This is a genomic window from Streptomyces sp. S063 (assembly GCF_002832675.1).
Classification (GTDB): Bacteria; Actinomycetota; Actinomycetes; order Streptomycetales; family Streptomycetaceae; genus Streptomyces; species Streptomyces sindenensis.
On record NZ_CP021707.1, the window covers coordinates 2050981 to 2105848 of the forward strand.

At 71.2% G+C, this 54868-nt stretch carries 56 protein-coding genes and 3 pseudogenes (2 of these 59 running past the window's edge); 21 read left to right on the top strand and 38 right to left on the bottom strand.

The genetic code is table 11. From position 1 onward, the window contains the following. Positions 1-937, bottom strand: partial view of a dioxygenase family protein gene (locus tag CCZ36_RS09325; RefSeq protein ID WP_069736587.1) — the 5' portion only. Its footprint begins 38 nt before the window's first position; only the first 937 of its 975 coding nucleotides appear in the window; the start codon lies at positions 935-937; its stop codon lies beyond the left edge, outside the window. A gap of 210 nt (positions 938-1147) precedes the next feature. Between CCZ36_RS09325 and CCZ36_RS09330 the strand changes: the two genes are divergently transcribed. Continuing rightward, positions 1148-1546 carry a VOC family protein gene (locus CCZ36_RS09330; protein ID WP_128817441.1) on the top strand — a complete coding sequence of 133 codons (399 nt, stop codon included), beginning with the start codon at positions 1148-1150 and terminating at the stop codon, positions 1544-1546. Here the strand turns inward: CCZ36_RS09330 and CCZ36_RS09335 are convergent. Continuing rightward, positions 1518-1951: pseudogene (locus CCZ36_RS09335) on the bottom strand (alpha/beta fold hydrolase); the annotation flags it as partial. The gene CCZ36_RS09330 and the pseudogene CCZ36_RS09335 sit on opposite strands and share 29 nt — an antisense overlap. A 229-nt stretch (positions 1952-2180) precedes the next feature. Further along, positions 2181-2906: a dienelactone hydrolase family protein gene (locus CCZ36_RS09340; protein ID WP_128817442.1), complete on the bottom strand. Its 726-nt coding sequence runs from the start codon at positions 2904-2906 to the stop codon at positions 2181-2183. A gap of 377 nt (positions 2907-3283) precedes the next feature. On the opposite strand from CCZ36_RS09340, the gene CCZ36_RS09345 reads away from it, so the two are divergent. Then, positions 3284-3796: a hypothetical protein gene (locus CCZ36_RS09345; RefSeq protein ID WP_128817443.1), complete on the top strand. Its 513-nt coding sequence runs from the start codon at positions 3284-3286 to the stop codon at positions 3794-3796. Positions 3797-3869: 73 nt separating this feature from the next. Here CCZ36_RS09345 and CCZ36_RS09350 read toward each other — a convergent pair whose 3' ends face one another. The 7 genes from CCZ36_RS09350 to CCZ36_RS09380 form a co-directional block, all read right to left on the bottom strand. Further along, on the bottom strand, positions 3870-4451 hold the full coding sequence (locus tag CCZ36_RS09350; protein ID WP_237302616.1) for a hypothetical protein: 582 nt from the start codon (positions 4449-4451) through the stop codon (positions 3870-3872). Between the two features lie 42 nt (positions 4452-4493). Further along, positions 4494-4766, bottom strand: coding sequence for a hypothetical protein (locus CCZ36_RS09355; RefSeq protein WP_069736579.1), 273 nt, complete (start codon positions 4764-4766; stop codon positions 4494-4496). A gap of 135 nt (positions 4767-4901) precedes the next feature. Further along, positions 4902-5870 (bottom strand): hypothetical protein, encoded by a 969-nt coding sequence (locus CCZ36_RS09360; RefSeq protein ID WP_128817444.1) that lies wholly within the window; start codon positions 5868-5870, stop codon positions 4902-4904. Positions 5871-6058: 188 nt separating this feature from the next. Beyond that, positions 6059-6262: a hypothetical protein gene (locus CCZ36_RS09365; protein WP_128817445.1), complete on the bottom strand. Its 204-nt coding sequence runs from the start codon at positions 6260-6262 to the stop codon at positions 6059-6061. A 493-nt stretch (positions 6263-6755) separates the two neighbouring features. Beyond that, a complete protein-coding gene (locus CCZ36_RS09370; RefSeq protein ID WP_128817446.1) occupies positions 6756-7031 on the bottom strand; it encodes a hypothetical protein in 276 nt (91 codons plus the stop codon). Positions 7032-7120: 89 nt separating this feature from the next. Next, complete coding sequence (locus CCZ36_RS09375) at positions 7121-7330, bottom strand: DUF397 domain-containing protein (protein WP_069742336.1); 210 nt, start codon at positions 7328-7330, stop codon at positions 7121-7123. After that, positions 7327-8154, bottom strand: a complete 828-nt coding sequence (locus CCZ36_RS09380; protein WP_069736575.1) for a helix-turn-helix domain-containing protein — start codon at positions 8152-8154, stop codon at positions 7327-7329. Before CCZ36_RS09380 ends, CCZ36_RS09375 begins: the two co-directional genes overlap by 4 nt. A 106-nt stretch (positions 8155-8260) precedes the next feature. Between CCZ36_RS09380 and CCZ36_RS09385 the strand changes: the two genes are divergently transcribed. The 5 genes and pseudogenes from CCZ36_RS09385 to CCZ36_RS09405 all read left to right on the top strand — a co-directional run bounded on the left by CCZ36_RS09385 (position 8261) and on the right by CCZ36_RS09405 (position 11177). Beyond that, positions 8261-8521 carry a hypothetical protein gene (locus CCZ36_RS09385; protein ID WP_128817447.1) on the top strand — a complete coding sequence of 87 codons (261 nt, stop codon included), beginning with the start codon at positions 8261-8263 and terminating at the stop codon, positions 8519-8521. Positions 8522-8562: 41 nt separating this feature from the next. Next, on the top strand, positions 8563-8946 hold the full coding sequence (locus CCZ36_RS09390; protein WP_069742334.1) for a hypothetical protein: 384 nt from the start codon (positions 8563-8565) through the stop codon (positions 8944-8946). Between the two features lie 29 nt (positions 8947-8975). Beyond that, a complete protein-coding gene (locus tag CCZ36_RS09395) occupies positions 8976-9377 on the top strand; it encodes a hypothetical protein (protein WP_069736650.1) in 402 nt (133 codons plus the stop codon). A gap of 10 nt (positions 9378-9387) precedes the next feature. Continuing rightward, positions 9388-9788, top strand: a pseudogene (locus tag CCZ36_RS35630) (hypothetical protein). 150 nt (positions 9789-9938) lie between these two features. Then, positions 9939-11177: an alpha/beta fold hydrolase gene (locus tag CCZ36_RS09405; protein WP_128817448.1), complete on the top strand. Its 1239-nt coding sequence runs from the start codon at positions 9939-9941 to the stop codon at positions 11175-11177. Positions 11178-11289: 112 nt separating this feature from the next. Here the strand turns inward: CCZ36_RS09405 and CCZ36_RS09410 are convergent, their stop codons facing one another. Beyond that, positions 11290-11643, bottom strand: a complete 354-nt coding sequence (locus tag CCZ36_RS09410; RefSeq protein WP_128817449.1) for a DoxX family protein — start codon at positions 11641-11643, stop codon at positions 11290-11292. A 131-nt stretch (positions 11644-11774) separates the two neighbouring features. Here CCZ36_RS09410 and CCZ36_RS09415 point away from each other — a divergent pair, with 131 nt between their 5' ends. Together CCZ36_RS09415 and CCZ36_RS35635 are read left to right on the top strand one after the other, a co-directional pair. Next, positions 11775-12656: a sigma-70 family RNA polymerase sigma factor gene (locus tag CCZ36_RS09415; RefSeq protein ID WP_128817450.1), complete on the top strand. Its 882-nt coding sequence runs from the start codon at positions 11775-11777 to the stop codon at positions 12654-12656. Positions 12657-12733: 77 nt separating this feature from the next. After that, positions 12734-12848, top strand: a pseudogene (locus CCZ36_RS35635) (alpha/beta hydrolase); the annotation flags it as partial. A 131-nt stretch (positions 12849-12979) separates the two neighbouring features. On the opposite strand, the gene CCZ36_RS09425 reads toward CCZ36_RS35635, so the two are convergent. The 3 genes from CCZ36_RS09425 to CCZ36_RS09435 all read right to left on the bottom strand — a co-directional run bounded on the left by CCZ36_RS09425 (position 12980) and on the right by CCZ36_RS09435 (position 15111). Further along, the gene (locus tag CCZ36_RS09425; RefSeq protein ID WP_069736569.1) at positions 12980-13207 is read right to left on the bottom strand and encodes a DUF6243 family protein; all 228 of its coding nucleotides are present in this window, start codon (positions 13205-13207) and stop codon (positions 12980-12982) included. 213 nt (positions 13208-13420) lie between these two features. Further along, entirely contained in the window at positions 13421-13624 is a 204-nt protein-coding gene (locus CCZ36_RS09430) for a hypothetical protein (RefSeq protein ID WP_069736568.1), read from the bottom strand. A gap of 104 nt (positions 13625-13728) precedes the next feature. Beyond that, complete coding sequence (locus tag CCZ36_RS09435; RefSeq protein ID WP_030708214.1) at positions 13729-15111, bottom strand: glycine--tRNA ligase; 1383 nt, start codon at positions 15109-15111, stop codon at positions 13729-13731. A 176-nt stretch (positions 15112-15287) separates the two neighbouring features. Here CCZ36_RS09435 and CCZ36_RS09440 point away from each other — a divergent pair, with 176 nt between their 5' ends. The 4 genes from CCZ36_RS09440 (at position 15288) to CCZ36_RS09455 (ending at position 18579) form a co-directional block, all read left to right on the top strand. Continuing rightward, positions 15288-16325 carry a metal ABC transporter substrate-binding protein gene (locus CCZ36_RS09440; RefSeq protein ID WP_069736567.1) on the top strand — a complete coding sequence of 346 codons (1038 nt, stop codon included), beginning with the start codon at positions 15288-15290 and terminating at the stop codon, positions 16323-16325. Between the two features lie 48 nt (positions 16326-16373). Then, positions 16374-17180 carry a metal ABC transporter ATP-binding protein gene (locus CCZ36_RS09445; protein ID WP_069736566.1) on the top strand — a complete coding sequence of 269 codons (807 nt, stop codon included), beginning with the start codon at positions 16374-16376 and terminating at the stop codon, positions 17178-17180. Then, on the top strand, positions 17180-18079 hold the full coding sequence (locus tag CCZ36_RS09450) for a metal ABC transporter permease (RefSeq protein ID WP_069736565.1): 900 nt from the start codon (positions 17180-17182) through the stop codon (positions 18077-18079). Before CCZ36_RS09445 ends, CCZ36_RS09450 begins: the two co-directional genes overlap by 1 nt. 65 nt (positions 18080-18144) lie before the next feature. Further along, entirely contained in the window at positions 18145-18579 is a 435-nt protein-coding gene (locus CCZ36_RS09455) for a Fur family transcriptional regulator (protein ID WP_030077956.1), read from the top strand. A gap of 76 nt (positions 18580-18655) precedes the next feature. Here the strand turns inward: CCZ36_RS09455 and CCZ36_RS09460 are convergent, their stop codons facing one another. The 4 genes from CCZ36_RS09460 to leuA form a co-directional block, all read right to left on the bottom strand. Further along, positions 18656-19471, bottom strand: coding sequence for an isoprenyl transferase (locus tag CCZ36_RS09460; protein ID WP_069736564.1), 816 nt, complete (start codon positions 19469-19471; stop codon positions 18656-18658). Between the two features lie 61 nt (positions 19472-19532). Next, positions 19533-20279, bottom strand: coding sequence for a DNA repair protein RecO (gene recO / locus CCZ36_RS09465; protein ID WP_069736563.1), 747 nt, complete (start codon positions 20277-20279; stop codon positions 19533-19535). Between the two features lie 109 nt (positions 20280-20388). Further along, positions 20389-21093, bottom strand: a complete 705-nt coding sequence (locus CCZ36_RS09470; protein ID WP_128817451.1) for a TerB family tellurite resistance protein — start codon at positions 21091-21093, stop codon at positions 20389-20391. Positions 21094-21258: 165 nt separating this feature from the next. Further along, complete coding sequence (gene leuA, locus CCZ36_RS09475; RefSeq protein WP_069736562.1) at positions 21259-23043, bottom strand: 2-isopropylmalate synthase; 1785 nt, start codon at positions 23041-23043, stop codon at positions 21259-21261. A gap of 290 nt (positions 23044-23333) precedes the next feature. Here leuA and CCZ36_RS09480 point away from each other — a divergent pair, with 290 nt between their 5' ends. Further along, positions 23334-24410 carry a M4 family metallopeptidase gene (locus CCZ36_RS09480; RefSeq protein ID WP_069736561.1) on the top strand — a complete coding sequence of 359 codons (1077 nt, stop codon included), beginning with the start codon at positions 23334-23336 and terminating at the stop codon, positions 24408-24410. Positions 24411-24480: 70 nt separating this feature from the next. Next, a complete protein-coding gene (locus CCZ36_RS09485; RefSeq protein ID WP_010070649.1) occupies positions 24481-24747 on the top strand; it encodes a protealysin inhibitor emfourin in 267 nt (88 codons plus the stop codon). A 25-nt stretch (positions 24748-24772) separates the two neighbouring features. Here the strand turns inward: CCZ36_RS09485 and era are convergent, their stop codons facing one another. The 7 genes from era to CCZ36_RS09520 form a co-directional block, all read right to left on the bottom strand. Then, positions 24773-25747, bottom strand: a complete 975-nt coding sequence (gene era, locus CCZ36_RS09490) for a GTPase Era (RefSeq protein ID WP_176734585.1) — start codon at positions 25745-25747, stop codon at positions 24773-24775. 84 nt (positions 25748-25831) lie between these two features. After that, on the bottom strand, positions 25832-26185 hold the full coding sequence (locus CCZ36_RS09495; RefSeq protein ID WP_069736560.1) for a cytidine deaminase: 354 nt from the start codon (positions 26183-26185) through the stop codon (positions 25832-25834). Positions 26186-26359: 174 nt separating this feature from the next. Next, entirely contained in the window at positions 26360-26713 is a 354-nt protein-coding gene (locus CCZ36_RS09500; RefSeq protein WP_006124328.1) for an MmcQ/YjbR family DNA-binding protein, read from the bottom strand. Next, on the bottom strand, positions 26710-28008 hold the full coding sequence (locus tag CCZ36_RS09505; RefSeq protein WP_069736559.1) for a hemolysin family protein: 1299 nt from the start codon (positions 28006-28008) through the stop codon (positions 26710-26712). Before CCZ36_RS09505 ends, CCZ36_RS09500 begins: the two co-directional genes overlap by 4 nt. Then, entirely contained in the window at positions 28005-28502 is a 498-nt protein-coding gene (gene ybeY / locus CCZ36_RS09510; protein ID WP_006124330.1) for an rRNA maturation RNase YbeY, read from the bottom strand. The genes CCZ36_RS09505 and ybeY overlap by 4 nt, the downstream gene beginning before the upstream one ends. Before the next feature lie 12 nt (positions 28503-28514). Continuing rightward, positions 28515-29579, bottom strand: a complete 1065-nt coding sequence (locus CCZ36_RS09515) for a PhoH family protein (protein ID WP_079134095.1) — start codon at positions 29577-29579, stop codon at positions 28515-28517. A 188-nt stretch (positions 29580-29767) separates the two neighbouring features. Then, positions 29768-30910: a carbohydrate kinase family protein gene (locus CCZ36_RS09520; RefSeq protein ID WP_128817452.1), complete on the bottom strand. Its 1143-nt coding sequence runs from the start codon at positions 30908-30910 to the stop codon at positions 29768-29770. Between the two features lie 471 nt (positions 30911-31381). Here CCZ36_RS09520 and CCZ36_RS09525 point away from each other — a divergent pair, with 471 nt between their 5' ends. Continuing rightward, positions 31382-32737, top strand: a complete 1356-nt coding sequence (locus tag CCZ36_RS09525; RefSeq protein WP_128817453.1) for an MFS transporter — start codon at positions 31382-31384, stop codon at positions 32735-32737. On the opposite strand, the gene CCZ36_RS09530 is transcribed toward CCZ36_RS09525, so the two are convergent. From CCZ36_RS09530 to hrcA, 7 genes are all read right to left on the bottom strand, one after another. Beyond that, the gene (locus CCZ36_RS09530) at positions 32701-33693 is read right to left on the bottom strand and encodes an adenosine deaminase (RefSeq protein WP_069736556.1); all 993 of its coding nucleotides are present in this window, start codon (positions 33691-33693) and stop codon (positions 32701-32703) included. The genes CCZ36_RS09525 and CCZ36_RS09530 overlap by 37 nt on opposite strands. 27 nt (positions 33694-33720) lie before the next feature. After that, positions 33721-34635 carry a ribonuclease Z gene (locus CCZ36_RS09535; protein ID WP_069736555.1) on the bottom strand — a complete coding sequence of 305 codons (915 nt, stop codon included), beginning with the start codon at positions 34633-34635 and terminating at the stop codon, positions 33721-33723. Positions 34636-34679: 44 nt separating this feature from the next. Next, the gene (locus CCZ36_RS09540) at positions 34680-35039 is read right to left on the bottom strand and encodes a histidine triad nucleotide-binding protein (RefSeq protein ID WP_069736554.1); all 360 of its coding nucleotides are present in this window, start codon (positions 35037-35039) and stop codon (positions 34680-34682) included. 106 nt (positions 35040-35145) lie between these two features. Continuing rightward, a complete protein-coding gene (locus tag CCZ36_RS09545) occupies positions 35146-35892 on the bottom strand; it encodes a 16S rRNA (uracil(1498)-N(3))-methyltransferase (RefSeq protein WP_069736553.1) in 747 nt (248 codons plus the stop codon). Continuing rightward, positions 35889-36962, bottom strand: coding sequence for a nitronate monooxygenase (locus tag CCZ36_RS09550; RefSeq protein WP_069742324.1), 1074 nt, complete (start codon positions 36960-36962; stop codon positions 35889-35891). Before CCZ36_RS09550 ends, CCZ36_RS09545 begins: the two co-directional genes overlap by 4 nt. Before the next feature lie 133 nt (positions 36963-37095). Then, the gene (gene dnaJ, locus CCZ36_RS09555; protein ID WP_006124339.1) at positions 37096-38238 is read right to left on the bottom strand and encodes a molecular chaperone DnaJ; all 1143 of its coding nucleotides are present in this window, start codon (positions 38236-38238) and stop codon (positions 37096-37098) included. Then, positions 38239-39255: a heat-inducible transcriptional repressor HrcA gene (gene hrcA / locus CCZ36_RS09560; RefSeq protein WP_006124340.1), complete on the bottom strand. Its 1017-nt coding sequence runs from the start codon at positions 39253-39255 to the stop codon at positions 38239-38241. A gap of 164 nt (positions 39256-39419) precedes the next feature. Here hrcA and CCZ36_RS09565 point away from each other — a divergent pair, with 164 nt between their 5' ends. From CCZ36_RS09565 to CCZ36_RS09575, 3 genes are all read left to right on the top strand, one after another. Further along, positions 39420-40151 carry an MBL fold metallo-hydrolase gene (locus tag CCZ36_RS09565; RefSeq protein WP_128817454.1) on the top strand — a complete coding sequence of 244 codons (732 nt, stop codon included), beginning with the start codon at positions 39420-39422 and terminating at the stop codon, positions 40149-40151. Positions 40152-40268: 117 nt separating this feature from the next. Further along, positions 40269-41087, top strand: coding sequence for a DUF3097 domain-containing protein (locus CCZ36_RS09570; RefSeq protein ID WP_128817455.1), 819 nt, complete (start codon positions 40269-40271; stop codon positions 41085-41087). 142 nt (positions 41088-41229) lie between these two features. Then, positions 41230-44106, top strand: coding sequence for an ABC transporter substrate-binding protein (locus CCZ36_RS09575; RefSeq protein WP_128817456.1), 2877 nt, complete (start codon positions 41230-41232; stop codon positions 44104-44106). Positions 44107-44127: 21 nt separating this feature from the next. On the opposite strand, the gene hemW is transcribed toward CCZ36_RS09575, so the two are convergent. The 3 genes from hemW to CCZ36_RS09590 form a co-directional block, all read right to left on the bottom strand. Next, positions 44128-45360 carry a radical SAM family heme chaperone HemW gene (gene hemW, locus CCZ36_RS09580; RefSeq protein ID WP_206515718.1) on the bottom strand — a complete coding sequence of 411 codons (1233 nt, stop codon included), beginning with the start codon at positions 45358-45360 and terminating at the stop codon, positions 44128-44130. Continuing rightward, positions 45335-47371, bottom strand: coding sequence for an ATP-binding SpoIIE family protein phosphatase (locus CCZ36_RS09585; RefSeq protein WP_128817458.1), 2037 nt, complete (start codon positions 47369-47371; stop codon positions 45335-45337). Before CCZ36_RS09585 ends, hemW begins: the two co-directional genes overlap by 26 nt. Before the next feature lie 115 nt (positions 47372-47486). Continuing rightward, complete coding sequence (locus CCZ36_RS09590; RefSeq protein ID WP_069736546.1) at positions 47487-47975, bottom strand: DedA family protein; 489 nt, start codon at positions 47973-47975, stop codon at positions 47487-47489. Positions 47976-48211: 236 nt separating this feature from the next. Here CCZ36_RS09590 and CCZ36_RS09595 point away from each other — a divergent pair, with 236 nt between their 5' ends. Beyond that, positions 48212-49441: an MFS transporter gene (locus CCZ36_RS09595; protein WP_128817459.1), complete on the top strand. Its 1230-nt coding sequence runs from the start codon at positions 48212-48214 to the stop codon at positions 49439-49441. A gap of 194 nt (positions 49442-49635) precedes the next feature. Here CCZ36_RS09595 and CCZ36_RS09600 read toward each other — a convergent pair whose 3' ends face one another. Together CCZ36_RS09600 and lepA are read right to left on the bottom strand one after the other, a co-directional pair. After that, positions 49636-51525 (bottom strand): AMP-dependent synthetase/ligase, encoded by a 1890-nt coding sequence (locus CCZ36_RS09600; protein WP_069736544.1) that lies wholly within the window; start codon positions 51523-51525, stop codon positions 49636-49638. Positions 51526-51840: 315 nt separating this feature from the next. After that, entirely contained in the window at positions 51841-53715 is a 1875-nt protein-coding gene (gene lepA, locus CCZ36_RS09605; protein WP_079134094.1) for a translation elongation factor 4, read from the bottom strand. Positions 53716-53943: 228 nt separating this feature from the next. Here lepA and rpsT point away from each other — a divergent pair, with 228 nt between their 5' ends. Continuing rightward, the gene (rpsT, locus tag CCZ36_RS09610) at positions 53944-54210 is read left to right on the top strand and encodes a 30S ribosomal protein S20 (RefSeq protein WP_069736542.1); all 267 of its coding nucleotides are present in this window, start codon (positions 53944-53946) and stop codon (positions 54208-54210) included. Between the two features lie 395 nt (positions 54211-54605). Here the strand turns inward: rpsT and holA are convergent, their stop codons facing one another. Further along, positions 54606-54868, bottom strand: the 3' end of a protein-coding gene (gene holA / locus CCZ36_RS09615; RefSeq protein WP_128817460.1) for a DNA polymerase III subunit delta. The gene runs 724 nt beyond the window's last position; the window shows 263 of its 987 coding nt (coding positions 725-987); its start codon lies beyond the right edge, outside the window — the gene reads right to left on this strand; its stop codon occupies positions 54606-54608.

The following is a 54868-nucleotide window of genomic DNA, read 5'->3' on the forward strand; positions in this document are numbered from 1 at the left end:
CTCCCCCGCTCCCGCCTCCCGGGCCTCTTTCCGAGCCTCCTCCCGGAGCGTTGCCTCCGGGCTCGGTGCTGGTGTCGATGGGGACGGTGAGGGTCGCCGTATAGCCGGCTTTCGGGGATCCGGTGGTGGCGGCGAGCTGGTGGACACCGCCGTCGTCGCCGAAGACGTTGTCGGTCTTGAGGGTGAGCTGGGCGAGGTTGTCGACAGAGGCCTCGTAACCGGCCGTGGCGAAGACGGTGTCGCAGGCCTTCTTGGGCAGCGCCAGTTGCGAGGTCGACAGCCGTTTGTCGTAGTCGGTGACCGAGTCGAGGTCGGGGTACACCTCGAAGTGCACATGCGGCCAGCGCCCCGGGTAGCAGGCGGGGAAGACGCTGACGAACGTCACCCGGCCCCGGCCGTCCGCCACTTGTACGCCGCGCAGATAGTTCTCTCCCTCGACCCCTTCGGAGTACAGGGAGTACTTGCCGTCCCGGTCGCACTGCCAGGCGTAGACGGCCGCGCCGGCCATCGGCTCGCCGCCCTTGACGATGTCCAGCACGGTGAGTTCGAAGGTGAGGGGGATTCCCCGGGCCGTCGCACCGGCGTCTCCGAAGCTGGACCGGATGTCCCGGCGGACGATGCCGTCCTCGTCCAGGACGTTGACTCCGTTCGTTCCGTCCGCGGGGTAGGGGCCGTTGGTCTCGTCGGGGATCTCCGTCAGCGAGGAGGCCGTCGACGCGGAGGAGGAAGAGGAGGCGGAGGCAGAGATGCGGCTCGCGGGCGTGGCGCCCGAGCCGCACGCCGCCAGGGCGGCCATACCGCCGGCCCCGCCCAGGAAGCCCAGGAACCTCCTGCGCGCGTACAGGGTGCCGAGGTCGAACCCCAGGCCCTGGTCGACGACCTCTTCCACCGGATGCGGCAGCAGACGCCCTTCATAGGCGGGACCTTCGGGCGTCATGCCGGGTTTCGGCTTACTCATCGCGTGCGTGCCTTCCGTCAGCGGGGCCGGACAGCGGGGTGCGTCGTCCCCGCTGTCCACCATCGCCGCCGAAGCCGTGTCCGGCCTCGGCACGGGCTGTGAGCCCGCTGAGAAGGCTCTCGGATCAGGCGGGTGCGTAGTCGGCGAGCGAAGACTCCAGCAGGCCGAAGGCGGTGAGGGAGGAACACCTTGCGGATCACCGCGTCCACCGCCTCGCTCACCGTCGACGACATCGCCGCGTCCCAGCGGTTCTTCACCACGCACCTCGGCTACACCGGGCAGGCGGCTGCCGAGGGGTTCGCCTCCCTGACGCGCGACGACGCAGCCGTGGACATCGTCCTGCTGGCACGGGGCACCGAAGTGCTGCCGTCCGGCCAGCGCGATCAGCGCGCCTCGGACCTGATGCTCACCTTCACGACCACCGGCCTGGAGGCCGAGGAGAAGCGGCTGCGTTCCGAAGGCGTGGAGGTCGCCTTGCCGCTGCGCGAGGAGCCCCGGGGCGAACGCCTCTTCCAGGTCACCGCCCCCAAGGGCGTGATCGTTCAGGTCGTCGAGTGGGTCACGCCGTCCGCCCCCGAGGAGACCTGAGCGCTGCCGCCGTGACGCGTACGAAGTCCTCCGGGTTGTCCAGCATGATGTTGTGGCCGCAGTCCGGGACGGGGACGACGGACACCCCGGCCCGGGCGAGCGCCTCGGCGCCCGGGAGCGGCCCGTCCGCCTCGGGCAGCAGGTAGGTGCGGGGAATCCTCAGCTCCACCAGCAGCTCCCGCATGGTGGGAACGGTCCCCGGACGAGATGGACAGCCGTACGGTGCAGGGCCTCGCGGCCGGTGAGGCGCATGGTGGACCACCAGCCGGGGCCCACCCGGTCCCGGACCTCTTCCCAGCCACCGGCCAGGAACTCCTCCTCCCCGTACGCGGCGATGCCGCTGCTGCCGCCCGCCCCGGGGACGGGCGTGATCGGATCGAGGTTGGCGTCGACCAGGACCAGCCGGCAGAGCGGACCGCACCGGCCCCTCCCGGCAGGATGCCCTTGCTCCCGCCCCACGGCGGAGGCCCCACGGAGGCGGGCCAACGGGCGGCGGGCCTCTCCAGCCGCGGCTTTGGACAGGAACCTGGAGGACGCGAGGAGCGCATTGAAGCGACCGGTCTGCTTCGCCGGCCGGGCCACATGTCGTCCTCCGAACGGAAGCAGCAGACCCCACAGGCCCGCGACGGCCCGATCACTCCGTGACGGGCAGGCACTCCGCGAGAAGGGCGACGACGTCACGCCAGGCTCGCTGTGCGTGCCGCGAGTGGTAGCCGACGCCCGGGCGCACGGCGTGGTCGACCGGTGGGTGGTGAAAGGCGTGCAGGGCTCCCCCGTACACCACGAGCCGCCAGTCGATGCCCGCGGCCTCCATCTCGGCGGTGAACGCGTCCCGTTGGGCGGGCGGCATGATGGGGTCTTCCGACCCCACCCCGGCCCACACCGGACAGCGAAGGCGTGCCGCCTCGCCCGGTCGACCGGTGGTCAGTGCGTTGACCGTCCCGATCACGCGCAGGTCGACGCCGTCACGGCCGAGCTCCAGGGCGACCGCGCCCCCGGTGCCGTAGCCGATGGCGGCGGTCCGGTCAGGGTCGGCCCGTGGTTCGGCGTGCAACACGTCGAGCGCGGCGTGCCCGATTCCGCGCAGCCGTTCGGGGTCGGCGAGCAGAGGCATGCAGCGGGACACCATGTCGTCCGGGTCCGCCAGATAGCGCCCGCCGTGGAGGTCGAAGGCGAGCGCCACGTACCCCAGCTCGGCCAGAGCCTCGGCCCGTCCGCGCTCGACGTCGCTGAGCCCCACCCCCTCCGGCCCGATCAGAACAGCGGGCCGGCGCCCGGCACCGGCCGGAAGCGCGAGGTGTCCGACCATCGTCAGGTTGTCGGCCGGGTACTCGACCGTGCGGGTGGTGATCGTCGTCATGCAGCTCGACGGTAACGACTGCCGCGCCCGCTCGGCGCGATATTCGCCGCTGGCAGAGCAGCCCGGTGGTCAACGGATACTGGGGTGCGCACAGGCACGGGAGAGTGCCGGAGTCACGCCGTGACCTTGAACGTGCTCACCCTCGGCGAGCAGTCGAGCATCCTCACCCCGCCCGCCGAGGTCTGCGCCGTATTCAACCCGCCCGGCCGACACCACCCTGTTCGGCACCGAGACGGGCACTACCTCAGCGTGATGCACAAGCACACCGTTCGACATCGCCGATTCCGCGGATAGGTCCGTCTGCGGAACTGAGCAGGTCAGGCGCCGACGGGTTACCGCTTCTCTGAAAGATCGGGGGTAATTTCGATTCTGTGCATATGGGTATTGCCGGCTTCGAGCCGACCTTCCTCGTCGGGCTCGAAGCCGTCCGCGAGAACCACGGACCACGGTTGGCGGCGCTTGGTGGGCGGCGCCTGACCGGGTACGCGCTCGTGCGCTTCGTCGAGGACGGGGAGTGGTTCGCCGATTGCCCGTTGGTGTTGGACTATGAGGGCGTCCGGGTCGAGATCTGCCACTGGAAGTTCGATGAGCTGTCGATCAGCTGGAACACCCTCGACACCACAGCCGTGATCACCGGATGGCAGGAGTCCGAGTTCACGCCGGCGTGGTCCAGCGCCGATGAACGGTTCGAACCGTTCATCGGCCGGAAACTCCGCGAGGTTTCGCTGCTTGAGTGGCGCCCGTCGGGCCAGGACCTGGCCGACGGCACCATCGCTGTCGAGTTCGCCTTCGACGCGGGTCGGTTCTGCATCTCCAACGGCCTCGACGAGAACAGCATCGAAGTGGGGGACCCCCACCCGGATTTTGTGCGGCATCGGCTGGGCTCATGAAGGCCGGCTGATCGCGTTGGCTTCCGGATCCTGGGCGTCGGCTCTGCTCCGCCGGGCTTCAGGTGCTGGGCCATCAGATTCCCAGGGCCCGCGCCGCCGCCTCCAGGCGCCGCCCCCGGCGGCGCAGCGAGGCCAGGTGGAAGAGGAGCAGCCCCATCATGGCGAAGTCGCAGAGGGCCCACCCGTACGCGCCGTCGACGACAAAGATCACCCCGGCCACGCCCCAGAGCAACGCGCCACCGCCCAGCAACCACGGGGCCCCTCGGTGGGAGGGGGAGGTCGGCCCTCGACGCATGCGCTGGACCATGTCGACCGCTGCCACGCGCTCGGCCGGATCGCTCGGCACCTCGCCCCGCTGGAGGCCGCGGCCCACCCGCAGACAGCTGCTCGCGCTGATCCCGAACCGCGCCGCACGCCGCCGGTTCCACTGCCAGGCGCCACCAGCACCGCCCGCGGCGAGCAGAACCGCGGAGCCGGCGACGAACAGCCCGCGCGGAACGTCCACGGATTCCGCGCCGGAAGCCGCTCCGGCCAGGAAGCCCGCCACCCCGGCCGCCAGGACAACGGCGAGGACGGCTCCCAGCACGCGCAGACGCTCCCTGCCTCCCTCCGCACCCGTACCCGCACCGGCGGCAGCACCAGCCGAAGGAGCCATGTCCCCTCCCCACCGCCCGTACCGAGTTCCACGCGGGGCTCCTCAGACCTCTTGGGGGTGGCCGCCGTCGCCCTCGACGACGAGCCGGTCCGTGCCGGGCTCCTCCGCTCCCTCGACGACCGTCACGTCGACGGTGCCGTCGCCGGTGGTGTCGAACTGATAGAGATCCGCTCTGCCGTCGCCGGTCGTGTCCGTCATCCACACATCCGGCTTGCCGTCGCCGTTGGTGTCCGCGCTGAGGAGGAGGTGGTCCTCCTCGCCCTGGGTCAAAGCCGCCTCATCCGTACCCGCATCGATGTCCGTGTTGGTGTCCATCGCAGCCGGTTGCCCCCGGGCAACGGTTCAAAACCGCTCGGGGCCATGCCTCCGGCCGGTACTTCGGCCGAGCTCAGGGGGGGGAGGGAAGGGTGGAGCCGTGCGCGGGCCCAGGACCGGCCCGACGCGCGCGGCCTACTTCTTGTGCCACTCGGCAACCGGCAGACCATCGGGGACCTTGAGCTCGAACGCGCCGCCGATGGCCGTGTCCAGAGCGGAAGCCGGGTCGTTTCCGGCGCCGAAGGCACTGATCGCCAGCAGTTCTTTGAGCTGTGCCCCGGTGCCGCGGAACGCCTTGGCCCCCTGCATCGCCGCCCGCGCCCCGTCCGCGTCCATCGGCTTGTTCATCCTCTCCAGCAGGTCCGGGGAGACCCAGCACTCCGGGATCCGGTCGAGGTCCCACTCGGCGTACCAGTGCGTGTTGTTGAGCCAATTGCGCGGGGGAACCTGACCGTCCACAGCCACCAGGTAGAAGGTGAACTTGATGTTGCCGAGAGAGCGCCAGTCCGCGACGTTGGTGTGCTCGCTCGCCCTGCCCGCGGCCGCGTTGTCGTAGGTCGACGCGATCTCCTGGAAACCCGGGGGCGTATGCGGGTCGCTGCCGGTGTAGTGGCGGATCGTCCACCGCTTGGCCATCAGCGGCGCCGCCATCTTCCGGCGCACGGCCTTGACCTTCTGCAGTTGCTCGGAGGCGTCCTTGATGCTCCCGAGCATGTCGAAGTCGGCCTGTCCCTCGCCGGCCGGGAACTGCTGGGACGTCATGTACTGCATGAGTTCCCAGGCGTCGTCCTCCGAGTGCCCCGACTTCTTGAGCGCGGCGACGATCTGCTCGGGCGTCTTCGCCTCGCGCAGTTCCTCGTCCGCGGTCCGCTGGATGTGCACGGCTCCGGAGCCCGTACCGGCCGTGGGCGCGGCCTCGTGCTGGGGCTCTCCGTGCGCCTCCTGCCGCTCCCGGGCGATGGCGCGCGCGACGGCCGTGTTGCCCGCCGCCCGTGGGAGGTGGTGGTGCGGTCCTGCGAAGGTCTCGGTGCCCTCGAAACCCGCCGACCGCCCCTGCGGGCGCCGCTGCTCGGCCTCTTCCTTCTCGCTGCTGTGTGCGCGCACGGGCACTCATCCCTGGTCGTGGACTACACCTCGGACCACAGCGTGCAGCGAAATGTCAGTCCGGTGGAAGGGACAGGGGGGCAGACCGCGGGTAGCGCGAGTGCCCTCGGAGTCGTGGTCCGTGCCCGACCGCCTTTCCCTGCAAGGAGCCGGCGCGTAGCGGGTGCCTGGACGAGGGAAAACCGGTGTCAACGAGGATCAGGGGGGGCACCGCGGGCCCCACGCCTCTTCCTGGCGGCCCGGAGTCTCACCCCCGCGACGACTGCCGCCCCCGCCATGACGAGGGCAAGCCCGCGTCTCCCCTGGACGAGGAGTACGCCGGTCAGTACGGCGTCGATCAGGATGACCGCGAGCACGAACCGCTCGTCCCACTTGCTCCTGATGCTGAACACGTGGGACATCCGCCTGTCGGGAGCGGCTTTCGCACCAGTGAGGACAGCGGTCAGCAGGAGGAGTACGGCCACAAGGAAGCATGTCGACGGAGTCCGGTGGACGAGAGCCAGCGCGAAAGACACGAAAAGTGCCGAGACCACGACGACGAGGGCGACATCAACTCTGCCGTAAAGGTCAAGCCTCCCACGGGTCCGGCATCAGTCGGCCAGTGCGTAGCCGCGCCACGCGGCGAGGGCGAACAGGACGACGTACAAGAGAACCTTCCCGTTCTTCTTCGTGAACACGCTCCTCATGCGCCGTCTCCCCCTTCCTCCCCGTGCGGCGAAGCCTCCCGCCCAGCGCGCTCCAGGTGTCCGCCCACGACGCGAGCGCGGCGGGTTCGACCCGGCCCTCGCACCGGGCGCGGGCCTCCGGTCGTCCACCTTCGCGTGCCCCCGGCCGCTCGGTTGATGCACGGGCCCGCCAGGGCTGTCGGTGGTCCCGTGCGCATGCTCACCCGCGCACGAAGACGGCGACGACCGCGCAGGCCGCGGCGGCCACGAGCAGCAGTTCCGCAACCGGGTCCGCGGTCAGGCTCCGGGCCGTTTCACCGCCGGGTGCCGCCCCCCTTCTCCTGCTGCGCCGCACCTTGTTGATCTCGGCAGCCGCCTTGGGCGACGTGCGGAACACACGGTCCAGCAGCGATCCGGCGAACCCATCCGCGAGGTACCCCTCCTCGTCCGTTCGCGGGCCGGGGACCAGGCTTCCCCTGCGCGTGACACGCAACACGAGAGAGCCCACCCCCAGGCACACCGCCGGGCGCACAGCAGGGTGCCCCACCGTGCGCGGCACGGCGGGGCGCCCCATTGCTCTACTCGTCAGACGGTGTCGAACGAGCCGCCCCGCACGCCCGCGACGAACGCCGAGAACGCGGTGACGGGGACCTCGACCACGGGTCCCTCCGTGACCTTGGAGTCACGGACCGGGACGATGCCGCGCGGGGCGGCGAGGTTGGCGGCGACCTCGACGCAGTCGCCGCCGTTGTTGCTGTACGAAGACGTGAACCATCGGGGGGATTCGGTCGTCACAGGGTGCCCTTTCGCAACTGGCTGATCTTGGCCACCGACGCCGTCTGCGACAGCGACGCGCCCTGAAGTTGATGGTAGGCCGTCAGTATGGGCAGGACGAACGAGCTTTCCCGGTCAAGATGCCCCAGGGTCTGCGACTCGGCGTAGCAGATCACAGACCGGTCCGGCAGCGTCAGAATGTTGACCGGCAGGTCGAACGTCCGCTGTTCACCGATCTCGTACGGGGCCACCTGAAGCAGGGTGTTGGGAAGTTCGGCGAACTCCATCAACCGGTCCAGCTGAGCGTTCATGACGGCGGAGCCTCCCACCGGGCGCCGAATGCAGCTTTCGTCCATGGTCACGAAGAGCATGGGCGGCTTGGGTCGCACCAACGCGGCTTGGCGCTCCGCCAGGAAGGACACTCGTTCGTCGGCCTGCTCCGGTGTGATCGCACCCCGCCGTACGGCGCTGTCGGCCAGGACCCGGGCGTACTCCGGCGTCTGCAGCAGCCCAGGGATGATTCCGACCTGGTACAGCCTGATCTCGTCCGCCCGGCCCTCATAGCGCACGTACTCCGGGAAGCCTTCCAGCAGGGTGAGGTCCTTCATCGCCTGGACCATGCGGCTGAACCTCTCGCCGGTCCCCAGCGCCCTGTCAACACTTCTCGCGAAGCGTGGAGTCGGAGAACGCCGACCAGTTTCCACAGCCGAAATGTGCGTCCCCGAGCACCCCATGCGTCCGGCTAACTCATCCTGCGTCCAGCCACGCGCGTCTCTGGCCTGCCTCAACTGCAAGCCGAAGGAAGCATCCGGGTCCTCGGGGTCAAGCTGCTTGCGATTCACCATGTCGAAGCCCTAACTCTCTGAGCAAAACTCGCAGGTTGAAGACAGGCCGACCCTAGGTCACGCTGAATCGCCCCGGTAGCCGAACGGCTACGGAGAGGAGCGATCGATGTACGGCGAGAACTTACGCCCGAATAGCCAGGAACTCCCTTCCCTCCCCGCCCCCGGAACCCTCATGGTCGACACCAGCCGCGCCGACCGCGTGGGCGAGTTCCGAGGGGCCGCCGGCCCCTACTGGTCGCTGAGGCCCGTCGGGGGCGGCGCGGAGTGGGAGGTCGAGCCCCGCCACGTACGTCCCGCGCTCCTCATAGAGCAGCTCCGCGCCCGTACGGCACGCCTCAACGCCCGCAGCCGGGGCGAGGTCCTGTGAATGCGCACCCGCGCCCGCATCCCCTCGCCGAACTCGTCCGCATGAGGCGCGTGACGGAGTATGCCGCCGAGGTCACCGTCTCCGACGGGCAGCGGTTCGCCTCGCTCGGCGGGGTCGTCGTACGGAACCGACGGCTTGCCCTCCTCTGGCTCCGGCGGCAAGCCCTCCGCCTGGCCAACGGTCATGGGCTGCCCCTCGCACCCGAGCCCGTACCGCTGTCCTCCGGCGACGACGTACGGCCGGTTCACTTCCACGGCTCGGGCGCGCCCGCAGAGTTGCGCCGCTGGGCCACCCACGGGCCGCACCAAGACCACGCGATACGGGCCCTGGAGGCCGGGTTCCCCGCGTTGTTCACCGTTCTCGATCCCGCCGTCGGGCTGAGCCTGACGCTCGCCGGATGGCGTGGCCGCCCCGCCGACCGGTAGTCCCCTGACACGAACCGGAGGTGAACGCCGTGCTTCAGTGCACCGCCGTCACCCTTCTCCCTCCCGATGCCGTGCTGCGGCTGTCCGCCCCCGGGGCGGACAGCACCGAGGACCCCGAGCCGTACGTCCTGTGCGAACTCGGCGAGCACGACGACCACGAGCGCACCGAGCACGCCGCCTACCTCCGGCCGGGCCGAACACCCGACGCACCGGCCCTGTGGTTCTTCTGGACCGGCAGGGGGCCCGAGCGCACCCACCGGGCCGAGTCGTCGCTCTGGTGTCCCGCCGTGCTGCGCCGGCTCGACTCCGGCGTCGTACGGCGGTGTGCGTTGTTCGACCACCACACCGCAGCCCACTCCTGGGACGTGACCGACCCGCTCGGCGACCTGATCGCGGAGCGGCTCGTCCCGGGCGACTCTCCCGAAGGGTGACCCCGTCATCGTGAAGCAGTGCACCGGCGTCGCGTTACTGCCGCCCCCCGAGCACGTCCTCGCCCTGTCGGTCCCCGGCCGCCACCGTCCGGAGATCGGGCACGTCCTCTGTGAACTGGGCGAGGACCATGACGGCGATCACTCCGCGATGCTGTGGGACGAGGGCGGACGGCCCGGAAGCGCAGCGCCGTCTGGATCCGGTGGGGTACGGAGCCTGCCCGGCTGCTGTCACTTCGCTGGTGCCCCGCACGCGACGCCCGTCACACGGACGACGCGTGCGGACTCTTCAACGGGCACCCGTCCGAGCACGGCTGGGAGATCACCGACCCCACCGACGAAGCGATCACGCGATTCCTCGCGGAGCGGCACCCGCATCTGTTCCCCGGGCCCAGGGAAGGCGGCGGGGGCTGACGGCGTGTTTCGCCACACCGGCCGAACGCCACGGCACCCGGAGCGGCGGGTGGCCCCCCGGCCCACTCCGGGGGCCTGCACCAGTGCACCTGACGATCACGGGGAGGAGAGTCGACTCGTCAGCCGCTCAGCCGACTTGAGGAGACCCTCATGCCCGTCCACCGCAGACGCCTCACCACCGCAGTGGCCTGCGCCGTCATGCTCATCGGCTCCGCGGCCGGGGCCACGGGCGCGGTCGCGGCAGCACCGGCCCGCCCCTCCGTCGCGCACCCTCAGCACCAGAGCGGCCGCGGTGCCTTGCTCCACGCCGAACTTCTCTACACCCTGAAGACCCGCGAAGCCGTCGCCGCCGAGCTGACGGAGGCGGGATTCGACGGCTCGCAGACGCGGCACGGGGTGGACGCGTACCGCCTCACCTACCGGACGGTCGATCCGCAGGGGCGTCCGACCACGGCCAGCGGTCTGCTGGCCCTGCCGCGTGGGAAGGGAGGGCGGCTGCGCGCTGTGTCGTTCGCGCACGGCACCGGCAGTCATCGCAGCGACGCGCCCTCGATGCAGCGCGGCACGTTCCTGACCGGGCCGCCCGTCACGTACGCCTCGGCCGGGTTCGCCGCCGTGGCGCCCGACTATCTCGGCATGGGCACCGGGCCCGGCGCGCACCCCTGGATGCACGTCCCGTCCGAGGCGACCGCCTCGCTGGACCTGCTCCGGGCAGCCCGTGCCTTCCGCTCCCTCGACCGGAAGGTCCTGGTCACCGGCTTCTCGCAAGGGGCCTCCGCCGCCCTCGGACTCGGCCGGGCCCTGCAGGCGGGCGAGGACCGGTACTTCCGGCTCGGCGCGCTCGCGCCCATCAGCGGCGCGTACGACTTCGGCGGCGCGGAGCTTCCGGCGCTGCTCGCGGGAGAGCTGGACCGGAAGTCGAGCGTGATCTACGCGGCGTACACGCTGGTCGCCTTCAACCGCGTGCATCGCGTGTACGACAGCCCGGACCAGGTCTTCCAGAACCCCGCCGTCGAGGTGCTCTTCGACGGCGAGCACACCGGACGTCAGCTCTTCGAGGGCACACCCGACTCTCTGGACGCCCTGCTCACACCGTACGGCCTGGACCTACTGGCCCACCCCCGGGGCGGCCTCGTGGACGCGCTGCGGGAGACGGACAGCGTGTGCCGCGACTGGGCGCCCCGGGTGCCGGTCCGGCTGTACATGGCGGGCGGCGACGAGCAGGCGACCACCGCCAATACGGCGCATTGCGTGGATTCGTTGCTGCGCAAAGGAGTTGAGGCGAAGGTGGTGGACCTGGGTGCGGTCGACCACGGAGGGTCGCGGCATCTGGGGTCGAACGTGCGGGGCGCGGTGGAAGTGCTGCGCTGGTTCCGGCAGTTGGGCTGACGCGGCGCGCATGCCGACGAATGCCCTCGTGTCCGTTTCCGTTGCTCCCACTCGTAGGGCACAGACCAGGCTCACCACCCTGCCCTGCCGCCCTTCGCCCCGAAGGCGGCGGTCATAGTTCGCCCACGAAAAAGCCCGTACTGGCGACCGCGAGCAGCAAGTAGCCACCCGGGAAAGCGATGTTGTGGAAGACGCGCGCACGGACGTGGGCCAGGACCGCGCCGACGAAGAACGCGATCAAGCCGATGCCTGCCGCCAGGCCCAGCCGGTGGAGACCGGCAAGGCCGGCGACCAGGCCGGCGGCGCCCGCCAGTTTGAGGGTTGCCAGATACGGCAACGCGGTCGGCGGCAGGCGAACCTCTGCGGAGTTGGCCAGCACGAAGGACGCCCGCGCGTAGTCCGCGAGCGCGACAAACAGGTTCGCGACGACACAGGCCATCGTGGCGATCAGCAGTACGGGAGTCATGTCTTCACCGTCAGTCGGTTCATGGCATTCTCATCTCCTCGGGAGCCACGCGGAAAGGCGCGGCAGGAAGGCGGACAGGAAGAGGTTCAACCGACCGTCCTGACGTCCGCCGGTCCCGGAAGGTGACACCCATGCCGATCACGGTCCAAGAGTTCGAGAACGCACGACCGCGTCTCCTGTCCGTCGCCCACCGCATGCTGGGCTCGTCCCACGACGCCCAGGACGCCGTCCAGACCGCGTGGCTGCGGGCCACCGCCGCGCGGCCCACACTGTCGCCGATCGAGAATCCGACGTCCTGGCTCACCACCGTCACCGCCCGGGTCTGCCTGGACGAACTGCGTGCCCGGCGCCGTCGCCACGAAGCACCGTTGTTCGCGGACGCCGTTCCGGCCGCCGAGCTGGCCGCCGACGAAGCCCTCCTGCGTACCGAGGACGTCTCCCGGGCCCTCATGGTCCTGCTGGGCCGGCTGACCCCGCCCCAGCGGGTCGCCTACGTCCTGCACGATCTGTTCTCCACACCGTTCGACCAGATCGCGGAGGTGCTGGGCGGGACCGTCGCCAGTGCCAAGAAGCACGCCAGCAGGGCTCGTCGGCGCCTGGCCCCCACGCGGCCGGGCGCGGAGGAGGAGGGGGAGGAGTACGACCGGGCGGATCAGCGGATCGTGGAGGCCTTCATGACGGCGGCCCGGACCGGAGACACCCGCAGGATGATCCAGTTGCTCGCACCGGACAGCATCCGTGACGCAGAGGCGGCCCTCCTCCCGCACGGCAGCCGCACCGCCGTGATCGGCGCGGCCGACGTCGCCGCCGAGACCACGCACTTCCGCGACCGCATCCGGGCCGCCTCCCGGCTCGCTGTCAACGGCCGGCCGATGTACGTCATCGCCCCGGGCGGGCACCCGTTCGCGACGATCGGGATCAGCACGGCAGGGGGGCGGGTCACCCGCATCACGCTGCGGCTGACCCGGGCCGACGACCGTTTCGAGGCCCTGGAGCCGCTGACGGCCCTCTGACCTGCTTGCGGCCCCACGGCCCGGAGGGGGACGGTTGGCCCCGCAGGCCGACCGCCTTCCTCGGGCCGTCGGGCAGTGTGTTCGACGCCTTCGGTTCCTGAGAAGACGCTGCACGCCAATCTAGGCGGACACACCGGTGCCCCACAGTTCGAACGCGACGCGGGCGCCCTGTTCTTCGCCCGGCCTCCGTAAACGCACCGGGCGGCGTCCGGGGCCGCTTCCCCGAAACCCTGAGACACATGGGTGCGGGCCCGGATCACGGATGATCCGGGCCCACAGCCGTACGGCATGTACGGGTCCTGCAAGGCGCTACCGCTCAGGCGTCAGCTCTGCGCGGGAGACGGCGACGCGTCCTGCTCGCCGCTCGGCTCGGCGGTGGTGGCCGCCTGGGTCTCGGCGCGCTCGCGCATCTTGCGGACCAGCTCCTGCTTCTTGTCCTCGGCCGCCTTGCGGTCGGCGACGCGCGCGGAGCCCGCGCCCTGCTGGTCGGCGCGGGACAGCTTCTTGCGCTGTCCGCCGACGCCGAGAAGGTTGTTACGGCTCTTGGCCATGGTGTTCTCCCCTACGGAAGGTGAAGTGAGTCAGGTGAAGGTGATCGGGGCCCGTCGCGCCGGGCCCCGGGCTGCGGCGGGGTGTGCTCACCCGCCGCGCTCTCACTCGTAGATCTGGAAGAACGAAGACATGCGGAAACCGTACCCCGCTCCCCGAGCGCCCCGCACCACGTTTTCCGGCCGCCCGGGGGTCTCGGGCGGCCCGGGGAGGGCTCAGGCCGTCGGGTCGACCGTCGCCTGGTGGGCCTGGGCCAGGTGCTCCTCGGCCTTGAGCCAGGGCAGGAACTGCGCCGAGCGCCGCCAGGCGCAGGTGGTGCAGGTCAGCCGGCGCGTCATGCCCGACTTCCGTACCTGCACGACGTGTTCACGGCCGTGCTGGTCCCATCTGCTGACCTTGCTGGTGGTGATCGACGGCATCGCGTACCTCCCGGAACGGTGGCGGGGGCTCCGGTGGACCGTACGACGAAGCCCCCGGTTCCGTACCCGGAACCGGGGGCCTCACGCACTCGGGCGGGTGTGTGTCAGCAGCCGAGCAGACGCGCGCCCAGGTACGCCTGGATCTGGTCCAGCGAGACGCGCTCCTGCTTCATGGTGTCGCGCTCGCGCACGGTCACGGCGTTGTCGTCGAGGGTGTCGAAGTCGACGGTGACGCAGAACGGGGTGCCGATCTCGTCCTGGCGGCGGTAGCGGCGGCCGATGGCGCCGGCGTCGTCGAACTCGATGTTCCAGTTCTTGCGCAGGTCGGCCGCCAGGCCCTTGGCCTTCGGCGAGAGCTGCGCGTTGCGGGACAGCGGCAGGACGGCGACCTTGACCGGGGCCAGGCGGGGGTCGAGGCGCATCACGGTGCGCTTCTCCATGACGCCCTTGGCGTTGGGGGCCTCGTCCTCGACGTAGGCGTCGAGGAGGAACGCCAGCATCGCGCGGCCGACACCGGCCGCGGGCTCGATGACGTACGGCGTCCAGCGCTCCTGGGCCTCCTGGTCGTGGTAGCGCAGGTCGGTGCCGGAGGCCTCGGAGTGCGCCTTGAGGTCGTAGTCGGTGCGGTTGGCCACCCCCTCCAGCTCGCCCCACTCGCTGCCGCCGAAGCGGAAGCGGTACTCGATGTCGGCGGTGCGCTTGGAGTAGTGGGAGAGCTTCTCCTTCGGGTGCTCGTACCAGCGCATGTTCTCCTCGCGCATGCCGAGGTCCGTGTACCAGTTCCAGCGCTGGTCCATCCAGTACTGCTGCCACTCCTCGTCCTCGCCCGGCTTGACGAAGAACTCCATCTCCATCTGCTCGAACTCACGGGTCCGGAAGATGAAGTTGCCCGGAGTGATCTCGTTCCGGAAGGACTTGCCCATCTGCGCGATGCCGAACGGCGGCTTCTTGCGCGAAGTCTGGAGCACCTGGCCGAAGTTGGTGAAGATGCCCTGGGCGGTCTCGGGGCGCAGGTAGGCGACCGAGCCGGAGTCCTGGGTCGGGCCGAGGTGGGTGGAGAGCAGGCCCGAGAACTGCTTGGGCTCGGTGAAGGTGCCCTTGTTGCCGCAGTTGGGGCAGTTGAGGTCGGCGAGACCGTTGACCGGCGGCTTGCCGTGCTTCTCCTCGTACGCCTCCTCCAGGTGGTCGGCGCGGAAGCGCTTGTGACAGGAGGTGCACTCGGTCAGCGGGTCCGAGAAGGTGGCGACGTGGCCCGAGGCGACCCAGACGTCCGGCGCCAGGATGACCGACGAGTCGAGCCCGACCACGTCCTCGCGCGCGGTGACCATGTAGCGCCACCACTGACGCTTCAGGTTCTCCTTCATCTCGACGCCCAGCGGCCCGTAGTCCCAGGCGGCGCGCTGGCCACCGTAGATCTCACTGCAGGGGTAGACGAAGCCACGGCGCTTGCTCAGGCTGACGATGGTGTCGATCTTGTCGGCGGCCACGGTGCTCTCTTCATACGACGATGACGAACGGCGAATGACTCAGGTTACCGGCGCGTGCACCCCCTGGATCAAATCGATAGGGGCCCATTGAGGCCCCGGGCCGTCGGCTCGTGATCTTCCGGGCATCTCATCCGTCTTGTTGACAATCGTTTCCAGTTTTGTTGAAAATGACTGTCATGAACGTACGTCGCCTGATACCCACCACCGCCGTCGCCGGAGCAGTCGTCCTCGGCCTGACCGCTCTCTCGGCCTGCTCCACCTCCGACGCGGCGGACGGGGGCAACGGCGACAAGCTGAAGGTGACCGCGTCGTTCTACCCGATGCAGTTCCTGGCCGAGCGGATCGGCGGCGAGCACGTCACCGTCACCAGCCTCACCAAGCCGGGCGTCGAGCCGCACGACCTGGAGCTCACCCCGCGCCAGATCGGCTCCATCAGCGAGTCCGACTACGTGCTGTACCTCAAGGGCATCCAGCCCGCCGTGGACGACGCGATCAAGCAGTCCGGTGTGAAGAACACCGTCGACGCCGCGACGCTCACCACGCTGGAGAACCACGGTTCCGAGGTCAGCGGCCACGACCACGGGCACGAGGACGAAGAGGGCCACGGGCACGAGGACGAGCACGGCCACGAGGGCGAGGAAGCCCACGAGGAGCACTCCGAGGGCGACGGCCACAACCACGGCGAGGAGGGCGGCGCCGACCCGCACATCTGGCTGGACCCGGTGAAGTACGCCGAGGTCGCCAAGGGGGTCGGTAAGTCGCTGGAGAAGACCGACCCCGACCACGCCGCCGACTACAAGAAGAACACCGACGCCCTCGTCGCGGAGCTGGGCGAGCTGAACACGGCGTTCGAGACCGGGCTGAAGAACCCCGCCACCAAGACCTTCATCACCACCCACTCCGCCTTCGGCTACCTCGCCGAGCGCTACGGACTCACCCAGCAGGGCATCGCGGGCATCGACCCCGAGGCCGAGCCGAGCCCGGCGCGGATCCAGGAGATCCACACCATCGCGGAGAAGGAGAAGGCCACGACCGTCTTCTTCGAGACGCTCGCGAGTGACAGGACGGCGAAGACCCTCGCGAAGGACACCGGGCTGAAGACCGGCGTTCTGGACCCGCTGGAGGGAATCACGGAGAAGTCCCGGGGCGCTGACTACATCGAGGTCATGGAGTCCAACCTCGCCGCGCTGCAGAAGGCCCTCGGCACCAAGTGACCCGCACCACCCGCACCACCCCGTACAGCCATCGGATCGGAGGCGCTCATGCCGGAGCGTGAGAGCACCCCCCGCGAGGCCGCCCCCCGGCCCGCCCAGGAGGCCGTCATAGCCCTGCGCGGCGCCACGGCCACCCTCGGCGCGCGCCCCGTGCTGCGCGGGGTCGACCTGACCGTGCACCGCGGCGAGGTCGTCGCGCTGCTCGGCGCCAACGGTTCCGGCAAGTCCACCGCCGTACGGTCGGTCATCGGGCAGGTCCCGCTGACCGGCGGCAGCGTCGAGCTGTTCGGCACCGAGCTGCGCCGCTTCCGCCGCTGGGGCCGGATCGGGTACGTCCCGCAGCGCACCACGGCCGCGGGCGGTGTGCCCGCCACGATCCGCGAGGTCGTCGCCTCCGGCCGGCTGTCCCGTACGGGACTGCGGTGGCCCGGGAAGGCGGACCGGGCGGCCGTGGACCGGGCCATCGCGCTGGTGGGCCTGGCCGACCGTGCGAAGGACTCCGTGAGCGCGCTGTCGGGAGGCCAGCACCAGCGCGTGCTGATCGCCCGGGCCCTGGCCTCCGAGCCGGAGCTGCTGATCATGGACGAGCCGATGGCGGGGGTGGACCTGGCCAGCCAGGAGATCCTGGCCTCGACCCTGCGCGAGCAGGTGGCGGTCGGCGCCTCCGTGCTGCTCGTACTGCACGAGCTGGGCCCGCTGGAGCCGCTGATCGACCGGGCCGTCGTCCTGCGCGACGGCTGTGTGACGCACGACGGGCCGCCGCCCGAGGCACTCGGCCAGCACGCCCTGCCCGGCCACGACCACGTACACCCCCACGCGGCCGCCGAGCCCGTCCGGACGGGACTGCTGACCTGATGCTCTTCGAATTCCTCAACCCTCCCTTCATGCAGCGGGCGCTCATCGCGGCCGTGCTGGTCGGCATCACCGCGCCCGCCATCGGCATCTACCTGGTGCAGCGGCGGCAGGCCCTGATGGGCGACGGCATCGGGCACATCGCGATGACCGGCGTCGGCCTCGGCTTCCTGCTCTCCACCAGCCCCGTGTGGATGGCCACCGCCGTCGCCGTGGCCGGCGCGGTCACCATGGAGCTGATCCGCTGGTACGGACACACGCGCGGCGATCTCGCCCTCGCGATGCTCTTCTACGGGGGCATGGCGGGCGGCGTCATGCTGATCAACCTGTCCGACACCGGGTCCAACGCCAATCTGACCTCGTACCTCTTCGGCTCGCTCTCCACCGTCTCCGATTCCGACGTCATCGCCATCTCCGTACTGGCCGCCTTCGTGGTGCTGGTCACCGTGGGGCTGCGGCGGCAGCTGTTCGCGGTCAGCCAGGACGAGGAGTTCGCCCGGGTCTGCGGACTTCCGGTGCGGGTGCTGAACCTGCTGGTCGCGGTCACGGCCGCGGTGACCGTGACCGTCGCGATGCGGGTCGTCGGGCTGCTGCTGGTCAGCGCGCTGATGGTGGTGCCGGTGGCGGCCGCCCAGCAGATCACCAAGTCCTTCAAGGTCACGTTCGTGCTCTCCGTGGTGATCGGCACGGCCGTCACCCTCACCGGCACCGTGACCTCGTACTACCAGGACGTCCCGCCCGGCGCGACGATCGTGCTGCTGGCCATCGCGGCGTTCGTCGCGCTGACCGCGCTCGCCGCTCCCCTCGCGCGACGGCGGGCCCGGGCGAGCGAGACGAAGGGCGCCGAGTGCACCCTGGAAGTACCACCCGCCCGGCGCGGGGCGGACGACGTGCGCGTTTGAGTACGACGCCCGGTCGGGCTGGCACAATGGCCCGACACATGTACGGGCGACACGAGGAGGCACCTGTGGCCACGGCGCCGATCAGTGGCACGAACGCAGCGCCGGTACGCGGCCGGTCCACCCGGCAGCGGGCGGCGGTGGCGGCGGCGCTCGACGAGGTCGACGAGTTCCGCAGCGCCCAGGAGCTGCACGACGTCCTCAAACACCGCGGCGACTCCGTGGGCCTCACGACGGTCTACCGGACCCTGCAGTCCCTCGCCGACGCCGGTGAGGTCGACGTCCTGCGCACCACCGAGGGCGAGGCCGTCTACCGCCGGTGCTCGACCGGCGACCATCACCACCACCTGGTCTGCCGGCTCTGCGGCAAGGCCGTGGAGGTCGAGGGCCCGGCCGTCGAGCAGTGGGCCGAGATGATCGCCGCCCAGCACGGCTATGTGAACGTCGCGCACACCGTCGAGATCTTCGGCACCTGCGCGGAGTGCGCCGGGAAGAAGGCTTAGCGGACATACGGAAGAGGGGCGGGCCCGGTGCACCACGCACCGGGCCCGCCCCTTCTCCGTGCTCACTTCTCCGTGGTCACTTGGCGGCTTCCGCCTCCTGCGCCCCGCCGAAGCGGCGGTCGCGCTGGGCGTACTCCAGGCAGGCCCGCCACAGGTCCCGGCGGTCGAAATCCGGCCACAGGACATCCTGGAAAACCATCTCGGCGTAGGCGCTCTGCCAGATCAGGTAGTTCGAGGTGCGCTGCTCGCCGCTGGGGCGCACGAAAAGGTCCACGTCCGGCATGTCCGGGTAGTAGATGTACTTCTGGAAGGTCTTCTCGTTGACCTTCGACGGGTCCAGCTTGCCGGCCGCCACGTCCTGGGCGATGCGCTGCGCGGCGTCCGCGATCTCGGCGCGGCCGCCGTAGTTCACGCAGAAGTACAGCGTCATCGCGTCGTTGTTCTTGGTCTGCTCCTGGGCGACCTGAAGCTCCTGGACGACGGACTTCCACAGCTTGGGCATGCGGCCCACCCAGCGGATGCGGATGCCGAGCTCGTCCATCTCGTCGCGGCGGCGGCGGATCACGTCCCGGTTGAAGTTCATCAGGAACTTCACCTCCTCCGGGGACCGCTTCCAGTTCTCCGTGGAGAAGGCGTAGAGCGAGAGGTTCTTCACGCCCATCTCGATGCAGCCCTTGAGCACGTCCATGACGACGCCCTCACCGACCTTGTGGCCCTCGGTGCGGGGCAGCCCCCGCTCCTTCGCCCAGCGGCCGTTGCCGTCCATCACGACGGCGACGTGCTGGGGCACCAGCTCGCCGGGGATCTTCGGCGGCGTCGCGCCCGAGGGGTGCGGCTCGGGGGTCTTGTACGTGCGCCGGTTACGGCCGCCGAGGATCCCGCGTACTGCCATGAGCTTCTCAGTCTCCCTGTGTCACTTCTCTACGTACCGCGTTACTTCTCGGCGTACCGCGTCACTTCTCGACGTACCGCAGCGAGCGCAGGCCGCGCTCCAGATGCCAGTGCAGATAGGCGGACACCAGCCCGCTCCCCTCCCTGACATGACGCGCCTCGCACGCGTCCGCCGTCGCCCAGTCGCCGCTGAGCAGCGCGCTCAGCAGTTCGATGGCCTGTGCCGAGGGTACGACGCTGCCGGGGACCCGGCAGTCACCGCATATGACGCCCCCCGCCGCGACGGAGAAGAACCGGTTCGGGCCGGGCATTCCGCACTTGGCGCAGTCCTGGAAGCTGGGGGCGTACCCATTGACGGCGAGCGAGCGCAGCAGGAACGCGTCCAGGATCAGATGGGGGGCGTGCTCGCCCCGGGCGAGGGTGCGCAGGCCGCCGACGAGCAGCAGATACTGCTGGACGGCCGGTTCGCCCTCGTGGTCGGTGAACCGCTCGGCGGTCTCCAGCATCGCCGTGCCCGCGGTGTAGCGGGCGTAGTCGGCGACGATCCCGCCGCCGTACGGGGCGATCGTCTCGCTCTGGGTGCAGAGCGGCAGCCCGCGGCCGACGAGCTCGCTGCCGCGCGCGAAGAACTGCACGTCGACGTGGGAGAAGGGCTCCAGGCGGGCGCCGAACTTGGACTTGGTGCGGCGCACCCCGCGGGCGACGGCGCGGACCCGGCCGTGGCCGCGGGTCAGGATCGTGATGATCCGGTCGGCCTCGCCCAGTTTCTGCGTACGCAGCACGATGCCGTCGTCCCGGAACAAGCTCATGGTCCCATTGTCGCCCACCGGGGTCGGCCGACGGAGGCCCTGGGGCCGTTTACCCGGTCCACGAGGGCCTAGGAGGTCGTCCGCGGCCTGCGAGGGCCGTCCTGCCCGCCTAGGACGGCGTACGGGCCGCCTCGGCCAGCAGCCGGGCGGTCTCCTCGGCCGGGATGCCGAGGGCGCTGCCGACCGTCGTCAGGACCTGGCGCTCGGCGGCGCAGTAGGGCCCGTCGGCCAGGGCGATCCGGGCACTCTGGAGCAGGACGGACTCGCGGCCGGCCCCGGCCAGGTGCGGGGCGAGCGGTGCCAGCACCTCGTGCAGCTCGATGGCGAGGGTGGGGCCGCAGGCCTCGGCGGCCGGGTCGGTGCCGGAGCCTCGGCCGGTGTCGGCGGCCAGCACCTCGACGACGGTGAACAGCTGCTCCTGGGTGCAGTCGTCGAGCCCGGCGTCGCGCACGGTGGCGACGGCGGCCTCCAGGACCGTGCGGGAGGTGGTGCCCCCGGCGGCGAGGACGGCCAGGGTGACGGTGTGGACGGCTTCGCGGAGCATCGCGGAGAACCGGGTCGTGGTGGGGTGGTCCAGCGCCTCGGGGGCGTGGTGGGCCAGGCAGGCGGCGCACTCGACGACGGGCTCGGCCTCGCCCCGGCGGACCAGCGGGACCCCGAGGACGGTGAGCCGGCGGCGGCCGGTGAGCCGGCGGTAGTTGCGGTCTCCCCCGCAGCAGGGGCAGAAGAAGACGCCGTCGCCGACGGCGTCCCAGAACGTGCGAACGCCGCAGAGGACCGGCCTCAGAGCGCGTTGTCCTTTGGCTGATCGCACGTCGCACACCTCCGTAACGCTCCGGCAACACTGCCGTGTGTTGGACGTGATGTTAGCCACATTCGCGAGGGGGCGTCAGCCTCTTGGACGTCACAACCCCCGGATATGGCCGAACCCCGACCTCCCGGAGCGGGAGGTCGGGGTTCGGGTCGTGCCCGTTCGGCGTCAGCGGGCCGCGCGGTTGACGGCGGAGACGACCGCCTTCAGCGAGGCGCGCGTGGTGTTGGCGTCGATGCCGATGCCCCACAGGACCTTGCCGTCGATGGCGCACTCGATGTACGAGGCGGCCTGGGCGCTGGCCCCCTCGCTCATCGTGTGCTCGGTGTAGTCCAGCAGCCGGGCGTCGATGCCGATGGCCTGCAGCGCTTCGAAGAACGCGGAGATCGGGCCGTTGCCGGACCCGGTCAGGACGGTGTCGACGCCGTCCACGACGGCCTCGACGGTCAGGGTGTCGGTGCCGTCGGTGTCGGAGGTGGTCTGGCCGGAGCGCAGCTGGATGCGGCCCCAACGCGCCCCCGCGTTCTCCGCGTTCGGCAGGTACTCGTCCTGGAAGGTGGACCAGATCTGCGTCGGGGTGACCTCGCCGCCCTCGGCGTCGGTCTTGGCCTGAATGATCCGGGAGAACTCGATCTGCATCCGGCGCGGCAGGTCCAGCTTGTGGTCGTTCTTCAGGACGTACGCGATACCGCCCTTGCCGGACTGCGAGTTGACCCGGATGACGGCCTCGTAGGAGCGGCCGACGTCCTTCGGGTCGATCGGCAGGTACGGCACGGCCCACTCGATGTCGTCCACGGTCTTGCCCTGGGCCGCCGCGTCCTTCTCCATCGCGTCGAAGCCCTTCTTGATGGCGTCCTGGTGGGAGCCGGAGAAGGCGGTGTAGACCAGATCGCCCGCGTAGGGGTGGCGCGGGTGGATCTCCATCTGGTTGCAGTACTCGCTGGTGCGGCGGATCTCGTCGATCTGCGAGAAGTCGATCTGCGGGTCGACGCCCTGGGAGAACAGGTTCATGCCCAGGGTGACCAGGTCGACGTTGCCGGTGCGCTCGCCCTGGCCGAACAGGCAGCCCTCGATGCGGTCGGCGCCGGCCATGATGGCCAGCTCGGCGGCGGCGACGGCGGTGCCCCGGTCGTTGTGCGGGTGGACCGACAGGCAGATGTGCTCGCGGCGGGTCAGGTTGCGGGACATCCACTCGAAGCGGTCCGCGTGCGTGGAGGGCGTGGAACGCTCCACGGTGGCGGGCAGGTTGAGGATGATCTCGCGGCCCTCCTCCGGCTGCCACACGTCGCAGACGGCCTCGCAGACCTCCAGGGCGAAGTCCAGCTCGGTGTCGGTGAAGATCTCGGGGCTGTACTGGTAGCCGAAGATCGTCTCCGGTCCCAGGATCTTCTCGGCGTACTCCATGACCAGCCGGGTGCCGTCCACCGCGATCTGCTTGACCTCCTCGCGCGAGCCGCGGAAGACGACGCGGCGGAAGGTCGGGGCGGTGGCGTTGTACAGGTGGACGGTGGCCCGGCGGGCACCGACCAGGGACTCCACGGTGCGCTCGATCAGCTCTTCGCGGGCCTGCGTCAGGACGGAGATCGTCACGTCCTCGGGGATCGCACCCTCTTCGATGATGGAGCGTACGAAGGCGAAGTCGGTCTCGCCGGAGGACGGGAAGCCGACCTCGATCTCCTTGTAGCCCATCTTCACGAGCAGGTCGAACATCTCGCGCTTGCGGGCCGGGGACATCGGGTCGATCAGGGCCTGGTTGCCGTCGCGCAGATCGGTGGACAGCCAGCGGGGCGCCACGGTGATGCGGTTGTCGGGCCAGGTGCGGTCGGTGATGTCGACGGCCTCGTAGCGGCCGTACTTGTGGACCGGCATCCCGGAGGGCTTCTGCAGCTGCGTCGCGTTGGTGATCGGAGTGGGGCGGCCGACAGAATTACCGGCGGGATTCACGGTGGTCATGGCGTAGGGCTCCTCGGTCCAGCGGGGATCGGCCGACTGTGTCGCTGCAGCACCAGACTCCGCGGGGAGGGGGTCGGCCTACGACTACAGGCCCTCGCCGCGGCAGCTAAGAAGAAGCAGCCCGAAACGCATGATGCGACGAGCGTAACCGAGTGTGGCCCGTGGTGTCGGTCCGTATCAGTATGCGGGACCGGACATCGATGCCGGGTAAACAGTGACTCATCACTCCATTTCGTCAATCACCGTCGCAACCGGTGACAGCGCGGTGACGGAGTGCCACAGTCGTATCCATGCACCTTCGAACCGACGGCGAGCTCAACCCCGTCTTCTGCACCATCGTTCCGCCCCACGTCCTCGATCACCTCTCCCGGTCCGCCGACACCCGGCTCGCGGACCCGGCCCGCCGCACCCTGGCGGCCGACGCCCTGCGCCGTGACCACCGCCGGATCACCGCGCTCGCCGCGACACCGATCCGGCACACCGCCGGCGCGGTCCCCAGCAAGCCGCAGCGCATCCTGTACGACTGCGAGACGGGCACCACCCTGCCGGGCGTCAAGGTCCGCGAGGAAGGCGACAAGCCCACCTCCGACGCCAGCGTCAACCGCGCGTACGCCGGGCTCGGCGCCACCTTCGAACTGCTGCTCTCGGCGTACGGGCGCAGCTCGATCGACGGCAGGGGCCTCCCGCTGATCGGCTCCGTGCACTACGGCCGGGAGTACAACAACGCCTTCTTCGACGGCGAGCAGATGGTCTTCGGGGACGGCGACGGGGAGATCTTCCTCGACTTCACCGTCGCGGTCGACGTGATCGCCCACGAGCTGGCCCACGGCCTCACCCAGTACACCGCCAACCTGCGCTACGAGGGCCAGTCGGGCGCGCTCAACGAGTCCGTGTCCGACGTCATCGGCTCGCTGGTCAAGCAGTACTCGCTGGGCCAGAGCGCCGAGCAGGCCGACTGGCTGATCGGCGCCGGGCTGCTCGCGCCCCGGGTCAGCGGGGACGCGCTGCGCTCGATGAAGGCCCCGGGCACGGCGTACGACGACGACGTCCTCGGCAAGGACCCGCAGCCGGGCTCCATGGACGACTACATCGAGACGGAGGAGGACAACGGCGGCGTCCACCTCAACTCCGGCATCCCCAACCGCGCGTTCTACCTCCTGGCCACCGCGCTGGGCGGGAACGCGTGGGAGCGCGCCGGGCAGATCTGGTTCGACGTGCTGACCGGCGGCGAGCTGACGGCGACCGCGGACTTCGCGGAGTTCGCCCGGCTGACGGTCGCGGCGGCGGGCGCCCGCTTCGGCGAGGCGGACGAGCGGGAGGCGGTCCTCAAGGCCTGGTCGGAGGTGGGCGTCCCCACCCGGACCTGAACCGGACGGTCGAGTGCCCGATCGGCGGGCGGGGTTGAGTGCCCGTCCGGCCCCCGATAGACAGGACCCCATGCGCATTCAGGTCAGCCGGACCGGCGGCTTCGCCGGCATCGCCCGCCGCCATGAGGTCGACACGGAGGGCCGGGCGGACGCCGCCGAGTGGCGTTCCCTCGCCGAGGAGGCGCTCGGCGCGGCGCGGGACACCCCGTCGGCCGGGGTGCCGGACGGCTTCCGGTACGCGATCACCGTCGACGGCCGCACCGTGTACTGCGCTGACCCCGATCTGACCGGGGCGCAGCGCACGCTGATCTCACGCGTCCTCAAGGAGGGCGCGTGAGATCGGCACCCCTGCCGGACGAACGCTAGAAGCCGAGCTTCCGCAGCTGCTTGGGATCGCGCTGCCAGTCCTTGGCGACCTTCACATGCAGGTCCAGGAAGACCGGCGTGCCGAGCAGCGCCTCGATGTGCTTGCGGGACTTGGTGCCGACGTCCTTCAGCCGCTTGCCCTTCGGGCCGATGATGATGCCCTTCTGGCTGGGGCGTTCGATGTAGACGTTGGCGTGGATGTCCAGCAGCGGCTTGTCCGCCGGGCGGTCGGTGCGCGGCAGCATCTCCTCGACGACGACCGCGATGGAGTGCGGCAGTTCGTCGCGAACGCCTTCCAGCGCGGCCTCGCGGATCAGCTCCGCGACCATGACCATCTCCGGCTCGTCGGTGAGGTCGCCCTCCGGGTAGAGCGGCGGGCTCTCGGGGAGCAGCGGGGCGATGAGGTCGGCCAGCAGACTGACCTGCTGGTCCTTGACCGCCGAGACCGGGATGATCTCGGCCCACTCGAAGCCCAGCTCATCCGCGAGGGCGGAGACGGCGAGGAGCTGTTCGGCCAGCGCCTTCGACTCGACCAGGTCGGTCTTGGTGATGATGGCGATCTTGGGGGTCTTCTTGATCCCCGCGAGCTCCTTGACGATGTACTTGTCGCCGGGGCCGAGCTTCTGGTCGGCGGGCAGGCAGAAGCCGATGACGTCGACCTCGGCCCACGTGGTCCGCACGACGTCGTTGAGCCGCTCACCCAGCAGCGTGCGCGGCTTGTGGAGGCCGGGGGTGTCCACCAGGATCAGCTGCGCGTCGTCGCGGTGGACGATGCCGCGCACGGTGTGCCGGGTGGTCTGGGGGCGGTTGGAGGTGATCGCCACCTTCTGACCGACGAGAGCGTTCGTGAGGGTGGACTTGCCCGCGTTGGGGCGGCCCACGAAGCAGGCGAAGCCGGCCCGGTGGGGGGAGGTGGTCTCCGCTTGCTGGGCAGCGGATTCTTGGTTCGGTCGAGCGCTCATGGCGACCATTCTCCCCGATCCCGGCGGCGCTCTCGTACAGCGGTACGCCGGGACGCGCCGGAACGCCGGGGGGAACGGCCGCCGGGACGCCCCCTAACCCGCCGTGACGCGTGCGCGCAGGGTGCCGTCCGGGCCCGCGAGGAACACCGGGGTGTCCGGTCCGCCCAGGTCCCGCACCGCGGCCCGGTCGTCGTCGGCGGGGGTCTCGGCGGCGGAGACGACGGCCGCCGCCTCCAGCGAGGTGGCGCCGCTGGCCACGGCCATGGCGACGGCGGTCTGCAGCGCGCTGAGCTTCAGCGACTCCAGCGCCACCGTGCCCGCGACGTACGTACGTCCCGTCTCGTCGCGTACGGCCGCGCCCTCGGGCACGCCGTTGCGGGCGCGGGCGCTGCGCGCCAGGGTGACGATCTTGCGGTCCTCGGCGTCGAGGTCGGTGGTGTCGGTCATGGCACGAGCATACGAAGCGGGCGGCGGGCCGGCCGCGCGGGCCACCCCCGTACCGGTCGCTCCGGTCGCGCTCCCCCGGCACCGGGCCGGTGTTGCGGGGGGTTACGCGGACGGGTGCGCCCACCGGGCGGGCGCACCCGTCCGCGTAACGCCTCGCGTTCGACGGCCCGTGGCTTACGGCCGGTCCAGGCGGAGTCGTTCCGCTTTGGGGAGTCCGGCGACCACCAGGTCGTAGGAGTCCTCGATCATCTCGCGCAGCAGCCGGTCAGGGACGCCGGAGACGGTGACCGTGTTCCAGTGCCGCTTGCTCATGTGCCAGCCGGGCACGATCGCGGTGTGCGTCTCGCGCAGCCGGATCGCCTCGTCGGGGTCGCACTTGAGGTTGACCGTGAGCGGGCGGGCGTCCAGCGCGGTGAGGGCGAACATCTTGCCGAGCACCTTGAAGACCGAGGTCTCCGGTCCGAACGGGAACTCCTCCACGCTCGCGTTGAACTCCAGGCAGAAGGCCCGCAGCCGCTCCGGCGTCATTCCGCTTCCTTCTCCTCGGGCGCCTGGTGCTCGGGCTCCACGAGCACCGTGACGATCTTGTTCCGGCGGCCCGCCGGGGACTCCGCGGTGAGCCGCAGCCTGCGTTGGTCCGGCAGCTCGACGACGGCGGAGGCACCGGCGATCGGGACCCGGCCGAGCGCCTTGGCGAGCAGTCCGCCGACGGTCTCCACGTCCTCGTCGTCGTACTCGTCGAGCCCGAAGAGATCACCGAGGTCCCCGATGTCGAGGCGTGCGGTGACCCGGTAGCAGCCGTTCTCCAGCTCCTGGACGGGCGGCAGCTCCCGGTCGTACTCGTCGGTGATCTCGCCGACGATCTCCTCCAGGATGTCCTCGATGGTGACGATGCCCGCGGTGCCGCCGTACTCGTCGATGACGACCGCGACATGGCTGCGGTCCTGCTGCATCTCGCGCAGCAGGTCCCCGGCGTTCTTGGTGTCGGGGACGAAGGCGGCGGGGCGCATCGCGGTGGAGACGGGGTCGGCCTCGGACTCGCGGTTGATGTGCGTCTTGCGGACGAGGTCCTTGAGGTAGACGATCCCGACGACGTCGTCCTCGTTCTCGCCGGTGACCGGTATGCGGGAGAAACCCGAGCGCAGCGCGAGGGTGAGGGCCTGGCGGATCGTCTTGAAGCGCTCGATGGAGACCAGGTCGGTACGCGGCACCATGACCTCGCGGACCAGGGTGTCGCCCAGCTCGAAGACCGAGTGCACCATGCGGCGCTCGTCGTCCTCGATCAGCGACTCGGCCTCGGCGAGGTCGACCATCGCGCGCAGCTCGGCCTCGCTGGCGAAGGGGCCCTTGCGGAATCCCTTGCCGGGGGTGAGCGCGTTGCCGACGAGGATCAGCAGCTGCGGAATCGGGCCCATGATCCTGGCCAGGGGCAGCAGGACGTACGCCGAGGCCGTGGCCGTGTTCAGCGGGTGCTGGCGGCCGATGGTGCGCGGGGAGACGCCGATGGCGACGTAGGAGACGAGGACCATCACGCCCATGGCGACGGCCAGCGCCTCCCAGGTCTCGGGGAACTCCTGGAGGCAGACGTAGGTGACGAGGACCCCGGCCGACATCTCGCAGGCGACCCGCACCAGCAGGGCGACGTTGAGATAGCGGGTCGGGTCGGCCGCGATCTGCGCGAGCTTCGCGCTGCCGCGCCGGCCGGACCGGACCGCCTCGTCCGCCCGGAAGCTGGAGGTACGGGCGATGCCCGCCTCGGCGCAGGCGGCCAGCCAGCCGACCATGACCAGCAGGACGGCACCGACGATCAGCGGGGTACTCACGAGACGGTGGGGGCGGGGGAGGCGCCGGTGAGCCCGCGCTCCCCGCGCCAGCCGTCCACGATGGCGGCCTGGAGACCGAACATCTCGGCCTTCTCGTCCGGCTCCTCGTGGTCGTACCCCAGCAGGTGCAGCACCCCGTGGACGGTCAGGAGCTGGAGCTCCTCGTCCATGGAGTGCTGCGTCGGGGCCTCTTCGCCCTGCTTCTTCGCGACCTCCGGGCAGAGCACGATGTCACCGAGGAGCCCCTGTGGGGGCTCCTCGTCGTCCTTGGCCGGCGGACGCAGCTCGTCCATCGGGAAGGACATGACATCGGTCGGGCCGGGGAGGTCCATCCACTGGATGTGCAGTTGCTCCATGGCGTCGGTGTCCACCACGATCACCGAGAGCTCGGAGAGCGGGTGGATCCGCATCCGGGCCAGTGCGTAGCGGGCGATGTCGAGGATCGCCTGCTCATCGACCTCGGTTCCGGACTCGTTGTTGACATCGATCGACATGGTGCTCTGCGGCTACTTCCCTTTTCGGCGGTCGCGCCGGCCGTCCTGGCGGCCTTCCGCCCGACCGTCCTGCTGACCGTTTCGGCTGTCGTACTTCTCGTACGCGTCGACGATACGGCCGACGAGCTTGTGCCGGACGACATCCTGGGAGGTGAGGCGGGAGAAGTGCACGTCCTCCACACCCTCAAGGATCTCCTGGACCTGCCGCAGCCCGCTCTTGGTGCCGCTCGGCAGGTCGACCTGGGTGATGTCACCGGTGATGACGATCTTGGAGTCGAAGCCGAGGCGGGTGAGGAACATCTTCATCTGCTCGGCGCTGGTGTTCTGCGCCTCGTCGAGGATGATGAACGCATCATTCAGGGTCCTACCCCTCATGTATGCCAGCGGCGCGACCTCGATCGTGCCCGCCGCCATCAGCCGTGGGATCGAGTCGGGGTCGAGCATGTCGTGCAGCGCGTCGTAGAGCGGACGCAGATACGGGTCGATCTTGTCGAACAGGGTGCCCGGCAGGAAGCCGAGCCGCTCCCCCGCCTCGACCGCGGGGCGGGTCAGGATGATCCGGCTGACCTGCTTGGACTGGAGTGCCTGGACCGCCTTGGCCATGGCGAGGTACGTCTTGCCCGTACCGGCGGGACCGATGCCGAACACGATCGTGTGCTCGTCGATCGCGTCCACGTACCGCTTCTGGTTGAGCGTCTTGGGGCGGATGGTGCGGCCGCGGTTGGAGAGGATGTTCTGCGTGAGCACCTCGGCGGGCGTCTCGCCCTGGGGGTCTCCCTGTCCGTTGCCGGCCGCCCTGAGCATGGCGATCGACCGTTCCACTGCGTCCTCCGTCATCGGCGCTCCGGTGCGGAGCACGAGCATCATCTCGTCGAACAGGCGTTGGATGAGAGCGACGTCCGCAGCCTCACCCGTGGCACTGATCTCGTTGCCCCGGACATGGATGTCGGCCGCCGGGAAGGCCTCTTCGATCACGCGCAACAGCGAGTCGCCCGATCCGAGGAGCATCACCATGGGGTGTGCGGCCGGGATCCTGATCTGGGCACGCGCCTGCGGCTGTGTGGGTGACTGAGTCATGGGCCGGCCCTATGGCCTGCGCATACCTCCCGTTGCAGGGTTCTCGCTGCTCGACAACCTCTGGATTACCAAGCCTACGACCTGGCAGTGACAACACCGAGGGGTTTTACCGGCCGTGTGTACGACCCGGCCCGGCGCCCCGTGCGCGACCCGCCCGGCGCCCCCGTGTGCGGCCGGCCGCCGCGCGCTCACTGGCGGAAGCCGATCGTGGGCACGGCACGCCGCAGCGGCCAGGCACGGGCCGTGGTGGGCAGCAGGTCGTCCAGGAAGGCGTAGCGCTCCAGGGCGGCCGGGTCCTGGCGGTCGCAGGTGCGGATCAGCTGCCACCAGGCGGCGATCTCGGCCCAGCCGGGGGCGGAGAGCGAGCCGCCGAACTCCTGGACCGAGAGGGCGGCGGTGAGCCCGGCGAAGGCGAGCCGGTCGGCGAGCGGCCAGTCGGCGAGGGTGCCGGTCACGAAACCGGCGACGAAGACGTCCCCCGCCCCGGTCGGGTCGAGCGCCTCCACCTCGATGGCGGGCACCGCCGCCGCGGTGCCGGTGCGGCCGTCCACGGCGTACGCGCCCTCCGCCCCGAGGGTGACCACGGCGAGCGGGACGCGTTCTGCGAGCGCGTGCGCGGCGGCGCGCGGACAGTCGGTACGGGTGTAGCGCATCGCCTCCTCCGCGTTGGGCAGGAACGCCTGGCAGTGCGCCAGGTCGGGCAGGGCGTCCAGGTCCCAGCGGCCGGTCTCGTCCCACCCCACGTCGCCGAAGACCAGCGCACCGTCGCGGGCGGCGGCGGCCACCCAGGGCTCGCTCCGGCCCGGGGTGAGCGAGGCGATGGCGGCGCGGGCGCGCGGCGGGCACCGCGGGAAGACCGGGGCGGCGGCTCCGGTGGGGGCTCCGGTTCCGGTGGCCCCCGTCGCGGTTCCGGTTCCGGCCGGGGCGGGGGCCTCGTGGCCGTGCGACACCATCGTGCGTTCGCCCTCGTACGCCATGGAGACGGTGACCGGGGAGTGCCAGCCGGGGACGGTGTGCGACATGGACAGGTCGATGCCCTCGCCCTGCTCCAGCGCGTCCCAGCAGTACTCCCCGTAGTGGTCGTCCCCGAAGGCTGCGGCGAGGGAGGTCCGCAGGCCGAGGCGGGCGAGGGCGGTGGCCATGTTGGCGACGCCGCCGGGGCTGGAGCCCATCCCCCGGGCCCAGGACTCGGTGCCGCGCACGGGGGCGCTGTCGAGGCCCGTGAAGATGATGTCGAGGAAGACCGGGCCCGTCAGGAAGACGTCGCAGGCGGGGTCGCGCGGGGCGCGCAGCGCCTCCAGCGGGTCGATGCCCGGAGTGTCTGTGCTCACCGTGCGCTCCCGGGGTCGTGCGGCGGATCGTGGCGGGATCCGGACCGTGTGAGGTGCGGCCAGTCTGCCCGATCGGCGGAGGGGAACGCAGTGTCCGCGCCCATGTGTTCGCAGCACGCCTGACCTGCATAAACATGCGCTAATACCCGGGGTTCGGCTGCATAAACGCATAAGTGACCCAGATCACATCAGGGCGGCTTTCGGGGAGCCGGAAGCGCTTGATACAAATTGCCCCGCGAGCACCCTCGGGGACGTTGTCCGACGAGAGCCGCAATCCCCCGGCATAGCGCCATATCTCCCGCAGCACCCCCATGCCTTCCCGCAGTACCCCTTCCTGCCTCACCCCCTCTCGCCTTCTCGCAGCACCCCCACGCCTTTTCGCAGTACCCACGCCTTTTCGCAGTACCCACGCCTTCTCGCAGTACCCCCTCCCCTCCCCCTGCCTGCTCAGGCATGTCTTCAGGAACGCCCATGTCCTCGCGCCCTGGCGCCGCGTGGCCCCTGGTGGCCGTGTTCACCGCCGGTTACCTCGCCTCCTATCTGCTGCCCACCGTCGTCGGCCGGCTCAGCGCCCATCTCGGGCTGAGCCCCGCCCAGGCCGGTCTGGTCGGCAGCGCCCTGCTCCTCAGCTCGGCCGGCGCGGGCTTCGCCCTGGCGGGCCGGGTCGAGCGGTTCGGGGCCCGTACCCCCGCCCGCGCCGGACTGGTGCTGGCCGCCGTCGGCTACGGCTCGGCCGCGCTCGCCGGGTCCGTACCGCTGGTGGTGCTCGGTGTGATGGTCGGCGGCTTCGGCTCGGGCACGGCGACGGCCGTCGCGGCGTCCGGGATCGCCGCCCGGCGCGACCCGCACCGGACGTCCTCGCTCGGACTGCTCACCGTCTCCGCCACCGCGGGCGTCCTCTACCTGACGATCCCTCACCTCGGCGGCGGCCACCGGCTCCCGTTCGCCGCGATCGCCCTGGTCGCCCTGCTCGTCTGGCCCGCCACCGCCCGGCTCGACGGCGTACGGGCGGCGGAGGAGACCAGCTCGCCGGTCACCGGCCGACTGCCGCACCGCCGCTCCGGGCTCGTCCTGGCGGGCGGAATGCTCATCTGGTCCATGGCGCAGAACGCGCTGTGGGGCGTGAGCAGCCGTATCGGCCTCGATCAGGCGGGGCTGTCCGAGGTCACCGTCGGCGCGGTGTTCGCCGCCGCGCTCGGCGCGGGGCTGCTCGGGGTGACGGGCGCCGGGCTGCTCGGTGCGCGGCTCGGCCGGGCGGTGCCGATCGGGCTCGGGACCGTGGTCATCGCCGCGAGCATCGTGCTCAGCTCCTCGGCCCGGGACCTCGGCTCGTTCGCGACCGGCGAGATCATGTGGAACACCGTCTACCCGGTGGTCCTGTCCTATCTGATCGGCCTGGCCGCCTCCCTGGACGTACGCGGCCGGTGGGCGGTGCTGGCGGGCTCGGCCTCCTCGGTGGGGGTGGCCTGCGGCCCGCTGCTGGGGAGCGTGCTCTCCGAGGAGGCCGGCTACCCGGCCATGGGGCTGATCCTGGGGGCGGCCACCCTGCTGGTCGCCGCCCCGGTGACCGCCGTGGCGCTGCACACCGGTGGCCGTCCGCTGGTGCCCGGTTCGGTACGGCGTCGCGGTGGCGCCCCGGCAGCGCTGCTCGCCGCCACCACCGGCGGCGGTCTGTCCGGCGCGGTGCCGAAGCTCGGCTCACCGGAGCAGGCCGTCACCGAACTCCGTGTACGGCGCAGGCGGCTGGTGCGCAGCGCGATCCGGACGGCCGGTCCGGACGGCGGTTCCGGTCAGTCGAACGCGTACGCCTCGACCTCGGACAGGTAGCGAGCCCGGCGTTCCTCGTCGTGGTCGAGGAAGGCCGCCTCGAAGGAGTTGCGGGCCAGGGTGCGCAGCTGCTCCGGGTCCAGGGCGAGCGCCTCGCGGACGGCGTCGAAGTTGTCTCCTGCGTACCCGCCGAAGTAGGCGGGGTCGTCGGAGTTGACCGTGCAGAGAAGCCCTGCGGCCATCATCCGCGGCAGCGGGTGGTCGGTGAGCTTGTCGACCGTCCGCAGCCTGACGTTGGAGAGCGGGCAGAGCGTGAGCGGCACCCGGTCCGCGACCAGGCGCGCCACCAGCTCCGGGTCCTCCATGCAGCGCAGCCCGTGGTCGACGCGCTCAACGCCGAGGATGTCCAGGGCCTCCCGGATGTACTCCGGCGGGCCCTCCTCCCCCGCGTGGGCCACCTTGCGCAGGCCGAGCGCGGTGGCCGCCTCGTACACGGCGCGGAACTTGGCGGGCGGGTGGCCGACCTCGGCGGAGTCCAGGCCGATGGCGCTGATCCGGTGCAGATACGGCTTGGCCGCGTCGAGGGTGCCGAGGGCCGACTCGGCGGACAGGTCGCGCAGGAAGCACAGGATGAGCTGGGTGGAGACGCCGTGGGTCTCCTCGCTGCGCTCCAGGGCGCGGCCGAGTCCTTCGATGACCGTACCGATGGGGACGCCCCGGGCGGTGTGCGCCTGCGGGTCGAAGAAGATCTCGGCGTGCCGGACCCCCTGGGCGGCGGCGCGGGCGAGGTAGGCGTCGGCGAGTTCGGTGAAGTCGTCCTCGGTGCGCAGGACGGCCATCAGCGCGTAGTAGAGGTCCAGGAAGGACTGGAGGTCGTCGAACTGGTAGGCGGCGCGCAGTTCGTCGGTGGTGGCGTACGGCAGGGTCACCCCGTTGCGTTCCGCGAGGGCGAAGGCCAGCTCGGGTTCGAGGGTGCCTTCGATGTGGAGGTGGAGTTCTGCCTTGGGGAGGTGCACGGTGTCTCGCAAACGGGGTGGGGGTTCTCAGGGGTGGTGCCGGGTGGGGACCGGGACGCGGATGAGGTCCTGGGCGACGGTGAGTTCGCCGTCGAACCCGGCGGCGCGGGCCTGGGTCTCGAAGAGCTCCGGGTCGTTGTAGCGCTGGGAGAAGTGGGTGAGCACCAGGTGGCGGACGCCCGCCTCCTTCGCGACCCGGGCGGCCTGTCCGGTGGTCAGGTGGCCGTGGTCGACGGCCAGTTTCTCGTCCTCGTCGAGGAAGGTCGACTCGATGACGAGCATGTCGCAGCCCTCGGCGAGCGCGTACACCCCGTCGCAGAGGCGGGTGTCCATGACGAACGCGAACCGCTGCCCGCGCCGGTGCTCGGAGACCTGCTCCAGGGTGACGCCGCCGAGGGAGCCCTCGCGCTGGAGGCGGCCCACGTCCGGTCCGGCGATGCCGTGCTCCTTGAGCAGGGCGGGCAGCATGCGGCGGGTGTCGGGCTCGGTGAGGCGGTAGCCGTACGACTCGACGGGGTGCGAGAGCTTCTTGCTGTCCAGGGTGTACGCGGGGGTGGTGGCGAGGATTCCGCCGCCCCCGGCTACCGGTACCTGGTCCAGCTCCACGGTCTCGCGGTAGGCCGTGGCGTACCGCAGCCGGTCGAAGAAGTGCTGCCCGCTCGCCGGGTAGTGGGCGGTCACCGGGTGCGGCACCTGGTCCAGATTGATGCGCTGGATCACCCCCGCGAGCCCGAGGGAGTGGTCGCCGTGGAAGTGGGTGACGCAGATCCGGTGGATGTCGTGCGCGGCGACCCCGGCCCGCAGCATCTGGCGCTGGGTGCCCTCACCGGGGTCGAAGAGGATGCCCTCGCCGTCCCAGCGCAGCAGATAGCCGTTGTGGTTGCGGTGGCGGGTGGGGACCTGGCTGGCGGTGCCGAGCACCACCAGCTCGCGTACGGACATGGGGAAACGCTCCTGCGCTACGAGGGACTATGCGCTGCGAGGTCCTATCCGGGGGGCCACTGAAGGCCTCGGCCGCCCAGGACGTGGGCGTGCGCGTGGAAGACGGTCTGGCCCGCTCCGGAGCCGGTGTTGAAGATGATCCGGTAGCCGGTGGAGTCGATCTTCTCGTCGGCGGCGACCGCTCCGGCCTCGGTCAGCACGTCGGCGGCGATCTGCGGTTCGGCGGCGGCGAGGGAGGCGGCATCCGGGTAGTGGGTCTTGGGGATGACCAGGACGTGGGTCGGGGCCTGCGGGTTGATGTCGCGGAAGGCGATGGTGGTCGCGCTCTCACGGACGATGGTCGCCGGGATGTCTCCCGAGACGATCTTGCAGAACAGGCAGTCGGTCTGCGGCTCTCCCGCCATGGCGCCGGGCCTCCTCGTTCGCTGGTGATCAGTACGGCTCATGCTAGAGCCTCTTGCCGGGCCGCCGGGCCTCGTCGTCCCCCGCCGGCCCCTCTCCCGGACCGGTTCAGCCCCAGCGGCCGGTGCGTCCCAGCAGCAGTGCCGTCGCCGCCGTTCCCGCCGTGGAGGTACGCAGCACGCTGCGGCCGAGCCGGTAGGGGCGGGCGCCCGCCTCGGCGAAGGCGGTCAGTTCCTGCGGGGAGACGCCGCCCTCGGGGCCGACGACGAGCACGATCGAGCCCTCGGCCGGGAGTTCGGCGGTGGCGAGGGGGGTGCTGTCGTGGTCGCGGTCCTCGTGGAGGACGGCCGCGAAGTCGGCTTCGGCGAGCAGGGCCGCGACCTGCTTGGTCGTCATGGCGTCGGCCACCTCGGGGAAGCGCACCCGGCGGGACTGCTTGCCCGCCTCCCGGGCCGTGCTGCGCCACTTGGTCAGGGCCTTGGCGCCCCGGTCGCCCTTCCACTGGGTGATACAGCGGGCGGCCTGCCAGGGGACGATCGCGTCGACGCCGGTCTCGGTCATCGTCTCGACGGCCAGCTCGCCCCGGTCGCCCTTGGGGAGCGCCTGGACGACGGTGATCCGGGGTGTGGGCTGCGGCTCCTCCGCCACGCCCGTGTGGAGGGTGACGGTGAGGCGGTCCTTGCCCTCGGCGGCGCGGACCACGCCCTCCGCCCAGTGGCCGAGTCCGTCGGTGAGGACCACGTCCTCACCGGGCTGGAGCCGCTTGACGGAGACGGCGTGCCGTCCTTCGGGGCCGTCCAGGACGAACTCCGGCCCGGTGGGCATCCGCTCGACGACGAAGACCGGTGCGGTCACCGGGGGCTCCTCATGCTCAGGGCCGCCCGGGCGGCCTCCAGTTCGGCGGCGAGCAGTTCGATCAGCTCGCCTGCGGGCAGTTCGCGGGCCATCCGGTGGCCCTGTCCGGCCCACAGGGCCATGCCCTGGGCGTCCCCGGCCTTGGCGGCGGCCCGGCGCAGCCCGCTGGTCACGTAGTGGACCTGGGGGTAGGCGGCGGGGGCGTACGGGCCGTGTTCGCGGATGAAGCGGTTGACCAGGCCGCGGGCGGGCCGCCCGGAGAAGGCGCGGGTCAGTTCGGTGCGGACGAACAGGGGATTGGTCAGTGCCTGCTTGTGCAGCAGGTTCGCGCCGGACTCGGGGCAGGCCAGGAAGGCGGTGCCGAGCTGGGCGGCGTCCGCGCCCGCCGCCAGGACTGCGGCGATCTGGGAGCCGCGCATCAGGCCGCCGGTGGCGACGATCGGGATCTGCACGGTCTCGCGGACCTGGGCGAGGAGGGAGAGCAGTCCGGTGCCGGTCTGGTCGATCTGCGGGTCGTCGCGGTGGGTGGACTGGTGGCCGCCCGCCTCGACGCCCTGGACGCAGACGGTGTCGGCGCCGGCCCACTGGGCGTTCTGGGCCTCCTCGGCGGAGGTGACCGTGACGATGGTGTGCGTACCCGCGCGGGCGAAGGCGTCCAGGGTGTCGCGGGTGGGGCAGCCGAAGGTGAAGGAGACGACCGGGACCGGATCGTCCAGCAGGATCGCGACCTTCGCCTCGTAGCCGTCGTCGCCACTGCTGTCCGGGTCGCCGAGCGGGGTCTCGTACCAGGCGGCCTCGCCGGCGAGCTGGTGGCGGTAGACCTCGACGGCGCTGGGGTCGGCGAGTGCGGGCTGCGGCATGAAGAGGTTGACACCGAACGGGCCGGCGGTGAGCCGGCGGAGCTGTTTGATCTCGTTGTACATCCCGTCCGCCGTCTTGTACCCGGCGGCCAGGAACCCGAGCCCGCCGGCTTCGGCGACGGCCGCGGCGAGCTGGGGTCCGGACGCACCGCCCGCCATGGGGGCCTGCACGATCGGATACCGGCAGAGATCGGTCAACTCGGAGGACATGTGCGCATCGTGCCACGTCCCCTGACACGGGGCCGAATCAGCCAGCCGACGGTCTGACCGGTTCTCCCGCCGAACGCCGCACCGCCCGCCGGTGGAGAACCGGCGGGCGGTGCGGTGAAAGGCCAAAAGCGGTTCAGCGGCCGTTGAACGCGTCCTTCAGACGGGAGAAGAGGCCCTGCTGACCTGGCTGGAATTGACCCAGGGGGCGTTCCTCACCGCGCAGCTTCGCCAGCTCCCGCAGCAGCCGCTCCTGCTCGGGGTCGAGCTTGGACGGGGTGATCACCTCGACGTGCACGATCAGGTCGCCCCGGCCGCCACCGCGCAGATGCGTGATCCCGCGTCCGTGCAGGGGGACGGACTGGCCGGACTGGGTACCGGGCCGGATGTCGATCTCCTCCAGGCCGTCCAGCGTCTCCAGCGGGCACTTGGTGCCGAGGGCCGCGGCCGTCATGGGGATGGTGACCGTGCAGTGCAGATCGTCGCCGCGCCGCTGGAAGACGGAGTGCGGCAGCTCGTGGATCTCGACGTACAGGTCGCCGGGCGGGCCGCCGCCGGGGCCGACCTCGCCCTCTCCGGCGAGCTGGATCCGGGTGCCGTTGTCGACACCGGCCGGGATCTTGACCGTGAGCGTGCGCCGCGAGCGGATGCGGCCGTCGCCGGCGCACTCCGGGCACGGGGTCGGCACGACGGTGCCGAAGCCCTGGCACTGCGGGCAGGGGCGCGAGGTCATGACCTGGCCCAGGAAGGACCGGGTGACCTGCGAGACCTCGCCGCGTCCGCGACACATGTCACAGGTCTGGGCGGAGGTGCCGGGGGCCGCGCCCTCGCCGCTGCACGTGTTGCAGACGACGGCCGTGTCGACCTGGATGTCCTTGGTGGTGCCGAAGGCCGCCTCGTTGAGGTCGATCTCCAGCCGGATCATGGCGTCCTGGCCGCGCCGGGTCCGCGAACGGGGCCCGCGCTGCGCGGCGTTGCCGAAGAAGGCGTCCATGATGTCGGAGAAGTTGCCGAAGCCGCCGGCTCCGAAACCGCCCGCGCCGCCGCCACCGCCGCCGTTCGCGGAGAGCGGGTCGCCGCCGAGGTCGTAGACCTGCTTCTTCTGCGGGTCCGAGAGCACCTCGTAAGCGGCGTTGATCTCCTTGAACCGCTCCTGGGTCTTCGGGTCCGGGTTGACATCCGGGTGCAGCTCGCGGGCGAGCCGACGGAATGCCTTCTTGATCTCGTCCTGAGATGCGTCGCGGCGCACGCCGAGTACGGCGTAGTAGTCCGTGGCCACTTACGACTCCGCCAGGATCTGTCCGACGTAACGTGCCACTGCGCGTACCGCTCCCATCGTTCCGGGGTAGTCCATGCGGGTCGGTCCGACCACGCCGAGTTTGGCGACTGCCTCGTCGCCCGAACCGTAGCCGACCGCGACGACGGACGTGGAGTTGAGCCCCTCGTGGGCGTTCTCGTGCCCGATCCGTACGGTCATGCCGGAGTCCGTGGCCTCACCGAGCAGCTTCAGCAGGACGACCTGCTCCTCCAGTGCTTCCAGCACCGGCCGGATCATCACCGGGAAGTCGTGTCCGAAGCGGGTGAGGTTGGAGGTGCCGCCGATCATCAGCCGCTCCTCCGTCTCCTCGACCAGGGTTTCGAGGAGGGTGGAAAGAACCGTGGAAACCGTCCCCCGGTCCTCGCTGTCGAAGGATTCCGGCAGCTCCTGCACCAGGCGCGGGACATCCGCGAAGCGGCGTCCGACGACCCGGCTGTTGAGCCGGGCCCGCAGATCCGCGAGCGATGCCTCACCGAACGGCGCAGGGCAGTCGATCATACGCTGTTCGACCCGGCCGGTGTCCGTGATCAGGACGAGCATCAGCCGGGCGGGGGCGAGCGAGAGCAGCTCCACGTGCCGCACCGTCGAGCGGGTCAGCGAGGGGTACTGCACGACGGCGACCTGCCGGGTCAGCTGCGCGAGCAGCCGCACCGTCCGGCCGACCACGTCATCGAGGTCGACCGCGCCGTCGAGGAAGTTCTGGATGGCCCGGCGCTCGGGCGAGGACAGCGGCTTGACGCCCGCGAGCTTGTCGACGAAGAGGCGGTACCCCTTGTCGGTGGGGATGCGCCCCGCGCTCGTGTGCGGCTGGGCGATGAAGCCCTCGTCCTCCAGCACCGCCATGTCGTTGCGGACGGTGGCCGGGGAGACCCCCAGCCGGTGCCGCTCGGTCAGCGCCTTGGAGCCGACGGGCTCCTCGGTGCCGACGTAGTCCTGGACGATGGCGCGCAGCACTTCGAGTCTGCGTTCGCTGAGCATCGCGCACACCTCCAGCTGTATGTCTCCGGTCTCCGACTGGCACTCGGTGCGTACGAGTGCCAGCAATCCCGTCGTCAGTGTACGGGGGTGGGGTGGGGCTCGGGCAAGGGCGACCGGCCGCCCCGCCACGGGACCGCGCAGGTCGTTGCCGATAGCGTCCTGGTATGGACGTCGCTTGGGAAGACTTCGGGTGGGAGCGGTTGGGCAACGGTGTGGGCCGGCGGCGGCTCCCGGGCTGGGACGCGACCGTCGCGCTGGTCGCCGGTGCGGAGGGGGTGCTGCTGTACGACACGGGTTCGACGCTGCGCGAGGGCGTCGAGCTGCGGCGGCAGGCGGAGGCGCTGCTCGGCCGCAGGGTGACGCATATCGCACTGAGCCACCCCCATTTCGATCATGTGCTGGGCACGGCGGCGTTCGCGGGGGTGCGGGTGTACGGCTCGGCGGGGCTGACCGCGCTGCTGCGGGACGGCGGGCAGGGGCTGTACGGCGACGCGGTGCGCCACGGCGTCCCCGAGGACGAGGCGGCCCGGTCGGCGGACACGCTGGTGGTCCCGCACCACGAGGTGCACGGGGAGCGGACGCTCGACCTGGGCGGCGGCCGCCGGGTGCTGCTGGCCGATCTGGGCCCCGCCCACAGCGGCCACGACCTCGCGGTGGTGGTGCCGGGCTCGGACGGTGAGCCTCCGGTGGTGCTCTGCGGCGATCTGGTCGAGGAGTCGGGCGATCCGCAGGCGGGCCCGGACGCGGCGCCCGCGCGCTGGCCGGCCGCGCTGGAGAGGCTGCTGGAGCTGGGCGGCGAGGACGCGCTGTACGTACCAGGGCACGGGGCGGTGGTGGACGCGGCGTTCGTCCGGAAGCAACGGGCGGCGCTGGCGGAGCGGTTCGCGACGGAGTGAGGATGTCCGTAGCGGTGCCGGAGACCTTCGGGGCGGCTTGAGGGTCTCGGTGACGGCCTGAGGATCTTCGTGGCGGCGTGAGGTTCTTCACGACGGCGGGCCGATTATCGTCGGGCCATGCGCAGCTACCAGCCGGACCTGACCCCGCCGTGGAAGCGGTCCGCCCCCGTGCCCGAGGTGCCCGCCGAACCCGATCTGGTCGTGGAGGAGGTCGCCACCGGCTTCTGCGGGGCGGTGATCCGCTGCGAGAAGACCGCCCAGGGTCCGACGGTGACCCTGGAGGACCGGTTCGGCAAGCACCGGGTGTTCCCGATGGAGCCGCGCGGCTTCCTGCTGGAGGGCAAGGTCGTCACGCTGGTGCGCCCGGCCCCCGGCGGCCCCGTGCGTCCCACCCGTACGGCCTCCGGTTCGGTGGCGGTGCCCCAGGCGCGGGCCCGGGTGGCGCGGGCCGGGCGGATCTATGTGGAGGGCCGGCACGACGCGGAGCTGGTGGAGCGGGTGTGGGGCGACGACCTGCGCGTCGAGGGCGTGGTCGTGGAGTACCTGGAGGGCGTCGACGACCTGCCGGCGATCGTCGGGGAGTTCGGGCCGGGGCCGGACGCGCGGCTCGGGGTGCTGGTGGACCATCTGGTGCCCGGCTCCAAGGAGTCCCGGATCGCGGCGCGGGTGACCGGTGACCATGTGCTGGTGGTGGGGCACCCCTACATCGACGTGTGGGAGGCGGTGAAGCCGTCGTCGGTGGGGATCGACGCCTGGCCGGTGGTGCCGAGGGGCCAGGACTGGAAGACGGGTGTGTGCCGGGCGCTGGGGTGGCCGGAGAACACCGGGGCGGCCTGGCAGCACATTCTGTCGAAGGTCCGCAGCTACAAGGACCTGGAGCCCCAACTACTGGGCCGGGTGGAGGAATTGATCGACTTCGTCACCCTTGTGGATTGATGTCCGCCGGCTGAAGCCGGTCCGCGCCGGACGATCACGTACCGATCTCTATGAATGCCTGCGTCCCACACGCACCATCGGTTATTGAGGGTTACCGAGGGTGCGAACCGGCCGGCGATTCACGGGGGAAGGGCACGGGGCGATGGCGCGCGAGGTCTGGCGGGACAGTGCGGACAACGAGGCGGCTTCGGCCGTCTTCCACCTGATGCAGCAGCTGATCGACCGGTACCGGGTCAACCGCCCGGTGATGCCGCTCGTGGTGGCGCAGGCGGCGGACGCCGGGGCCGGGCCGGAGATCGACGCGCGGGTGGAGCAGTTGGTGCATCAGGTGCACCGGGCCAATGAGTTGCGCCGGGTGCCGGTGCGGCTGCTGGACGGTACGGGGGCGACCCCGTACGAGGCGGCGCTCGACATGGTGCGCACGCTCTCCGAGAAGCCGTGGGAGACCCGCGAGAACACCCAGTACAAGAACTTCGCCTTTCCGCGCTCCCGGCTGCTCGGGGCGATCGAGCAGGCCACCGCGACGGTGGTCGAGCAGTCCGACGGAAACGCCGCCGAGGTCCGCGAGGAAAGGATCCTGGAGCAGCTGAGCCGGCTGCGCTGGCGGTCCGGCCGACCGCGCGGGGCGACCCGGTGGGACGCGCTGCGGCAGTCGGTGCGGCCCGAGACGTTCGTCGGGGCACTCTTCATCGCGCTGCTCAGCGTGTTGCTCGGGGAGATCGACTGGCTGCTGACGGCCCTGGTGGCGGCGGCCGCGCTGATCGGGCTCGCCGTGGTGGGCGTGGCGAGCCGGGCAGCGCCGCCGCTGCTGTGGCTGCGCCGGGCGAGCCGCTGGTTCGCCACCACCTCCTCGCTGGCCGCGTCCAGCACCGGCTATCCGTCGGACGGCTGGTCGTGGTTCTCGCCGAGCGGTTCGTGGCGGGTGATCCGGGCGAGGGCGGCGGCGGTCGCGGAGCGGGTGGCGGACGCGGGGGCGGGCGACGAGCACGCGCGCCAGTTCCATCTGGAGCTGCGGGTGCAGGCGCTGCTGGAGGATCTGCGGCACAACTACCGCCCGCACTCCCTGGACTGGCGGCGCAGCAAGCGCACGGTCCCGCCGGTGGTGTTCCTGCCCCGGGCCACGCAGGACAACGGCGGCATCCTGCTGATCAACGCGATCAACAACGTACGATCGCGGCGCAGTGAGGTCGATCCGCTGCTGCTGCTCGCCTCGCTGCCGGCCTCCGAGATCATGCGGCACACCCCGCCGCTGCCGCCGGAGCGGCCGGGTCCGGGGGCGCCGACCGGTTCGTCCGGGGCGCGGGCCCGTTACGAGCGCTGGGTGGACGATCTGAGCCTGGGCCAGTCGCCGGTGGCGGCGGCGACCCTGGCGTGGGTGCTGTTGCTGCCGCTGTCCACCGAGAAGCTGACCCATGAGCACGCGCACGCCCAGCTCGTCACCTACAGGGTGCGGCGGACCTGGGCGTGGTGGGTGATGTCGCGGGCGACGATCGCGGTGGCCGTCGTGGGCTCGCTGCTGGGGGCGTTCCTGTGGGCGGGGCACTGGCGCGACACGTACTGCCACGGGCCGCTGACCGACCGGAACACGGACGCGATCTGGCAGGGGCCGGACGGCGACCGGGAATGCGTGGGGGTGGCGACCGCGCCCGAGGTGCTCTTCGCGCGGGGCAACGACCTGGAACTGAACGGGGCGGGCGAAGGCATCACGTTCGAGCGGATCGAGCAGGCGATCCGCGAGGAGAACGACGACATCGAGGCGGGCGACGCGTATGTGACGGTCGTGTACGCCGGTCCGCTCACCGCCACGGGCAAGAACCGGGAGGCGACCCGCAAGGGGCTGGAGGAGCTGACCGGGGTCTATCTCCAGCAGCGGGCGGTGAACAAGACCGTGCGCCGGTCGGTGAAGCTGCGGGTGCTGACCGCCAACGGCGGGGAGGGCATGCTGCGGCAGCTCACCGCCGTGGAGAAGATCATCGAGGTGGCCCGGCGGGATCCGACGGTGGTCGGGGTGGTCGGTCTCGGCCGCAACACCCAGGAGAGCGAGAAGGCGACGAAGCTGCTCCGGGAGGCCGGGCTGCCGCTGGTGAACACGACGAACTCCAGCAGCGACCTGCCCCGCGAGTACCCGAACTACTTCGGTCTCGCGGCGACGGACGAGGAGCAGACGCATGCGCTCGGTCTGGTCGCCCGGCAGATCGCGAAGGGCCTCGACCGCCCGCACGCGATCGTGCTGTCGCGCGAGGACCGCAACGGGGACCTGGACCGGTACACCGCCGAGCAGCGGGACGCGGGCGGCAAGATGCTCCGGGACGCGGGGTTCGAGCCGGGGAAGGACGTGACGTACGACCTGGCGGGCGGGGCGAGCCTGAACACTCCCCTGACGACCATCTGCCGGGCCGAGCGGGTGCCCGACGCGCTGTACTTCGCCGGGCGCGTCGAGGACGTACCGACGCTGATGCGGGGTCTGTCGGAGACCACCGGATGCTCGGACCGGCGGATGACGGTGTTCACCGGGGACGATCTGACGAAGGGGACGTTCGACGACTCCACGTCCATCGCGGCCAACGTCACGCTCTACCACTCCTCGCTCGCCCCGCTGGACCGGGGGAAGAACCTCGGCTTCTACGGGGACGCGTACCGCACGCTGCGGCGGCTGCACCCCGAGGGCGAGGTGACCGCGCTGGTCTCGGGGCGTCCGGCGTACGAGGACGACCTGTTCGCGAGCGGGCAGACCGTGATCTCGTACAGCGCCACGGCCGCCCTGTACGACGCGGCGGCGCGCGGCGACAAGCGGCGGAGCGCTGCGGAGACGTGGGCGACGCTGCACACGGTGGACCTCAACAACATGCCGACGGGGACGATCTCGTTCAGCCGGGCGCGGTCCTCGGTCTCCGACAATGTGCACGGCCTGAACATCGTCAAGGTGGTCCGGCCGGGGCCGAGCGCGGAGCGGACGTTGGTGTGCGGCAAGCCGGCCGGGGTGGCCCCGCCGCTGACGGCGAAGGACTGCAAGCCGTGAGCGCGGGTCTCCGGGGCCGCCTCAGTCGACCAGGTCGCGGACGACGGCGTCGGCGAGGAGCCGCCCGCGCAGGGTGAGGACCGCGCGGCCCTTGTCGTACGGTCCCGGCTCCAGCAGCCCGTCGGTCAGGGCGCGGCGGGAGGCGGCGAGGCCGTCGGGTTTCAGCAGGTCCAGCGGGCAGCCCTCGCGCAGCCGCAGCTCCAGCAGGATGCGCTCGACGCGGCGGTCCTCCTCGGCGAGGATCTCGCGTCCCGCGCCGGGCGAGCGGCCCTCGGCGAGCGCCTGGGCGTACGCGCCGGGGTGCTTCACGTTCCACCAGCGCACACCGCCGACGTGGCTGTGGGCGCCGGGGCCCGCGCCCCACCAGTCGGCGCCGCGCCAGTACAGCTCGTTGTGGAGACAGCGGCCGGCTTCGGTGGTGGCCCAGTTGGAGACCTCGTACCAGTCGAAACCGGCGGCGGCGAAGGCCTCGTCCGCGATGAGGTAGCGGTCGGCGTGGGCGTCGTCGTCGGTCATCGGGATCTCGCCGCGCCGGATGCGGCGGGCGAGCTGGGTGCCCTCCTCGACGATCAGGGCGTACGCCGACACGTGGTCGGGGCCCGCGCCGATCGCCGCGTCCAGGGTGGCCCGCCAGTCGTCGTCGGACTCGCCGGGGGTGCCGTAGATCAGGTCGAGGTTGACGTGGTCGAAGCCCGCCGCGCGTGCCTCGGCGACGCAGGCCTCGGGGCGGCCGGGGGTGTGCGTGCGGTCGAGGATCTTCAGGACGTGCTGCTTGGCGCTCTGCATCCCGAAGGAGACCCGGTTGAAGCCGCCCTCGCGCAGGGCTTCGAGGTAGGCCGGGTCGACGGACTCGGGGTTGGCCTCGGTGGTGATCTCGGCGTCGTTCGCGAGCCCGAACTCGTCGCGGATCGCGGCGAGCATCCGGACGAGGTCGGCGGCGGGGAGAAGTGTGGGCGTCCCGCCGCCGACGAAGACCGTACGGACCGGGCGCGGGTCGTCGCCGAGGACCTTGCGGGCCTGGCGGACCTCCTCGATGAGGTGGACGGCGTAGTTGTCGCGGGAGGCCAGGGCCCCGCCGGAGCCGCGCAGCTCGGTGGCGGTGTAGGTGTTGAAGTCGCAGTAGCCGCAGCGGGTGGCGCAGTACGGAACGTGCAGGTAGAAGCCGAGCGGGCGGTCGGCTGCGCCTTCCAGGGCATGGCGGGGCAGCGCCCCGTCGTCGGGCACGGGCTCACCATCGGGCAGTACGGAAGGCATACGGACCATTGTCGCTCGCCGCTGAAGTACTTCCGTCCGCGCGCAGGACCAGCAGGGCCACGTCGTCGTCCGGGGGCTGCTCGGCGAACTCGTGGACCGCGCGCCGGATCTTCTCGGCGGTGGCCTCGGCGGGCAGCCCGGCGCATCCGGCGAGCACCCGGGCCAGCCCGTCCCCGTCGTCGAACATCAGCGGGCCCGACCGCCGCTCGGTCACCCCGTCGGTGACACAGAGCAGGGTGTCCCCGGGCGCGAGGTCGAAGACCTGGCTCTCGTACGCCACGTCCTCCACGACGCCCAGCAGCACCTGGGGCTCGGCGGCCGGGCGTACGGAACCGTCGGGGCGCAGCAGCAGGGGCAGCGGATGCCCGGCGCTGGCCACCGTGCACCGGACCCCGCCCTCGGGGAGCGGCACGACCTCCCCGTACAGCAGGGAGAGGAACCGTGACTGGGTGCCGTCGTGGAGCTGCTGCCCCCCGGCGGCGGCGACCATCAGGGCGGCGGCCTCGGCGGCCTCCATGGCGTCGTCGAGGAGCAGCCGGTTCAGCCGGTCCAGGACCTCGCCGACACCGAACCCCTCCCGGGAGAGGAGCCGGAGCCAGGGGCGGGCGAGGCCGGTGACGACGGCGGCCTCGGGGCCGGAGCCCTGGACGTCACCGAGGACGAAGCACCAGCGGTCGCCGGGGCACGGGAAGATGTCGTAGAAGTCGCCGCCGACCACGCCGTCGTCGCTCGGTTCGTAGACGAGGGAGCTGGTGACCCCGGGGATGTCCGCGACCTTGCTGGGGAGCAGGCCGCGCTGGAGGATCCGGCTGATGGTGGCCTGCCGGGTGTAGGCGCGGGCGGCACCGACGGCGAGGCCGAGACGGCGGACGAAGTCCTCGATCAGCGAGGCGACGGTCTCGGGCACCTGGGTGACGCCCTCGCGGCCGACGAGGACGGTCCCGAGCGCCCGGCCGCCCGCGGTGATCCGGAACGCGAGCGCGGCCCCGTCCCGGCCGCCGGGATACGGCGGCGCGGCGTCCTCGGGCTCCCCGGGCTGATCGGCGGGGTGGCCGGGGCGTACGGGCGGCCAGGGCACGGCGACGGGGCCGGAGCCCGCCCCGGCGGGCAGGGAGAGCGGTGCCCGCTCCAGGGCGGTGCGCAGGGGCTCGGTGCCGGTCTCGTCGCTGTGCCAGACCCGGGCGAGCCGGGGCTCGGCGGCCGGTCCGCCGCCTTCGGTCTCCAGCCAGATCGCGCACCAGTCCGCGAGCCGGGGCACCAGCAGCTGGCCCGCTATGGCGGCCACCAGGTCCTCGTCGAGCTGCCCGGCGAGGAGGTCGGAGGCCTCGGCGAGGAAGGCGGGGGCGCCCCGGCTGTCCCAGACCGCGTCGTCGCGCTCGGTGCGCCGGGCGGCGGGGGCGAGGATCTCGGCGGCGCGCAGGCCGCGCCGGAGGGCCTCCCCGTCGGGCGGGGCCGGCGGGGCGCTCCAGTCGTCGACGGGGAGGCGGGCCCAGACGGTCTTGAGGCCGGTGCGGTAGGTGATGCCCCAGGAGTCGGCGAGGGTGGCGACGAGCTGGAGGCCGCGCCCGTATTCGGCGGGGTCCGGCAGCTCCCCCGCGACCGCCGCGTCCGGTTCCGGCCCGGGCTCCGACTCGTCGCCGCTGACCGGGCGGGCCGGGTGGTGGTCGGTGACCTCCAGGACGAGGGCGGCGGACAGCTCGTCGCCGCTCTCCTCCTCCAGCCTGAGGACCAGGTCGACGGTGGTGCCCGCATGCACGACGGCGTTGGTGACCAGCTCGTTGGTGACGGTCACGGCGTCGTCGGCCAGCCGGTCGCTGAATCCCACGGCGGCGGGCACCCCGAGCCCGGTCCACTCCGCGAGCGCGGCCCGCACGAACCGCCGGGCGGCGGACGGGGCCAGCGGTATCCCGGGCAGGCTGGTGCGACTGGCCAGACGCGGGCCGTGCGCGCCCCCGGCACGGGTGGTGCCGGGACGCTGCACGATGTCCCGCTGCAAGGGAATGGGCGCCACGGTGCGGCTCCTCCGGTCGGACGACACCGACAGAGTGACAGACCGGCCGCATCCATAAGCACCGAGTTACGGAAGTGAGCAGAGAATCGAGCAGATTCGAACGCGCGGGACGGGTTTACGACTTGTCGGGAACGGCGTCACCGGAGGGCGGGACCGCGACCGCGCGTCGTCGGCGGCAGGCCACCGACCCGCCCACCGCGAGCAGCAGGACGACCACGCCGGCCACACCGAAGGCCGTCTGCTCGGCGAAGAGCCGCCCCAGTCCCTTGAGGACGCCGAAGCCGGCGGTCGCGTAGATCAGGGCCCAGGCGGCCCCGCCCACGAACAGGGCCGGGAGGTAGCGCGACAGGGGCATGCGCATGCTGCCCGCGAGGAAGTTGGCGGCGGTCTGGAACCCGACCGTCAGGAAGGAGACGGCCACCACCGGCGCGCCCCACCGCTGGATCGCCCGCTCGGCACGCCGGAACTTCGCCGAGGAGGTCCGCGCGGCGAACCTGCTGCGCCGGGCACCGGCTCCGGCGAGCCACCCGACGGCGAACGTCCCGCCGGCGCGCAGCAGGACGATGACGTACAGGGCTCCGGCCGCGAGCGCGATCTTATCCACGACGCCTCACCCCGGGCGCACGGCGGGCACGAGCCCGGTCACCGTCTCTCACCTGCGCCCCGCCTCTGCCTGTTCCGTCCGCCGGGTACCACACCGGGCAAGGCCAGCCTAACCGGACGGACATACGGCGGGTAGCGGACCCCTGGCCGCCCCGAGGACAAGACACTTACCACCCGGTCGGAATTCATCATCCCGGTGAGTGTACGTTCGTACGCTCTAGGGCTAGGGTCATCCGCATGACCGTCGACACCGAGACACGGCCGCTCCCCGCCGCACGCCACGCGCGGGCCGCCGTAGCCGTCCTGTTCTTCACGAACGGGGCCCTGTTCGCCAACCTGCTGCCGAGATATCCGCAGATCAAGGAGGATCTGGCGATCGGCAACGGCGCCTACGGTCTCGCGGTCGCCGCGTTCCCGGCGGGGGCCATCACGGCCGGTCTCGCGGCGGGGCTGCTCATCCGCCGCTTGGGCTCGGCGCGGGCCGCGGTTCTCGGGACCCTGCTGACGGGTGCGGGGATCCTGGCCGCCGGGCTGGCCCCGTCGGTCGCCCTGTTCGCGACCGCCCTGTTCCTGGCCGGGGCCATGGACGCGCTCACGGACGTGGCGCAGAACGCGCACGGGCTCCGGGTGCAGCGGCTCTACGGGCGGTCCATCCTCAACTCCCTCCACGCCGTCTGGTCCATCGGCGCGGTCACCGGTGGGCTGATGGCGGCGGGGGCGATGGCGCTGGGCCTGTCCCTCGGGGTCCACCTCGCGGTCTCGGCCGTCGTCCTCGTCGCCGCCGCCGTGGCCGCCCTGCGCTTCTGCCTCCCAGGGCCGGACAACGAACCGGAGGGGGTGGGCCCGGAGGGCTCGGGGGGCCTGGAGGGGACCGGCCCGGAGCAGCGCGGCACGGAAGGGGCACGCGGCGCCTCGCGCGTCGGGTTGGTGCTGGCGGCCCTCGTCCTGATCGCCACGGCGGGGACGCTCGTGGAGGACGCGGGGAACTCCTGGGCCGCTCTCTATCTGAGCGACGAGCTGCACGCCTCCGCTCCACTCGCCGCCTGGGGTTTCATCGCCCTGGTGGGCGCCCAGTTCATCGGACGCGCCATCGGGGACCGCCTCGTCGACCGCTTCGGGCAGCGTGCCGTGGCCCGGGCCGGCGGTCTGATCACCGCGGCCGGTATGGGCGTTGCCCTGGCCGTGCCGACGCTGCCCGGCACCGTCCTGGGCTTCGCCCTGGCCGGATTCGGGGTGGCGACCCTCGTACCCGCGGCGATGCACGAGGCCGACGCGTTGCCCGGCCTCAAGCCCGGCTCGGGCCTGACGATCGTCTCCTGGCTCATGCGCCTGGGCTTCCTGCTGTCACCGCCGGTTGTCGGCCGGGTCGCCGACGCGGCCGGCCTGCGCACGGGCTTGCTGGTGATCCCCGCCGCCGGAGTGCTGGTGGTGGTGCTCGCCGGAGTCCTGCGGGCCCGGCGCGGCTGAGACGACGGACGGCGGGGCGGCGGCCCGTGGTCCCGCCCCTGGGCCGGCGCACAGGAGAGCAAGCGCATCTCACAACAAACGGGCGGGGAGCCCGGACCCCTGAGGATCCGCACTCCCCGCCGTCCCCGTCCGGGGCCGAGCCCCCGGACGGGTTCACGCGCGCAGCCGCTGAGCCTCGCGCGAGCCTGCGTACGTCAGGCCTCGCGGGAGCCTGCGTACATCTCGTCGATGAGCCCCTGGTACTCGCGCTCGACGACCGGCCGCTTCAGCTTGAGGCTGGGGGTCAGCTCGCCGTGCTCGACGTCCAGGTCACGCGGCAGCAGACGGAACTTCTTGATGGTCTGCCAGCGCTGCAGGCCCTCGTTGAGGCGCGTGACGTACCCGTCGATCAGCGCGACGGTCTGCGGGGCGGCGACCACCTCCGCGTACGACTTGCCCTCCAGACCGTTCTCGGCGGCCCAGCCGAGGATGGTGGGCTCGTCGAGCGCGATGAGCGCGGTGCAGAAGTTACGGTCCGCGCCGTGCACCAGGATGTTGGAGACGAACGGGCAGACCGCCTTGAACTGGCCCTCGACCTCCGCCGGCGCGACGTACTTGCCGCCCGACGTCTTGATCAGGTCCTTCTTGCGGTCGGTGATGCGCAGGTAGCCGTCGGCCGACAGCTCGCCGATGTCACCGGTGTGGAACCAGCCGTCCGACTCCAGGACCTCGTCGGTCTTGTCGGACAGCTTGTGGTAGCCCTGCATGATGCCGGGGCCGCGCAGCAGGATCTCGCCGTCGTCCGCGATGCGCACCTCGGTGCCGGGGAGCGGCTTGCCGACGGTGCCGGTGCGGTAGGCCTCGCCCGGGTTGACGAAGGAGGCGGCGCTGCTCTCGGTGAGGCCGTAGCCCTCCAGGATGTGCACCCCGGCACCCGCGAAGAAGTAGCCGATGTCCGGGGCGAGGGCGGCGGAACCGGAGACGCAGGCGCGCAGCCGGCCGCCGAAGGCCTCACGGATCTTGGAGTAGACGAGCGCGTCGGCGACCTTGTGCTTGGCGCCGAGGGCGAAGGGGACGGACGCCTTGCCGGTGCGCCGGAAGTTGTCCTGGGAGACCTTGGCGTACTCGCGGGCCACCCCCGCCGCCCACTGGAAGATCTTGTACTTGGCGCCGCCGCCCGCACGCGCCTTGGAGGCGACCCCGTTGTAGACCTTCTCGAAGATCCGGGGGACGGCGGCCATGTAGGTGGGCTGGACGACCGGCAGATTCTCGATGATCTTGTCGATGCGGCCGTCGATCGCGGTGACGTGGCCGACCTCGATCTGGCCCGAGGTGAGGACCTTGCCGAAGACGTGGGCGAGCGGCAGCCAGAGGTACTGCACGTCCTCGGCGGTGATCAGACCGGTCGCCACGGTGGCCTTGGCCATGTACGACCAGTTGTCGTGCGGCAGCCGTACGCCCTTGGGCCGACCGGTGGTGCCGGAGGTGTAGATGAGGGTGGCGAGCTGGTCGGCGGTGATGGCGGCGACCCGCTCGGTGACCGCGTCCGGGGTCTTGGCGAGCAGCTCGTTGCCCCGGGACTCCAGCTCCGCGAGGGTGATGATCCACCCCTCGGGGTCGCCCTCGGCGGGCTCGACGCCGGCCGGGTCGATGACGACGACATGGGCGAGGTCGGGCAGCTCGGTGCGGCGCTCACGGGCCTTGGCCAGCTGCTCGGCGTCCTCCGCGATGAGGATCCGGCTCTCGGAGTCGGCCAGGATGAACGCGGACTCCTCGGCGTTCGTGGAGGGGTAGATCGTCGTGGTCGCGGCGCCCGCGCACATCACCCCGAGGTCGATGAGGATCCACTCCACCCGGGTGGCCGAGGAGAGGGCGACCCGCTCCTCCGGCTGCACACCGAGCGCGATCAGCCCGGCGGCGATCCCGTAGACCCGCTCCGAGGCCTGGGCCCAGCTCAGCGACTTCCAGTCGTCGGGACCCTCGCCCGAGGCCGACGGCACCGGATAGCGGTACGCCTCCCCGTCCGGGGTCGCCGCCACGCGGTCGATGAAGAGGGACGCCACGGAGGGCGGCCGATTATCGATCAAGGTCTGTGTGTCGCTCACGACGTCCTCCGGGCCTGCGGCATTGCTACGACCGGCTTCTTTGATGCTCCGACTACTGCTGCTGTCCTGCTGCGCAACCTGCTTGTTCGACTTGTTTAACTGGCGAGTAACCAACGATGCGTGATCAGAGTAGAGCGCACGCGCGCCCCACGTAAGAGGCAACGGGCCGCCGCTTTCATAACGAAAGGGCCCTCACGCCGCACGGTACTGCGGCGTGAGGGCCCTTCGTGCCGTTGACCGGCGGACGCTGTCCGTCACCGGCGGACGCTGTCCGTCACCGGCGGACGCTGCCGTTCACCGGCGGAGGCAAGGGGGCTACTTCTTGCCCTTGCTCTCCCCCGCGGACTCGTCGGTCGACAGGACGGAGATGAAGGCGTCCTGCGGCACCTCCACGTTGCCGACCATCTTCATCCGCTTCTTGCCTTCCTTCTGCTTCTCCAGCAGCTTCCGCTTACGGGAGATGTCACCGCCGTAGCACTTGGCGAGGACGTCCTTGCGGATGGCGCGGACGGTCTCACGGGCGATGACCCGGGCGCCGATGGCCGCCTGGATCGGCACCTCGAAGTTCTGCCGGGGGATGAGCTTCTGCAGCTTGGCGACGAGCCGCACGCCGTACGCGTACGCCTTGTCCTTGTGCGTGACCGCGGAGAACGCGTCCACCTTGTCGCCGTGCAGCAGGATGTCGACCTTGACGAGGTTGGCCGTCTGCTCGCCGGTGGGCTCGTAGTCGAGGGAGGCGTAACCCCGGGTCTTGGACTTCAGCTGGTCGAAGAAGTCGAAGACGATCTCCGCGAGCGGCAGGGTGTAGCGGATCTCGACCCGGTCCTCGGAGAGGTAGTCCATGCCGAGCAGGGTGCCGCGCCGGCCCTGGCACAGCTCCATGATCGCGCCGATGAACTCGCTCGGGGCCAGCACCGTGGCGCGGACGACCGGCTCGTGCACCTTGTCGATCTTGCCCTCGGGGAACTCGCTCGGGTTGGTGACGACGTGCTCGGTGCCGTCCTCCATCTCGACGCGGTAGACCACGTTGGGGGCGGTGGCGATCAGGTCGAGCCCGAACTCGCGCTCCAGCCGCTCGCGGACCACGTCCAGGTGGAGCAGGCCGAGGAAGCCGACACGGAAACCGAAGCCGAGCGCGGCGGAGGTCTCCGGCTCGTAGACCAGGGCGGCGTCGTTGAGCTGGAGCTTGTCCAGCGCCTCGCGCAGGTCCGGGTAGTCGGAGCCGTCCAGCGGGTAGAGCCCGGAGAACACCATCGGCTTGGGGTCCTTGTAGCCGCCCAGCGGCTCGGTCGCCCCGTTGCTCAGGGAGGTGATCGTGTCACCGACCTTGGACTGCCGGACGTCCTTCACACCCGTGATGATGTAGCCGACCTCGCCCACGCCGATGCCGTCGGCCGGGGTCATCTCCGGGGAGGACACCCCGATCTCCAGCAGCTCGTGGGTGGCGCCGGTCGACATCATCCGGATGCGCTCGCGCTTGTTGAGCTGACCGTCGACGACACGGACGTAGGTGACGACACCGCGGTACGAGTCGTAGACCGAGTCGAAGATCATCGCGCGGGCGGGGGCGTCCGCGACGCCGACCGGGGCCGGTACGTCGCGCACGACCCGGTCGAGCAGAGCGTCCACGCCGACGCCGGTCTTGGCGGAGACCTTGAGCACGTCCTCGGGCTGGCAGCCGATGAGGTTGGCCAGCTCCTCGGAGAACTTCTCCGGCTGGGCGGCCGGGAGGTCGATCTTGTTCAGCACCGGGACGATGGTGAGGTCGTTCTCCATCGCGAGGTAGAGGTTGGCCAGCGTCTGGGCCTCGATGCCCTGCGCGGCGTCGACCAGCAGGATCGTGCCCTCGCAGGCGGCGAGCGAACGGGAGACCTCGTAGGTGAAGTCCACGTGGCCCGGCGTGTCGATCATGTTGAGGACATGGGTCAGCCCCTTGTCCTCACCCTCGGTGGGCGCCCAGGGCAGCCGGACCGCCTGGGACTTGATGGTGATGCCGCGCTCGCGCTCGATGTCCATCCGGTCGAGGTACTGAGCACGCATCTGCCGCTGGTCGACCACACCGGTCAGCTGGAGCATCCGGTCGGCGAGGGTCGACTTGCCGTGGTCGATGTGCGCGATGATGCAGAAATTGCGGATCAGCGCCGGGTCGGTACGGCTCGGCTCGGGCACGTTGGAAGGAGTCGCGGGCACGCAGGGTCCTGATTCTTGAGACGCCGAACGCCGTGTCTCGGGTCGATGTCGGGTCGGTCGGATCGTCGGTCGGATCGATACGTAGGCTCCATCGTCCCACGCCTGCGGGGCAGCGACCGGTTTGGGCCGGTCGGAGGGTGACTGCTACCGTGGACAGCTGTGCCTCGTGTGCTCTCACGAGCGGCGGGGCTCACAAAGAAGATCCAACGAACCTGAAAAGGCTCTTTCGTGGCGAACATCAAGTCCCAGATCAAGCGGAACAAGACCAACGAGAAGGCGCGCCTGCGCAACAAGGCCGTCAAGTCGTCGCTCAAGACCGCGATCCGCAAGGCCCGCGAGGCCGCCGCTGCCGGTGACGTCGAGAAGGCCACCACGGCCGCCCGCGACGCCGCCCGTCAGCTCGACAAGGCTGTCTCGAAGGGTGTCATCCACAAGAACGCCGCCGCCAACAAGAAGTCGGCGCTGGCGTCCAAGGTTGCCGCCCTGTCGGCCTGAGCTTCTTCCCGAAGCTCACTGATGTGATCGCCGGGACGGACCAGCGGGCCCTCTCTCCCGCCCCTGACCGGCACCCCGCGCCGCACACCGAACCTGCGTTCGCCACGCGGGTGCGGCGCACCAAAGCGTGACCGGAAGCCCGGCCGCTGATCTCCCCAGGTCAGCGACCGGGCTTCCGCGCGTACGAGGGCCTTCACCATGCAGGCCCGCCCGAGGGGCGCCGGCCAGCCCGGTCCGTCCGAGGGTGCCGCCATCCACCCCGCCCGGTCCGTCCGAGGGGGGCGGGGTCCAGCCCGTCCGGCGTTTGAGGACGGCGTTGGTCGTCCCAGGGCCCCGCACACCACGGCGAACCCGCGGCGAGCCCGGGGCGAACCGCCCACCCGCCCCGAGAGGAACTAACGCCCCGCCCGCGCGGCCCGGGCGACCACCACGACGGCCTTCTCCAGGGCGTACTCCGGGTCGTCCCCCCCGCCCTTCACCCCCGCGTCCGCCGCCGCCACGGCCCGCAGGGCCACCGCGACCCCGTCCGGCGTCCATCCCCGCATCTGCTGCCGCACCCGGTCGATCTTCCACGGCGGCATCCCCAGCTCCCGGGCGAGGTCAGCAGGCCGCCCGCCCCTCGCCGAGGACAGCTTCCCGATCGCCCGCACCCCCTGCG

Excerpts from the sequence above, each read along its gene's own strand:
- CCZ36_RS09345 (WP_128817443.1), top strand. The coding sequence starts at position 3,284 with ATGGGTATTGCCGGCTTCGAGCCGACCTTCCTCGTCGGGCTCGAAGCC.
- CCZ36_RS09350 (WP_237302616.1), bottom strand. The coding sequence starts at position 4,451 with ATGGCTCCTTCGGCTGGTGCTGCCGCCGGTGCGGGTACGGGTGCGGAG.
- CCZ36_RS09385 (WP_128817447.1), top strand. The coding sequence starts at position 8,261 with ATGTACGGCGAGAACTTACGCCCGAATAGCCAGGAACTCCCTTCCCTC.
- CCZ36_RS09515 (WP_079134095.1), bottom strand. The coding sequence starts at position 29,579 with ATGACTCAGTCACCCACACAGCCGCAGGCGCGTGCCCAGATCAGGATC.
- CCZ36_RS09525 (WP_128817453.1), top strand. The coding sequence starts at position 31,382 with ATGTCCTCGCGCCCTGGCGCCGCGTGGCCCCTGGTGGCCGTGTTCACC.
- recO (WP_069736563.1), bottom strand. The coding sequence starts at position 20,279 with ATGAGCTTGTTCCGGGACGACGGCATCGTGCTGCGTACGCAGAAACTG.
- CCZ36_RS09485 (WP_010070649.1), top strand. The coding sequence starts at position 24,481 with ATGCGCATTCAGGTCAGCCGGACCGGCGGCTTCGCCGGCATCGCCCGC.
- CCZ36_RS09355 (WP_069736579.1), bottom strand. The coding sequence starts at position 4,766 with ATGGACACCAACACGGACATCGATGCGGGTACGGATGAGGCGGCTTTG.
- CCZ36_RS09380 (WP_069736575.1), bottom strand. The coding sequence starts at position 8,154 with ATGGTGAATCGCAAGCAGCTTGACCCCGAGGACCCGGATGCTTCCTTC.
- CCZ36_RS09430 (WP_069736568.1), bottom strand. The coding sequence starts at position 13,624 with ATGCCGTCGATCACCACCAGCAAGGTCAGCAGATGGGACCAGCACGGC.
- hemW (WP_206515718.1), bottom strand. The coding sequence starts at position 45,360 with ATGCCTTCCGTACTGCCCGATGGTGAGCCCGTGCCCGACGACGGGGCG.
- CCZ36_RS09500 (WP_006124328.1), bottom strand. The coding sequence starts at position 26,713 with ATGACGCCGGAGCGGCTGCGGGCCTTCTGCCTGGAGTTCAACGCGAGC.
- CCZ36_RS09540 (WP_069736554.1), bottom strand. The coding sequence starts at position 35,039 with ATGGCGGGAGAGCCGCAGACCGACTGCCTGTTCTGCAAGATCGTCTCG.
- CCZ36_RS09495 (WP_069736560.1), bottom strand. The coding sequence starts at position 26,185 with ATGACCGACACCACCGACCTCGACGCCGAGGACCGCAAGATCGTCACC.
- CCZ36_RS09535 (WP_069736555.1), bottom strand. The coding sequence starts at position 34,635 with ATGTCCGTACGCGAGCTGGTGGTGCTCGGCACCGCCAGCCAGGTCCCC.
- CCZ36_RS09595 (WP_128817459.1), top strand. The coding sequence starts at position 48,212 with ATGACCGTCGACACCGAGACACGGCCGCTCCCCGCCGCACGCCACGCG.
- leuA (WP_069736562.1), bottom strand. The coding sequence starts at position 23,043 with ATGACCACCGTGAATCCCGCCGGTAATTCTGTCGGCCGCCCCACTCCG.
- ybeY (WP_006124330.1), bottom strand. The coding sequence starts at position 28,502 with ATGTCGATCGATGTCAACAACGAGTCCGGAACCGAGGTCGATGAGCAG.
- CCZ36_RS09410 (WP_128817449.1), bottom strand. The coding sequence starts at position 11,643 with ATGACTCCCGTACTGCTGATCGCCACGATGGCCTGTGTCGTCGCGAAC.
- CCZ36_RS09405 (WP_128817448.1), top strand. The coding sequence starts at position 9,939 with ATGCCCGTCCACCGCAGACGCCTCACCACCGCAGTGGCCTGCGCCGTC.
- CCZ36_RS09445 (WP_069736566.1), top strand. The coding sequence starts at position 16,374 with ATGCCGGAGCGTGAGAGCACCCCCCGCGAGGCCGCCCCCCGGCCCGCC.
- CCZ36_RS09480 (WP_069736561.1), top strand. The coding sequence starts at position 23,334 with ATGCACCTTCGAACCGACGGCGAGCTCAACCCCGTCTTCTGCACCATC.
- CCZ36_RS09340 (WP_128817442.1), bottom strand. The coding sequence starts at position 2,906 with ATGACGACGATCACCACCCGCACGGTCGAGTACCCGGCCGACAACCTG.
- CCZ36_RS09575 (WP_128817456.1), top strand. The coding sequence starts at position 41,230 with ATGGCGCGCGAGGTCTGGCGGGACAGTGCGGACAACGAGGCGGCTTCG.
- era (WP_176734585.1), bottom strand. The coding sequence starts at position 25,747 with ATGGTCGCCATGAGCGCTCGACCGAACCAAGAATCCGCTGCCCAGCAA.
- CCZ36_RS09440 (WP_069736567.1), top strand. The coding sequence starts at position 15,288 with ATGAACGTACGTCGCCTGATACCCACCACCGCCGTCGCCGGAGCAGTC.
- CCZ36_RS09460 (WP_069736564.1), bottom strand. The coding sequence starts at position 19,471 with ATGGCAGTACGCGGGATCCTCGGCGGCCGTAACCGGCGCACGTACAAG.
- CCZ36_RS09565 (WP_128817454.1), top strand. The coding sequence starts at position 39,420 with ATGGACGTCGCTTGGGAAGACTTCGGGTGGGAGCGGTTGGGCAACGGT.
- CCZ36_RS09550 (WP_069742324.1), bottom strand. The coding sequence starts at position 36,962 with ATGTCCTCCGAGTTGACCGATCTCTGCCGGTATCCGATCGTGCAGGCC.
- CCZ36_RS09390 (WP_069742334.1), top strand. The coding sequence starts at position 8,563 with ATGAGGCGCGTGACGGAGTATGCCGCCGAGGTCACCGTCTCCGACGGG.
- CCZ36_RS09425 (WP_069736569.1), bottom strand. The coding sequence starts at position 13,207 with ATGGCCAAGAGCCGTAACAACCTTCTCGGCGTCGGCGGACAGCGCAAG.
- CCZ36_RS09450 (WP_069736565.1), top strand. The coding sequence starts at position 17,180 with ATGCTCTTCGAATTCCTCAACCCTCCCTTCATGCAGCGGGCGCTCATC.
- CCZ36_RS09415 (WP_128817450.1), top strand. The coding sequence starts at position 11,775 with ATGCCGATCACGGTCCAAGAGTTCGAGAACGCACGACCGCGTCTCCTG.
- hrcA (WP_006124340.1), bottom strand. The coding sequence starts at position 39,255 with ATGCTCAGCGAACGCAGACTCGAAGTGCTGCGCGCCATCGTCCAGGAC.
- CCZ36_RS09570 (WP_128817455.1), top strand. The coding sequence starts at position 40,269 with ATGCGCAGCTACCAGCCGGACCTGACCCCGCCGTGGAAGCGGTCCGCC.